This is a genomic window from Paraburkholderia sp. MM6662-R1, from assembly GCF_050436245.1.
Classification (GTDB): domain Bacteria; phylum Pseudomonadota; class Gammaproteobacteria; order Burkholderiales; family Burkholderiaceae; genus Paraburkholderia; species Paraburkholderia tuberum.
On the sequence record NZ_JBNDLV010000001.1, the window covers coordinates 1 to 57671 of the forward strand.

The 57671-nt window shown below is 60.3% G+C and carries 44 protein-coding genes and 4 pseudogenes (1 of these 48 running past the window's edge); 27 read left to right on the forward strand and 21 right to left on the reverse strand.

Features of this window, described 5'->3' with window-relative positions; all coding sequences use genetic code 11:
* Nucleotides 1–49 precede the first annotated feature (49 nt).
* The 13 genes from OKW39_RS00005 to maiA all read left to right on the forward strand — a co-directional run bounded on the left by OKW39_RS00005 (nucleotide 50) and on the right by maiA (nucleotide 15648).
* Nucleotides 50–502: a cupin domain-containing protein gene (locus OKW39_RS00005; protein ID WP_429561742.1), complete on the forward strand. Its 453-nt coding sequence runs from the start codon at nucleotides 50–52 to the stop codon at nucleotides 500–502.
* 355 nt (nucleotides 503–857) lie between these two features.
* A complete protein-coding gene (locus tag OKW39_RS00010; protein ID WP_429561743.1) occupies nucleotides 858–1967 on the forward strand; it encodes a LuxR C-terminal-related transcriptional regulator in 1110 nt (369 codons plus the stop codon).
* Nucleotides 1968–2147: 180 nt separating this feature from the next.
* The gene (locus OKW39_RS00015; RefSeq protein ID WP_429561744.1) at nucleotides 2148–3314 is read left to right on the forward strand and encodes an acetyl-CoA acetyltransferase; all 1167 of its coding nucleotides are present in this window, start codon (nucleotides 2148–2150) and stop codon (nucleotides 3312–3314) included.
* A complete protein-coding gene (locus OKW39_RS00020) occupies nucleotides 3311–4828 on the forward strand; it encodes an AMP-binding protein (protein ID WP_429561745.1) in 1518 nt (505 codons plus the stop codon). Before OKW39_RS00015 ends, OKW39_RS00020 begins: the two co-directional genes overlap by 4 nt.
* 36 nt (nucleotides 4829–4864) lie before the next feature.
* Entirely contained in the window at nucleotides 4865–6652 is a 1788-nt protein-coding gene (locus OKW39_RS00025; RefSeq protein WP_429561746.1) for an FAD-dependent monooxygenase, read from the forward strand.
* A gap of 21 nt (nucleotides 6653–6673) precedes the next feature.
* Complete coding sequence (locus tag OKW39_RS00030; protein ID WP_429561747.1) at nucleotides 6674–7312, forward strand: VOC family protein; 639 nt, start codon at nucleotides 6674–6676, stop codon at nucleotides 7310–7312.
* 2 nt (nucleotides 7313–7314) lie between these two features.
* Nucleotides 7315–8634, forward strand: a complete 1320-nt coding sequence (gene fahA, locus OKW39_RS00035; protein ID WP_429561748.1) for a fumarylacetoacetase — start codon at nucleotides 7315–7317, stop codon at nucleotides 8632–8634.
* Between the two features lie 195 nt (nucleotides 8635–8829).
* On the forward strand, nucleotides 8830–10524 hold the full coding sequence (locus OKW39_RS00040) for an MFS transporter (RefSeq protein ID WP_429561749.1): 1695 nt from the start codon (nucleotides 8830–8832) through the stop codon (nucleotides 10522–10524).
* A gap of 98 nt (nucleotides 10525–10622) precedes the next feature.
* Nucleotides 10623–12287 carry an FAD-dependent oxidoreductase gene (locus OKW39_RS00045; RefSeq protein ID WP_429561750.1) on the forward strand — a complete coding sequence of 555 codons (1665 nt, stop codon included), beginning with the start codon at nucleotides 10623–10625 and terminating at the stop codon, nucleotides 12285–12287.
* 10 nt (nucleotides 12288–12297) lie between these two features.
* Nucleotides 12298–12558: a DUF2783 domain-containing protein gene (locus tag OKW39_RS00050; RefSeq protein WP_429359531.1), complete on the forward strand. Its 261-nt coding sequence runs from the start codon at nucleotides 12298–12300 to the stop codon at nucleotides 12556–12558.
* 3 nt (nucleotides 12559–12561) lie between these two features.
* Nucleotides 12562–13959, forward strand: coding sequence for an MmgE/PrpD family protein (locus OKW39_RS00055; RefSeq protein ID WP_429359533.1), 1398 nt, complete (start codon nucleotides 12562–12564; stop codon nucleotides 13957–13959).
* Between the two features lie 73 nt (nucleotides 13960–14032).
* Nucleotides 14033–14992, forward strand: a complete 960-nt coding sequence (locus tag OKW39_RS00060; RefSeq protein ID WP_429561751.1) for an MBL fold metallo-hydrolase — start codon at nucleotides 14033–14035, stop codon at nucleotides 14990–14992.
* Nucleotides 14993–15000: 8 nt separating this feature from the next.
* On the forward strand, nucleotides 15001–15648 hold the full coding sequence (maiA, locus tag OKW39_RS00065; protein ID WP_429561752.1) for a maleylacetoacetate isomerase: 648 nt from the start codon (nucleotides 15001–15003) through the stop codon (nucleotides 15646–15648).
* 566 nt (nucleotides 15649–16214) lie between these two features.
* On the opposite strand, the gene OKW39_RS00070 is transcribed toward maiA, so the two are convergent.
* Together OKW39_RS00070 and OKW39_RS00075 are read right to left on the reverse strand one after the other, a co-directional pair.
* Complete coding sequence (locus OKW39_RS00070; protein ID WP_429561753.1) at nucleotides 16215–16481, reverse strand: hypothetical protein; 267 nt, start codon at nucleotides 16479–16481, stop codon at nucleotides 16215–16217.
* Nucleotides 16482–17640: 1159 nt separating this feature from the next.
* Nucleotides 17641–18408 carry a hypothetical protein gene (locus OKW39_RS00075; RefSeq protein ID WP_429561754.1) on the reverse strand — a complete coding sequence of 256 codons (768 nt, stop codon included), beginning with the start codon at nucleotides 18406–18408 and terminating at the stop codon, nucleotides 17641–17643.
* A gap of 924 nt (nucleotides 18409–19332) precedes the next feature.
* Between OKW39_RS00075 and OKW39_RS00080 the strand changes: the two genes are divergently transcribed.
* Nucleotides 19333–19740, forward strand: coding sequence for a hypothetical protein (locus OKW39_RS00080; protein WP_429561755.1), 408 nt, complete (start codon nucleotides 19333–19335; stop codon nucleotides 19738–19740).
* A gap of 158 nt (nucleotides 19741–19898) precedes the next feature.
* On the opposite strand, the gene OKW39_RS00085 is transcribed toward OKW39_RS00080, so the two are convergent.
* The 3 genes from OKW39_RS00085 to OKW39_RS00095 all read right to left on the reverse strand — a co-directional run bounded on the left by OKW39_RS00085 (nucleotide 19899) and on the right by OKW39_RS00095 (nucleotide 23340).
* Complete coding sequence (locus OKW39_RS00085) at nucleotides 19899–20603, reverse strand: hypothetical protein (protein ID WP_429561756.1); 705 nt, start codon at nucleotides 20601–20603, stop codon at nucleotides 19899–19901.
* Between the two features lie 884 nt (nucleotides 20604–21487).
* Nucleotides 21488–22351 carry a class I SAM-dependent methyltransferase gene (locus OKW39_RS00090; RefSeq protein WP_429561757.1) on the reverse strand — a complete coding sequence of 288 codons (864 nt, stop codon included), beginning with the start codon at nucleotides 22349–22351 and terminating at the stop codon, nucleotides 21488–21490.
* Nucleotides 22352–22446: 95 nt separating this feature from the next.
* Nucleotides 22447–23340 (reverse strand): NAD(P)/FAD-dependent oxidoreductase, encoded by an 894-nt coding sequence (locus tag OKW39_RS00095; protein ID WP_018421952.1) that lies wholly within the window; start codon nucleotides 23338–23340, stop codon nucleotides 22447–22449.
* 285 nt (nucleotides 23341–23625) lie between these two features.
* Between OKW39_RS00095 and OKW39_RS00100 the strand changes: the two genes are divergently transcribed.
* From OKW39_RS00100 to OKW39_RS00110, 3 genes and pseudogenes are all read left to right on the forward strand, one after another.
* Nucleotides 23626–24258: a TetR/AcrR family transcriptional regulator gene (locus OKW39_RS00100; RefSeq protein WP_018421953.1), complete on the forward strand. Its 633-nt coding sequence runs from the start codon at nucleotides 23626–23628 to the stop codon at nucleotides 24256–24258.
* Nucleotides 24246–24367: pseudogene (locus OKW39_RS00105) on the forward strand (IS5/IS1182 family transposase); the annotation flags it as partial. The gene OKW39_RS00100 and the pseudogene OKW39_RS00105, both read left to right, overlap by 13 nt.
* A gap of 291 nt (nucleotides 24368–24658) precedes the next feature.
* Nucleotides 24659–25684 (forward strand): IS630 family transposase, encoded by a 1026-nt coding sequence (locus tag OKW39_RS00110; protein WP_429551041.1) that lies wholly within the window; start codon nucleotides 24659–24661, stop codon nucleotides 25682–25684.
* A 372-nt stretch (nucleotides 25685–26056) separates the two neighbouring features.
* On the opposite strand, the gene OKW39_RS00115 is transcribed toward OKW39_RS00110, so the two are convergent.
* Nucleotides 26057–26905, reverse strand: coding sequence for an IclR family transcriptional regulator (locus OKW39_RS00115; RefSeq protein WP_429561758.1), 849 nt, complete (start codon nucleotides 26903–26905; stop codon nucleotides 26057–26059).
* Between the two features lie 144 nt (nucleotides 26906–27049).
* Between OKW39_RS00115 and OKW39_RS00120 the strand changes: the two genes are divergently transcribed.
* The 6 genes and pseudogenes from OKW39_RS00120 (at nucleotide 27050) to OKW39_RS00145 (ending at nucleotide 34447) form a co-directional block, all read left to right on the forward strand.
* Entirely contained in the window at nucleotides 27050–28258 is a 1209-nt protein-coding gene (locus OKW39_RS00120; RefSeq protein ID WP_429561759.1) for an acyl-CoA dehydrogenase family protein, read from the forward strand.
* Nucleotides 28255–29790, forward strand: coding sequence for an acetate--CoA ligase family protein (locus OKW39_RS00125; RefSeq protein ID WP_429561760.1), 1536 nt, complete (start codon nucleotides 28255–28257; stop codon nucleotides 29788–29790). Before OKW39_RS00120 ends, OKW39_RS00125 begins: the two co-directional genes overlap by 4 nt.
* A gap of 66 nt (nucleotides 29791–29856) precedes the next feature.
* A complete protein-coding gene (locus tag OKW39_RS00130) occupies nucleotides 29857–30942 on the forward strand; it encodes an IS630 family transposase (RefSeq protein WP_429550962.1) in 1086 nt (361 codons plus the stop codon).
* A 21-nt stretch (nucleotides 30943–30963) separates the two neighbouring features.
* A pseudogene (locus OKW39_RS00135) lies at nucleotides 30964–31632 on the forward strand (acetate--CoA ligase family protein); the annotation flags it as partial.
* A gap of 89 nt (nucleotides 31633–31721) precedes the next feature.
* Complete coding sequence (locus OKW39_RS00140; protein ID WP_429561761.1) at nucleotides 31722–33110, forward strand: MFS transporter; 1389 nt, start codon at nucleotides 31722–31724, stop codon at nucleotides 33108–33110.
* Between the two features lie 587 nt (nucleotides 33111–33697).
* Nucleotides 33698–34447 carry a response regulator transcription factor gene (locus OKW39_RS00145; RefSeq protein WP_429561762.1) on the forward strand — a complete coding sequence of 250 codons (750 nt, stop codon included), beginning with the start codon at nucleotides 33698–33700 and terminating at the stop codon, nucleotides 34445–34447.
* On the opposite strand, the gene OKW39_RS00150 is transcribed toward OKW39_RS00145, so the two are convergent.
* The 5 genes from OKW39_RS00150 to OKW39_RS00170 all read right to left on the reverse strand — a co-directional run bounded on the left by OKW39_RS00150 (nucleotide 34389) and on the right by OKW39_RS00170 (nucleotide 41103).
* Nucleotides 34389–36191, reverse strand: a complete 1803-nt coding sequence (locus tag OKW39_RS00150) for a hybrid sensor histidine kinase/response regulator (RefSeq protein ID WP_429561763.1) — start codon at nucleotides 36189–36191, stop codon at nucleotides 34389–34391. The genes OKW39_RS00145 and OKW39_RS00150 overlap by 59 nt on opposite strands.
* Nucleotides 36192–36346: 155 nt before the next feature.
* The gene (locus OKW39_RS00155; protein WP_429561764.1) at nucleotides 36347–38203 is read right to left on the reverse strand and encodes a hybrid sensor histidine kinase/response regulator; all 1857 of its coding nucleotides are present in this window, start codon (nucleotides 38201–38203) and stop codon (nucleotides 36347–36349) included.
* Between the two features lie 362 nt (nucleotides 38204–38565).
* Nucleotides 38566–40272, reverse strand: coding sequence for a ShlB/FhaC/HecB family hemolysin secretion/activation protein (locus tag OKW39_RS00160; protein WP_429563431.1), 1707 nt, complete (start codon nucleotides 40270–40272; stop codon nucleotides 38566–38568).
* Nucleotides 40273–40441: 169 nt separating this feature from the next.
* Nucleotides 40442–40849, reverse strand: a complete 408-nt coding sequence (locus OKW39_RS00165) for a GLUG motif-containing protein (protein ID WP_429561765.1) — start codon at nucleotides 40847–40849, stop codon at nucleotides 40442–40444.
* A gap of 8 nt (nucleotides 40850–40857) precedes the next feature.
* The gene (locus tag OKW39_RS00170; protein ID WP_429561766.1) at nucleotides 40858–41103 is read right to left on the reverse strand and encodes a hypothetical protein; all 246 of its coding nucleotides are present in this window, start codon (nucleotides 41101–41103) and stop codon (nucleotides 40858–40860) included.
* Here OKW39_RS00170 and OKW39_RS00175 point away from each other — a divergent pair.
* Complete coding sequence (locus OKW39_RS00175; RefSeq protein ID WP_429561767.1) at nucleotides 41077–41580, forward strand: hypothetical protein; 504 nt, start codon at nucleotides 41077–41079, stop codon at nucleotides 41578–41580. The two genes, OKW39_RS00170 and OKW39_RS00175, sit on opposite strands and share 27 nt — an antisense overlap.
* A gap of 192 nt (nucleotides 41581–41772) precedes the next feature.
* On the opposite strand, the gene OKW39_RS00180 is transcribed toward OKW39_RS00175, so the two are convergent.
* Nucleotides 41773–43455 carry a hypothetical protein gene (locus OKW39_RS00180; protein ID WP_429561768.1) on the reverse strand — a complete coding sequence of 561 codons (1683 nt, stop codon included), beginning with the start codon at nucleotides 43453–43455 and terminating at the stop codon, nucleotides 41773–41775.
* Nucleotides 43456–43788: 333 nt separating this feature from the next.
* On the opposite strand from OKW39_RS00180, the pseudogene OKW39_RS00185 reads away from it, so the two are divergent.
* Nucleotides 43789–44298 (forward strand): annotated as a pseudogene (locus OKW39_RS00185) (IS630 family transposase); the annotation flags it as partial.
* 239 nt (nucleotides 44299–44537) lie between these two features.
* Here the strand turns inward: OKW39_RS00185 and OKW39_RS00190 are convergent.
* The gene (locus OKW39_RS00190; protein WP_429561769.1) at nucleotides 44538–46979 is read right to left on the reverse strand and encodes a glycoside hydrolase family 15 protein; all 2442 of its coding nucleotides are present in this window, start codon (nucleotides 46977–46979) and stop codon (nucleotides 44538–44540) included.
* Between the two features lie 600 nt (nucleotides 46980–47579).
* Here OKW39_RS00190 and OKW39_RS00195 point away from each other — a divergent pair.
* Together OKW39_RS00195 and OKW39_RS00200 are read left to right on the forward strand one after the other, a co-directional pair.
* Nucleotides 47580–49016, forward strand: a pseudogene (locus OKW39_RS00195) (IS1182 family transposase).
* A 127-nt stretch (nucleotides 49017–49143) separates the two neighbouring features.
* Nucleotides 49144–49290, forward strand: a complete 147-nt coding sequence (locus OKW39_RS00200; RefSeq protein WP_429561770.1) for a hypothetical protein — start codon at nucleotides 49144–49146, stop codon at nucleotides 49288–49290.
* A gap of 267 nt (nucleotides 49291–49557) precedes the next feature.
* Here OKW39_RS00200 and OKW39_RS00205 read toward each other — a convergent pair whose 3' ends face one another.
* The 8 genes from OKW39_RS00205 to OKW39_RS00240 all read right to left on the reverse strand — a co-directional run.
* Nucleotides 49558–49950 carry a hypothetical protein gene (locus OKW39_RS00205; RefSeq protein ID WP_429561771.1) on the reverse strand — a complete coding sequence of 131 codons (393 nt, stop codon included), beginning with the start codon at nucleotides 49948–49950 and terminating at the stop codon, nucleotides 49558–49560.
* A 113-nt stretch (nucleotides 49951–50063) separates the two neighbouring features.
* Nucleotides 50064–51092, reverse strand: coding sequence for a Type 1 glutamine amidotransferase-like domain-containing protein (locus OKW39_RS00210; RefSeq protein ID WP_429561772.1), 1029 nt, complete (start codon nucleotides 51090–51092; stop codon nucleotides 50064–50066).
* Between the two features lie 644 nt (nucleotides 51093–51736).
* On the reverse strand, nucleotides 51737–52531 hold the full coding sequence (locus OKW39_RS00215) for a hypothetical protein (protein WP_429561773.1): 795 nt from the start codon (nucleotides 52529–52531) through the stop codon (nucleotides 51737–51739).
* A gap of 33 nt (nucleotides 52532–52564) precedes the next feature.
* On the reverse strand, nucleotides 52565–53383 hold the full coding sequence (locus OKW39_RS00220) for a hypothetical protein (protein WP_429561774.1): 819 nt from the start codon (nucleotides 53381–53383) through the stop codon (nucleotides 52565–52567).
* Between the two features lie 666 nt (nucleotides 53384–54049).
* A complete protein-coding gene (locus OKW39_RS00225) occupies nucleotides 54050–55450 on the reverse strand; it encodes a serine hydrolase domain-containing protein (protein WP_429561775.1) in 1401 nt (466 codons plus the stop codon).
* Nucleotides 55413–55778: a BON domain-containing protein gene (locus tag OKW39_RS00230; RefSeq protein ID WP_429561776.1), complete on the reverse strand. Its 366-nt coding sequence runs from the start codon at nucleotides 55776–55778 to the stop codon at nucleotides 55413–55415. Before OKW39_RS00230 ends, OKW39_RS00225 begins: the two co-directional genes overlap by 38 nt.
* Nucleotides 55779–55837: 59 nt before the next feature.
* Nucleotides 55838–56896, reverse strand: coding sequence for a porin (locus OKW39_RS00235; protein ID WP_429561777.1), 1059 nt, complete (start codon nucleotides 56894–56896; stop codon nucleotides 55838–55840).
* 102 nt (nucleotides 56897–56998) lie between these two features.
* Nucleotides 56999–57671: the 3' portion of an MFS transporter gene (locus OKW39_RS00240; RefSeq protein WP_429561778.1), read on the reverse strand. 632 nt of this gene lie beyond the right edge of the window; only the last 673 of its 1305 coding nucleotides appear in the window; its start codon lies beyond the right edge, outside the window; the stop codon is at nucleotides 56999–57001.

A 57671-nucleotide genomic window follows, 5' to 3' on the forward strand; every position in this document is an offset into this window, starting at 1 on the left:
GCTTTGACGAGAGCACCTGGCACCCACCGGCTAAATTAAGGAACATTCAATGGAACACTACAGCGGTACCCTTTCCCCCGAGGCCGCAAACGTCTCCGCTGATCTTTTAGAGAAACTCGCATACGCTACGACGGAAACAGCCCCACTGGTAGCAGGTCGCCGAACGTTCTTCAATTATCGGGATCTCGGTGTTTCCGACGCCACAGACGGTCGAATGAGGGCGCAGGTGACCGTGGCGACAGGCGTGATGCAGCAGACCGGTTGGCATTACCATGTTTGCGAAACGCAGTTTATTTTCACCCTCCGAGGCTGGATAGATCTTCAGTTCGAAGATGGTCGAGTTATTCGGGTTGGCGCTGGCGAATCGCTTTATATTCCACCTGGTCTCAAACACAATGAAACGGCAATCTCGGAAGATTTCGAGTTCCTGGAAATTTCAGTGCCGGCCAGGATGGGAACAATACCGTGCGAGCCTCCTGAAGGTTTAAAGATCCTCGACTGAATTGCACGACGTACCGCTTGGCTCGCAATGCGCACTGAGACGCAGTAAGCATGACCTGAAGTCGTGCTTACCAGTCAAGAGCGCTTGCGCTGGTTGTTTTCCTGCCCGCCCTTTACCGCCCCTACAGTCCTGGTCACGCAAGCTAACGGTTCTAACCAACCACGCGGCATGCGACAGCGACAATGTTCTGCTTGTCCTGCTTTCCTTGGCGAAGCCGACGGTGCACGCAACAGAGACCGCGAAAGTCCGACGGCTGAATCGAGCCTATGTATCAGTTCAACGGGTATGATGCCTGGTATGTTCGTTACATAAGTCGTCTGGCCGATTGACCTGTCCGGCGGCTGAAGCCCAGGCGATGAAAGGAAGGCCGAAACTGCATCTGTCGTTAAGTCCGGAGGACAGAGCCGCGCTCAACGACTTCGCGCAGCGCGGCGGCACTCGTCCAGCGCTGGCATTTCGCGCCCGAATCGTCCTGGCCTGTGCAGAGGGACTGGACAATGCGGTTGTGGCCGCTCGCGTTCAGTCGACCGCGCACACAGTCTCCAAATGGCGCAGAAGGTTCATCATGGATGGCCTGCAGGGCTTGACGGATCTTCCTCGCAGCGGGGCTCCCCAAAGAATCGGCGAAGCGACGGTGGCCGAGATCGCATCTCGCAAGCCCGACGGTGTCATGGCAGTAAGCAGTGCCCGCCACGTCGCACGAGAGGCTAACGTTTCCGCCTCCACTGTCGGCCGGATATGGCAGAACATGGACAGGCCGGTAAAACGATCCGGATCCCACGGATCTCGTACCGCGCCTACTTCTGCTGGATCCGAAGTCGTTTCTATAAAGGCGGCGCCCACCGTCAACCAGGAAGGACAGGGTTCCAGTGATGACAGACTGGCTACCGACGTGGGTTCCGGTGAGTCGCCGAATCCGCCTGACGATCTTGTGCAGGCGTTTCGCATGGCACCCGTTGGCCTGCTCCTGTCCAGGCAGCGAGTCATCGTGTCTTGCAACTACACGTTCGGTGAAATTTTTGGGTGTGCGCCCAACGAACTGGCTGGACGCTCGCTGGAATACCTCTACCCCTCCCAGGATGAGTTTCGACACATCGGCGAGCGCGCATGGCTGGTGATGAAGGAGACGGGCTTTTATTCCGATGAGCGCATCATGCAAAGGCTTGATGGCAACCCGTTCTGGTGCCACGTTTCCGGGCGCTCAATGAACCGCGACGATCCATTTGCAACTGCGATCTGGGCATTCGAGGATATTTCGTCGGCCCGTCGGGTAACTCGCGACCTGACTCGGCGCGAGCGCGAGGTCGCGCAACTGCTGGTGACGGGAAAAAGCAGCAAGCAGATCGCGCGCGAGCTGCAAATTAGTCATCGAACGGTTGAAGCACACCGTGCCCGGCTTATGCGCAAGTATGCAGCCATGACGACGGGAGAACTGATCGGCAAGCTACTCGGGCGCGATCGGTGACCTTCTGCACTTCCTCTGCGCCACACTGCCACATTGTAAGTTCTATGCCCGGAGAAACGCGGATTAATGAAAGGAAGTTAAGACGCATCTTACCGGTGTTCACCCTAATGTAATTCGACGACTGCCCTCTCGGTGATGACGCGGGTAAATTTCCCAAATGCACATTGATGGGAGAACGCGATGGGAGTGGCGATTGTAGGCTGGGCGCACTTGCCGTTTGGCCGATTCGACGGCGCAAGCCTTGAGGATCTGATCGTGCGGGCCGGCCGCGAAGCCGTGAAGGATGCGGGCCTGCAAGGCGAAGAAATCGACGGCACGTGGCTGGGCAATTTGAATGGCGGTCTTGTCCCGGACATCTTCGCTTCGTCACTGACGCTCAATTGCAGCGATGGGCTGCGATGGAAGCCGGCGGTGCGTGTTGAGAACGCCTGCGCGTCGGGCGCCGCCGCAATTTACTCGGCATGCGATACGATTGAGGCGGGCCGTGCGCGTACCGCGCTGGTAATCGGCGCCGAAAAGATGACCGATGTATCCGGCGAAGATGTTACGCGCATTCTTGGTAACTGCGCATACTCGGGCGAGGCGGGAAATCCGCCCGGGGGCTTCCCGGGAATCTTCGCCTCAATCGCGCAGGACTATTTCGCGGAGTACGGAGACCATTCGTCGGCGCTCGCGCGTATAGCCGCAAAAAATCACGCGAACGGCGTCGACAATCCGTGGGCGCATATGCGGCGAGACCTCGGCTTTGAGTTCTGCAATACCGTATCTGAAAAAAATCCGATGATTGCGCCACCGCTGCGCAAGACCGACTGCTCGCTAATCTCCGATGGCGCTGCTGCATTGGTGCTTGCCTCGAGCGATGCGGCCGCAGATTTTCCTCGTGCGGTCTCAATCCGTTCCCGTGTGCAGGTCAACGATTATCTGCCGCTGGGGCGCCGCCATGCTGCGTCGTTTGAAGGTCCGAAGCGTGCCTGGCGCGGCGCACTCGAGCAGGCCGGTTGCGTGATTGACGACCTGTCGTTCGCCGAGGTTCACGATTGCTTCACGATCGCTGAGTTGCTCAGCTACGAAGCGATGGGCCTGGCCGCTGCTGGCCAGGGCCATCGTCTTATCGAAGAAGGGGTCGTTGCCCGTGGAGGGCGACTTCCGGTCAACGCTTCTGGCGGGCTCAAAGCGAAAGGCCACCCGATCGGCGCCACGGGCGTGTCCATGCACGTGATTGCTGCGATGCAATTGACCAATACAGCAGGCGCAATGCAGGTTCCCGATGCCTCACTCGCCGGCGTCTTCAACATGGGAGGCTCCGCGGTGGCGAGCTATGTCAGCATTCTGGAGCGCAGCAGATGAACATCGCCCGGTGGCTGCAGCGCACGGCAGCGATCTTTCCCAAGCGGCTCGCGGTTCTGCACGGCGACGAACCCTGGCTCGAATACGGGCAACTTGCGACACGCGTGGCGGCGCTAGCGGGTTTCCTGAACGAGCAATGCGGCGTACAGCCCGGTGCCCGGGTTGCCATCTACTCCGCCAATCGTCCCGAATATCTGGAGGTGCTTCAGGCCATCTATTGGGCAGGTGCCGTTTCCGTGCCTGCTAACTGCAAGCTGCATCCCAGAGAGTTGGAGTACATCCTGGATGACGCCGGGGCCGACGTGCTGTTCGTTTCGAGCGAGTTGCTGTCGACATTGAGCGACCTGCAATGCGGTAAGCGGCGCTGCGTCGTGTTCGGCTCGGACGAATACCTGCATGCGGTCGAATATGCACCGACCGACCTGCATCACCGTCAGCCCGACGATCTCGCGTCGTTGTTCTACACATCCGGAACAACTGGGCGACCGAAAGGCGTCATGCAAACTCACCGGAACCTGATGGCGATGACCGCGTGCTATTGCATTGACGTGGACGATGTCAGCCCCGAAGACGCGATGGTCTACGCAGCGCCGATGTCCCACGGGGCCGGACTTTACCACTATGCGTACATCTTGCGCGGCGCGCGTCACGTGGTGCCGCGGTCGGGTGGATTCGAGCCCGAGGAGCTTGCTGCTCTGGCTGCGCGTGTCGGACCTCTCGCTATGTTCGCCGCACCGACGATGGTCAAACGGCTTGTCGATCACTTCCGCGCGGTCGATGCCGATCCCGCCGGCTTCAAGACGATCATCTATGGCGGCGGACCGATGTACGTGAATGACCTACAGCAGGCTTTGGAAGTGTTGGGTCCGCGCCTCGTGCAAATCTATGGGCAGGGCGAAAGCCCCATGACAATTACTGCACTCGGACGTCACCATCTCTCAGATCGGAAGCATGCTCATTGGTTGGCCCGTGCCGCTTCGGTGGGTGTCGCACAGTCGCTCGTCGAAGTCGACGTCGTGGCGCGAGATGGAAGCTCCGCCCCGAAAGGAGAAACAGGCGAGGTCGTTGTGCGCGGCGCCGCCGTCATGTCCGGCTACTGGAACAATGCGTCCGCTACGCGCGACGCGATCCGCAACGGCTGGCTCTACACGGGCGATACCGGCAGTCTCGACGAGGACGGGTTTCTCACGCTGAAGGACCGATCGAAGGACCTGATCATTTCCGGTGGTTCCAACATCTATCCGCGAGAGGTGGAGGAAACGTTGCTGGCTCATCCGTCGGTGTCGGAAGTGTCGGTAGTGGGCCAGCGAGACGACGAATGGGGTGAGGTGCCCGTGGCTTTCGTGGTGCTTCACGCGGGCCGTCAAACGACCCGCGACGAACTGGACGCCTGGTGTGTGCAGCACATTGCACGCTTCAAGCGCCCGAAACACTACTGGTTCGCCAATGAGTTGCCAAAAAACAGTTACGGCAAGGTATTGAAAACGGAGTTGCGCGGCCGCCTCGGCCAGTAGTCGCTGCGCAAGCTTCTGAAGATGAGGAGAACAATCTTGAAACAAGTCAATGTACCGGTACTGATCGTCGGTGGCGGCGGTTGCGGGCTGAGCACATCTATTTTTTTGGCCAACCTTGGCGTTGAATCGCTGTTGATCGAGAGGCACCCGCAGCAGTCGCCGATGCCGAAGGCGCGGTACCTGAATCAGCGCACGATGGAGGTGTTTCGTCAATACGGCCTTGCCGACGCAATCTACGCGCGCTCATTGCCGATCGAATACGTCAGCAAGATGCGCTGGTGCACGAGTCTGGGCGGCGATCGCCCTTGGGACCGCAAGACGCTTTACGAACTCGAAGCCTGGGGCGGCGGTTCCCTGGGGTTTACGTATCAGAAAGATAGTCCATGCCAGAGCACCGTTTATCCGCAAGTGCGCCTTGAGCCGCTGCTCAAGGCGCATTCGGAGCAGAGGGGTGGTGCGCAGATGCGCTTCGGTCACGAGTTGCTGTCGATCGAGCAAAGCGAGACCGAGGTCATCGCGACCGTGCGTGACCGTATCGCTGACGAAACCTATCAGGTTCGCGCTCAATACGTCGTCGCTGCCGACGGTGGTAAAACGGTCGGTCCGTGCGTCGGTGCGCGTCTTGAAGGTACGCCCGAACTGCTGGAGATGGTAACCGTCTATTTCGCGGCAGATCTGTCGGCTTATATCGACGACGACAACGTCAGCACGTTCTGGTTTGCGAATCCCGAAGGCGACACTAAAGCATGGGGTAGCGGCGTGCTGGGTAAGTTGGGCCCGACGCGGTTCGACCGTCACTCGGAAGAATGGATGTTCCATTTCAGTTTCAAGCCCGGCAGCGGCGAAAATTACGAGGCGGCTACGCTCGTGCCTCGCATCCGCGCATTGTTGAAGATTCCTGATCTCGACGTTAGCGTGCTCAGCGTCGGCAAGTGGATCGTGCAGGGTGTGCTGGCTGATCGCTATCGGTTTGGCCGCGTCTTTCTGGCAGGCGATGCCGCACATAGACATACGCCCACGACGGGGCTTGGCCTGAACTCCGCCGTGCACGACGCACAGAATCTGGCATGGAAACTGGCTGCCGTGATTCGGGGCCGGGCCGGAGCCGGGTTGCTTGATAGCTATGAGAGCGAACGTCGCCCGGTCGCCGAGCGCAACGTCCACTGGGCACTGTTCACGTTCGGAAATTATCAGGTGACGAATGCAGCCATCGGAATCGTGCCGGGCGATCCGCAGGGCAGCGAGGCAAACTTCAAGGCCTTGCTCGCCGAGGGCGACGACGCAGAGGCACGACGTGCCCGATTCAACGAACTGATGAAGGTGCACCGGACAGAATATCAGGCGCATGACCTCGAAATCGGCATCCGGTACGACAGGGGTGCGCTCGTCAGCGACAACACGTCGCCTCCGGCCCGCGACCCGCTGGGCCAACGCTTCGTTCCGACCACGCGCCCCGGCCATCGCATCGCGCACGCGTGGCTCGCGCGCGGTTCGCAGAGAATTTCCAGCCTTGATCTCGCACGGGCTGATCGCTTTGTGCTTATTACCGGCCGGCCGGACGTCTGGGAAACGGCGGCAAAGGAGACCACTGACAGGCTTGGTATGCCCGTCGAGGTGATAGTCATCGCCGACGACGCACAGGTAAGCGATCCTTCGGGCGAATGGCGCAACGTACGCGAAATCGAGGATGACGGCGCAGTCCTGCTGCGCCCGGATCAGCACGTCGCGTGGCGCTGTACAACTGCTCCAGTAGGTGTCGATCTCGCGCAGTGCCTGACGGACGTGCTGGCACAAGTCATCGATCGCGCCCCCGTGCTGGTCTAACTACGACAGATAGGAATCGATATGCAAACTTCCACACTAGAATCGCGCCGCTCGGCCTCCGAGCTGGGACTGCGGCCGAATATGCTCAATCACTATGCACGCGTCACGCATGACGTAGGGGCCACTGCCGACTTTTACGGCCGCATCCTCGGAATGGAACTCGCGAGCACGATCATGGATGATCACGTGCCGTCCACGGGTGATGCCTTTCCCTATTTCCATATCTTCTTCCGGATGGCGGACGGGTCAACGATGGCGTTCTTCGAATGCACCGATTTGCCTTTGCCCTCGTCTCCGTCGCATCCCGCCTACGATGTCTTCGACCACATCGCGCTTGAGGTGAGCGATACGGCCGAGCTCATGCGCTGGAAGGAATGGTTGGTCAGCGAGGGCGTAGATGTACTTGGCCCTGTCGATCACAAAGGCATTATTCAGAGCATCTATTTCCGGGACCCGAACGGATATCGGCTTGAGTTGACGACGCCGATCGATCCTGCATGGAACCAGCACACTACCCAGGCGCAGGAAGATCTTGATCATTGGCTCGCCGCGAAAGCAGCGGCGCAAGCCGAAGGTCGGGACGTCTCCGCCGCCATGATTGAGTTGATCGGACAGATCAAGCGCAAGCGCTACGAGACCTCTGCGGAAGGAAATAATTAAACATGACCCGTTCCAATCACACCCATGACGCTTCACGGAAGAGCTGGGTCCGCTCAGCCAATGACGGCGCGACGGATTTTCCGGTTCAGAACCTTCCCCACGGCGTATTCCGGCGGGCTTCGGGAAATGAAAATTTCCGCGGCGGCATCGCGATCGGCGATCAGATCCTCGATGTAGGCGCTGTTCTGGCAAGGAATCTTTTTCCGGCAGAAGCGCGTGAGGCAGCGCACTCGGCTGCACGTGCGCCGCTCAACGATTACATGGCGCTACCGTCCGACAAGCGAAGCGCTGTGCGCTCGGCTGTGTCGTTCCTGCTATCTGAGGACTGTCCTCAGCGGAAGGAGGTTTCCGAATGCCTCGTTCCGCAGGCGGACGCTGAATACGCTCTTCCGGCGCGCATCGAGAACTTTTCCGACTTTTACTCATCGCTCAGCCATGCAACAAACGTCGGCCGTCTGTTCCGGCCCGACAATCCGATCTTGCCAAACTATCGCTGGCTGCCGGTAGGCTATCACGGCCGTACGTCTTCGATTCGTGTGTCGGGACAGGATTTCCGCCGGCCAATCGGTCAACTGAAGGACCCGAGCAGCGCCGAGCCGGAGTTTGCGCCCAGCCGGCGACTTGATTACGAAGCCGAGCTCGGTGTACTCATCGGACAAGGAAACGAACTCGGCACGGCCATTGACATCCAGAATGCTGACGCGCATGTATTCGGCGTTTGCCTGTTGAACGACTGGTCCGCGCGCGACATTCAGTCATGGGAATACCAGCCGCTGGGGCCGTTCCTTGCGAAAAGCTTTTTCACGAGCCTGTCGCCATGGATCGTGACGCTCGAGGCGCTCGAGCCGTACCGCACCGGCTTCTCTCGTCCTGAAGGTGATCCGGCGCCAATGCCGCACCTTTGGAGCTCCGAGCTGGCGACACGCGGTTCGATTGATATTCGGGTCGAGACCCTGTTGCAGTCAGCGCAGATGCGAACCAGCGGCGCACCTCCGGCGAGTTTGTCCGTCTCGCGTTATCCGGACGCTTATTGGGCAATGTCACAACTGATTGCACATCAGACATCGAACGGGACGAATCTTTGCCCAGGCGACCTGCTCGGCAGCGGGACTCTCTCAGGCCCCGATCCGGCTTCGCGCGCCTGTCTTCTTGAACTCACGGAAGGCGGCAAGCATCCGTTCACGTTGCCGAGTGGAGAAACCCGCACGTTCCTGGAGGACGGCGACACAGTCATCATGCGCGGATGGTGCGAACGAGACGGGTATCGTCGCATCGGGTTCGGAGAGTGCCGCGCGACGGTGCTTCCCGCGCGCCGGCCGTGACGGGTGACGTGATGATGTAAGGAGCGGCTGTGGCCTTGGCCCGCAGCTGGTAGGAAAACATGAACCGCATTGTCCGTAAGAGATAAGCGGCTACCCAGGAATCACCCGGATCGGTAAAGGACAAGGCAACCCAGTGACATGCCCAAAGGGTTTGGTCCAAAGCCGGTCCACCATCGTCCGGATGGAGGAGACACAATGAAATCCGATCAAACCGCCGCGAGCCTCGCGGCAGGCACAGCATTGCCTGAACATTCCGCAGGAAAGCGCTCGGGCGCGAGCCTTTACCAGATTGTGGTTGCTGCATCGCTTGGATCGTGCTTCGAGGCGTACGATTTGTTCCTCGTCGGCACAATGGCTGCCGTGATTGCCAAGCAGTTTTTTTCCGGTGTCAATCCCGCGCTGTCGCTGATCTTTACGTTGCTCGGATTTGCGGCAGGCTTTCTCGTCAGGCCGCTTGGCGCGATGGTCTTCGGCAGCATAGGCGACCGGCTCGGTCGAAAACAGGTTTTCGTCGTGACGGTCGCGCTGATGGGACTGGCGACCGTGCTAATCGGTCTGCTGCCGACATATGCAACCGTCGGCGTTCTCGCCCCCATTATGTTCGTCGGGCTGCGGCTTGTTCAGGGGTTTGCGTTGGGCGGCGAAAATGGAGGGGCGATGGTCTATGTCGCGGAACACGTTCCGGCAAACCGGCGCGCCTTCTATACGTCGTGGCTCCAGATTGCACCGATCGCCGGTCTGATTCTCTCTCAGCTGGTCGTGCAGGGCACGCGTTCTACATTCGGCGGGGCGGCTTTTCTTGAATGGGCCTGGCGTGTGCCGTTCGTGCTATCGCTGGTTTTGCTGGCGTTGTCGTTGTGGATGCGTACCCGCATGGGCGAATCACCTGAATTCGAACGCCTGCGCAACGAACACCAGGTCTCGCGCGCGCCGCTCAGGGAAGCGTTCACCGGTCGTCGCAACATCGTCGCAATGATCTGTTCGCTGTTCGCTCTTGGACCCGGCGCGGCGGTGACTTTTTACAGCGCATTTTTCTACACGCCATTTTTCCTGACCGAGGTGTTGCGCGTTGAGCCCGCAACGGCCAATCTGCTTTCAATGTTTTCGCTCGTCATGGCGGTTCCGATCTTTCTCGCTTTCGGCGTGCTGTCCGACAAGATCGAGCGTAAGACAGTAATCTGCGCAGGGTTCATTCTGGTTGTCCTTTGTTATCCGGCGATCTACCGCGGCCTGACGCATTTTGCCAATCCGGCGCTGGAACGCGCCATTGAGACGGCGCCCGTCGTGGTCGTGGCCGATCCGCACGAATGCTCGACGCAATTCAATGCACTCGGAACGTCGAAGTTCCATACGTCCTGCGATCTCGCAAAGAGTGCGCTTGTCCGCGCCGGCATCAGCTACACGAATGAGACAGCGAGCGCGGGTGCCGGTGCAATCATCAGGGTGGGCGATAAGGTCGTCGCTTCTTACGACGGCAGCGGGACGGACGCCCCAGTCAAGGCTAAAGCTTTCGCCGCCTCGCTGCGCGGTGCGCTGGACTCCGCCGGATACCCGCAGAAGGCCCCGCCGCACGGTGTGAACCGGCCAATGGTCTTCCTGCTGCTGGTCGCCCTTGCCACTTTTGCAGCCATGACCTACGCACCTTTAGCAGCGGCCATGACTGAACTGTTTCCAGCCAGGATTCGCTTCACCGCGCTTTCCGTGAGCTACCACATCGGCTTCGGCTGGACTGGAGGATTTCTTCCTGCAGCGGCTTTCGCGATCGTCGCGGCGAACGGGAACATGTATGCAGGATTGGCCTATCCCAGGGTGGCCGCCCTGATCGGCGCAATCCTTGTCGTGGCGTTCATGCTGGCGACACGCACGGGAAGACTGAAGCACGAGACGTGACACGAGGGGTTGGCGTGGCGGGCGGGCGCCGGGTCGGCGTTGCATGGCGTGGACTTGGCGGCGCGGTTACGCAAGGTTGTAATCTGGAGACATTGACAGTGCATAGTACCTATCAGTACGAGAAATTCGAATTTGTGCGCCCGCCTGAGCTCAATGGCGTTCCCCATGGGCGCTACCCGGTGGTCGTGGTCGGCGCCGGCCCGGTTGGTCTCACTACCGCTATTGACCTGGCCGCCCAGGGGACGCCGGTGCTTCTCCTGGACAACGACGATACTGTTTCACTCGGCTCACGCGGGGTGGCGTACGCCAAACGCACGCTCGAGATCTTCGACCGACTCGGCTGCAGTGGGCCGATGATGCAAAAGGGCGTGTCCTGGAACGTCGGCCGTACATTCTTTGACGAGACGGAAGTTTTTAACTTCAATCTCAGCCCGGAGCCCGACCATCATCGGCCCGGCATGATTAACCTTCAGCAGTACTACCTCGAAGAGTTTCTGCTTCGACGCGCTCGCGAGTTACCGAATCTCGAGATCCGTTTCAAGAACGAGGTCATCGGCGTTATGCCGCAGGGTCATGAGGTGACGCTTCAGGTCAGGACCCCTGCGGGTGACTACACCTTGGATACGGAGTGGCTCGTCGCTGCGGACGGCGCGCGCAGCCCGATCCGCACCCTTCTTGGGTTGGACATCGACGGGAAAATCTTCAAGGATCGGTTCCTGATTGCCGATGTGGTCATGAACGCCGACTACCCCACGGAGCGGTGGTTCTGGTTCAATCCGCCGTTTCACCGTAATCAGTCGGCGCTCGTACACCGTCAGGCCGACAACGTCTGGCGGATCGACTTCCAGCTTGGCTGGCAGGCCGACCCCGAAGAGGAAAAGAAGCCAGAGAATGTGATCCCGCGCATCAAAGCGATGCTGGGCGACGACCGCGAGTTCGAGCTCGAATGGGTGAGCATCTACACGTTCCAGTGCCGGCGCATGGGCAGCTTCAACCATGGTCGCGTGCTTTTTGTCGGCGATTCCGCGCATCAGGTTTCTCCTTTTGGCGGGCGGGGTGCCAATTCGGGCATACAGGACGCCGACAACCTGGTATGGAAGCTCAGGCTCGTTATGGAAGGCAAGGCGCCGTCGGCGCTGCTCGACACCTACACGGAAGAGCGCGGGCTGGCTGCTGACGACAACATCAGGAACTCGACGCGCTCGACGGATTTCATTACCCCGAAAAGCAACATCAGCAAAACGTTCCGTGATGCTCTACTGGGGCTGGCCGGGGAGCAGCCTTTTGCACGGGCGCTGGTGGACTCTGGCCGTCTCTCGGTGCCCACCATCCTGATCGACTCGAGTCTTAACACGCCGGATGCGTCGACGTTCGCCGGCAACATGGTGCCGGGGGCGCCGATGGCCGATGCGCCGGTGACCGGTGGCGGTCAATCATGGCTGCTCGGTGCCTTCGGTGACCGCTTCGCGCTACTCCTTTTCACGAAGGACGCATCAGCGCTCGATGCGGCGACTGTTCAGGCGCTCGCCGAACTTTCGGACGCGCCGATTCCGGTCGAGGCAGTTGTGGTGGCGGAAGGTGGCAGCGCCCCTGGCGGCATTCCCACGCTCATCGACGTCAAGGGGCGCGTCCGCGAGCGATACGATCTCGCTCCCGGGAGCGTCTATCTTGTGCGGCCCGACCAGCATGTCGCGGCACGCTGGCGCGAGCTTGACCCGATGAAGGTACGGAGTGCGATTGCCCGCGCGACGTGCAACGATTGAAGGACTCAGAATGGCACTGACTACACAGCCCAATTTTGCTGAACCCGGCAAACGCTATTTCTATTCGTTCGTTCCGGGCGACGATTTTTACGAGGCGCTCATCGATGCTCATCGTGACCTCACCGATGAGCAGAGTTCAACGCTCAACGCGCGGCTGATCCTGCTGCTGGCCAACCACATCGGTGATTTATCGGTGCTGCGCGAGGCGCTTGGTATCGCGAGGGGAAAAGTGGAGACCACCGGCAACCTCGGACCTTCCGCGGAGCGTTGATCCATGAGCGGATCCAATGATTTGATGCAGGCTGAATGGCGTCTGACGGATTTTGTGCATGGGTTTGATGCCTCGCATGCACCGGAAGAGGCACTCGCAGTCGTGCGCAACATGCTTTTGACGACCCTGGGCACGGCGATCGCGGGTGCCTCCGAGGACGGTTGCGCAGCGATTTTGGACTTCGTCAGGGAACGTGACAGATCAGGCGGTGCCACAGTGTTCATTCATGGCGATTCCGTATCAGCCAGCGGTGCCGCGTTGGTAAACGGCGTCATGTGTCGGGCATTGGACTTTTGCGATGCGATGGCGCCCGGGTTGCATATCGGTTCCTCGCTCATTCCCGCGGCACTGGCCGCGGTGGAGCTCGCCGGCGGTTGCTCGGGCCGGGACTTCCTATCCGCGCTGCTCATCGGGGCGGAGATTGCCTCCCGGATGAATCTGGCAGAGGCGGATTACGATGGCGCCGATCCGACGGGCGTGGCCGGGGTCTTCGGCGCGACCGCAGCGGTGGCGAGGATACTCGGCCTGGACCGTCAGCAAACCCTGCACTCACTGGCCTTGGCGTTCAACCGGGCAGCGGGCAGCTTCCAGAGCAATATCGACGGCTCACTCGCGGTGCGACTGATTCAGGGGTGGGTGGCCGAGACCGGGGTCACGTGCGCGCAGCTCGCGCAACGCGGTATCACCGGACCGGGCCGCTTCCTGTCGGGTGTCTACGGATATGCGCACCAATTTGCCCGAGGGCTTCGCAAGGCCGACGAGTTTGTCGAGGGACTCGGAGAACAGTGGCAGGTAATGAGCACCGTATTCAAAAAATACCCCAGTTGCGGCCTGACGCAGGGGGTGACCGAGCTGGCGCTGCGCGCACGCAAGGAACTCGATATCGGACCGGGTAACGTCGGTCGCATTGAGGTCAGACTGCCGCCGTATGCGTTCCGCCTTGTTGGCCATGATTTCGTAATAGGCGAGAACCCTCGCGTGAACGCGCAGTTCAGTGCGAAATACTGCGTCGCTAATGCGTTGGTTCGGGGCGCATCGCGACTCGAGCACTTCGTCGAGTCGAGCATCCGCGATCCCGAGGTACTTGCATTCACCGGTCGGGTCGACGTGATTTCCGATGAGACCATGCAGGCGCTTCACCATACGGCAGTCGAGCTTCACGTCGAAGCGGCCGACGGCCGTCGGCTGAAGCTGGCGCTCGATATTGCTCCGGGTTTTCCAGGCAACGCTCTGCCCGAGCAAGCCCATCTGGCGCGTTTCACGGACTGTCTGCAGTATGCGGCTAAACCGGTCTCAGGTCAGCAGGCTGACCAGCTTGTGCAGATCGTGAACACTATCCAGGAGCAGGACGACGCGCACGCCATCCTGTCTCATATGCAGGTGGAGCGCGGCGGCGCATGACCTCGGGGTCCGCGCTAGCACAAAACAGCTGTTTCCCATCTTAGATATCCGTTACAGAACACGGAGAGTTGGCATGGCAAAGGCATTCGCATCCCAAGGGGACCTGGAAGTCAAAGAAATTACATGGACGCAACTGTCGGAGAACGCTTATGCGTACACCGCCGAGGGCGATCCGAATTCGGGCGTGATCATCGGTGATGATGGTGTATTGATCATCGACACAACCGGTACGCCCGCAATGGCACAGCAACTGATCGCAAAAATCCGGTCGGTGACGGACAAGCCGATCAAGTATGTGGTGCTGTCGCACTATCACGCCGTGCGCGTCCTGGGCGCGTCGGCCTACTTTAAGGAAGGGGCCCAGGAGATCATCGCCAGCCGCGGTACCTATGAGCTGATCGTAGAGCGCGGCGAAGCGGACATGAAGTCGGAGATCGAACGCTTCCCGAGGTTGTTCGCAGATGTGGAGACGGTGCCTGGGCTGACCTGGCCAACGCTTGTTTTCGAAAAGGAAATCACGCTTTTTCTCGGCAAGCTTGAAGTCAAGATCGCACATCCCGGCGCGGGCCATACCAAGGGCGACACGGTGGTCTGGCTGCCGTCGCAGAAGGTGCTGTTCTCCGGTGATCTGGTCGAATACGGGGTGGCCTGCTACTGCGGTGACGCTCAGTTGGCCGAGTGGCCGGCGACGCTCGAAGCGCTGCGTGCTCTCGGTGCGGAAAAGCTCGTGCCGGGCCGTGGACCGGCACTGGTGACACGCGAAGATATCGAGCAAGGGCTCAACTATACGAAGGACTTCGTGACCACTCTGCGTCAGAGTGGTCGTGATGCGGTCGCGCAGAAGCTCGATCTGAAGGGTGCAATGGCGCACACGCGCAAGGTCATGGACCCGAAGTTCGGGCATGTTTTCATCTACGAGCACTGCCTGCCCTTTGACGTGTCGCGGGCCTACGACGAGGCCAGCGGTATCAGCCATCCACGCATCTGGACGGCTGAACGAGACAGGGAAATGTGGGATCAGCTTCAGGGCTAAGAGCGGACATGAAGCTATATAGCTACTTCCGGAGTTCGGCGTCCTATCGCGTGCGGATTGCGCTGAACCTCAAGGGGATCGCGTACGAGTACCTGCCGGTGCATCTGGTGCGCAACGGCGGCGAACAGCTCGCGCCGGCATATAGGGAAATCAACCCCGACCAGCTGGTGCCTACGCTGCTTGACGATGCGGGAGCGTCGATTCCGCAATCGCTCGCAATGATCGAGTACCTTGACGAAATCCAGCCTGATCCGCCGCTCCTGCCAGGAGATCCTGCGGGGCGTGCCTATGTCAGATCGCTGTCGCTGCAAATCGCATGCGAAATCCATCCCCTGAATAACCTGCGCGTGCTGAAGTATTTAACGGCGAATCTGGGCCTGACTGAGGAAGCGAAGCTCGCCTGGTACCGGCATTGGGTCGAGGTTGGGTTTGAGTCGCTCGAGACGCGGCTCGTGGCCGACAGGCGGACCGGCAGGTTCTGCGTCGGCGACGCACCGACAATGGCTGACCTCTGTCTTGTGCCACAAGTTTTCAATGCGCAGCGCTTCTCCGTCGACGTCGACCGCTTTCCGATACTCACGCGCATCAATGAGAACGCAATTGCGCTCGCCGCTTTTGCGCATGCGGCGCCGGACCAGCAACCTGACGCGGCATGAGCGCGTGGGCCGTGAGGAAGGACAGAGGTGCGTCCGAACGGTCGCTTCGCTTTGATTGATGAGGTCTTGCCGTCGAGAAACTCCAGCCCACGCTGACGCAAGGGCCAGGGGACAGGGAACGCGCCTGGGCGCTGGATACAGCGGACGACGAGGGGCGAGCAACAATAAGCTGGAGGCTGTCGGATAGCACTCAAGTGTTTGCAATATCAGTCGCCTGACGAATTTAAAAGGAATTCGATAGCAAATTCAGTTGCACGCCGCGAGAAGAAACGAAAACCCGCGTTGCCTCTAGCTGCCCGCGTGGACTCTGAGCGGTGGGCGGCAGTTGATCGCTGTCAAGCGGACGAACCGGCGTCCCGTGTGCATAGGCTTCGGGCGTCGCCTAATGGCCGATAGGACCTGTTCGATGAGCGTTTTTGAGATCCGACGTTGGAATCCTCAACGCCGGCTTTCGGGCGACTTGCGTGAACGCGTACTGCCGGCCAGGTCCGGTCAGTCCGACTTCATGCGCGAATGACGGGTGCTTAGACCGAACCGGCCAGTCGTGTGCACTGCTGCAGCGCGGCTTAAAGATCCTGGCCAGTAATCTCGATGCGCTCTCCACTCGATGGAGGTATTTTGCGTTCCGCAACTCCCACTAACTTTTGCTTTCCCAACTGAAACGCGAGCAGCAACTGCTTCTGGCTGTCGTCTGCCACTCCGAGGTATTCGCAAACAACCTCCGGTCTGAGTTCGAAGGCGCAGTATCCCCACCCGAAGCCATACGCGGAGAACCACAGCGCTGACCGGCTGTCGACGATTGGGGTTGTCAGTTTGATGTATGACGAATCCATGGCGTTCGCCCTCCAGACTGGTGGTTGCCGAACTGGATTGTCCCACAACGCGTCCTCATGGCCGGGTGCCAGGCGACATCACGCCGCACTGATGACAGGCGGCTTCGGCCGGTTGTCGAAGGCTGCCCGGCGGGGTGGCATCTTCTGGCTGCATACCAGTCACCTAAATTGGGGCTTTGAATGGCGCATAGGGGTGCGTGCTGCCGATCGCAGCTCGTGCGAAGTTCAGGCAGCGTATGCTCATTGCATGAGACTGCAACCGGCCAGCTACGGACGTTGGTCGGCACCTTCGCGCGGACGTTCCGACGTCTGCTACCCCGCAGTACCCGCCGCTCGGGCAGGCCGGCTCCGTCTTGTTGTACTGCGATATGTTTGTTCGACGCCCGGCCCGCTTCATCGTCTCGATGATATACACGAGTATAAGAGCCCGACGCTCACGTACGACTGCGGCAACCGTTCGTAGAATGGCCGTCTTGGGACCATCCGCATATCATGGTTCCATGGACGGTGCGATTGTTATGTAGGAGGCGAGGATCGAATCGGCAGGGCTTAGTTTGGACGCTTGTGAACAGTTGTGGGACATCACCCGGCCAACGCGTTGACACAATGAGTCTCCTCAGGTTCCTACCTTCCCACCCCTGGGAAAAACGGAACCTCCTTCGAAGCCGGCTTCCGCCGGCTTTTTTTTACCGAGCGGTCAGCGAGCGGCGGAAAGCGCCTGCCACCGGTAGACAGGCGCAGACCCCGGCCAAGTACGGCGCGTCGACCTCGACCTCGGGCCGAGGTTTCAACGTCGGCTGAGGTACAAGCCCTCGATTTGTTGCACATCGACGACGGCCAGAGCAGGTACTTGCCGGCCAGGAATGCCCAATGAAGTTCAGGCTGCGGGGCATAAGGAGAGGAAGACGATGAAAAAGATTGGATACCCCCACTTCACCGCCATCGAGCTGTGGGTCCTCGCCGTCTCCATCGTCATCGCAGTCGGAGTACAGATATGAGTGTAGCGCCCACGCCAGCGCATCGCTCGTGCCTCCCTCCCAACGACTTTTCCGACTGTCTGCTCCGCAGCTAAAGCTCCCGTTGAGATACCGTCGGTCGAGGGGCAGAAGTGGGTCGCGAGGAGCCTGACGCACTCGCTTTCCTTTTTATTTCGATGTCTTCAGGCGTTTAGGGCCTGTTTGAACGCTTGTGCGTCAGCTCGCCGAGCAACCGTAGATTCCGTTCGACGCTGGAGCGACGTCGTGCGATTTTCTTCAGCGCTCGCGATAAAGCTGGACAGTTCGCGCTCCATGGCTGAATCTTTGGTGCCCGGCTTCCACGACGCGGCTCCGTGCCGTCGGCGTGTGGCCCGGGCAAGGGCTAACGCGGCCATTGCAGCCTTCGCACATTCGTATTCAACCAGACCGCAAAGTTCGATTGGCTCGCCGAATTCCCGGAACGCTTCCACATACTCCCGGGCGGCATGCACCGTGGCCGGGTACTCGCGTAGTTCGGAAACGATCTTGCGGCTGAGGACGTTCCATCGGAGTTTGTCTGGGTAGCCAAAGGCAGCAACGGACACGGTCCTGACCGCTTCACGGCCCACCGAGTCGGCCGGCTTTGTCGCCGCCCACGCAGCCTTATGCATAATCGTCCGGCAGGTTCGGGCGTAGCTCTCCAACGACAACGCCAGTTCCAGCGCTGTATCGCGTCGCTGAGACCTGCGTTCCCTGACATTTCTCGCGGAGATCCATGCGAGCGTCACGATGGAGCCGACCGCGCTTGACGCCAACGCCAAAGCTATCGGGTTGTTCCAGCTAACAAGCTGAAGATATTCGAGCCATTCCTGTCGCATGCGACGCGCTTCGGAGAACGTGATCCGGAAAGTATAGGTAATCGTTTGCGGACTATTCATGGCAAAAAAATGCGGTTTGTGTTTTTGCCACAATCACTTCGCGATCGGGCGAGGTGCGCCTTGACAAACCCGCCCGAAACGGTCCCTAACCGAAGCTTCGGTGACGTGCGTCCGGACGCGAGGCACACCACACTCCGGTCTTTGTCCGTTGCGTCCGGTGTCGCGCCGGACCTTCAATAAAAATCCCGGTTGTGCGCCACGCGTTACGTCAGAGACGCCGATAGTGATACGGGAGTAGCGCTTACGGCTTGCTCCAGACCTGTTTCCAACACATGAGAAAGGTACCGCGAACGTCCCTTGAGACCGCTCCTTCGAGCGGACACGCCGTGTTCACTAGCGCGGGGCCGAAGTGGGCGACCTCTCTATCCGCGTCAGCGAGTACATCGGCGGGCACCCGGCCCGAAATCGACAGGCTGGCGAGTACGCCTGCACAGCCAACCAGAATAACGAGAGTCCGTTTTAATCGGGTTGGGCGGCTGGCGATAAAATCAAGTGGCATTGGGTAGCCTCGTCTGGCGGGGGACTTATGAGTGGTCTTATCGGCACCGGCCACCGAAATCATAGAGCTTCGCTCAATTATTTTTTTCGGACCAGATCGAGCGCGAGAGGGGCAAACGATGGGTCGAAGCTGGGCGCGCATGGGATCCCAGATCCGAGCCCAAATCGCATCCCCGGATAGCTCGATTTCTCATGTATGGAGTTTGTCCGAAACGGATGCGATTGGTCACAAAGCAGACGTTGATGAGACTGCGACGACGAGTCCGATTCGGGTCGACTTGAGTGGGTCACTGTGGGACTGGATGCGGCCATTAGGCGACGTTGGTCGTCACCGCAACTCGACATTTTGGGCGGCCGCTTAGCACCGACAAGCGGCCTTTCAGCCTTCAGTTGGAGGCAATCTTCGTCGCATCGCCGCGGGCATCGGCGACAGCAGTAAGGGCACGGCCGGTCGTTTCAGTGATGCTCGTCGACGTGCTCGGCCGCATGACAGCATCGTGCCCGCATTGGTCGATCACCACCTCTCGGCCGTTGGTCTGGGTACGCTGCAGCGGTGCTGCGCATGTGCTGTCAGCCGGATCGTGGGCGCAATGCTCGCCTCGAAGATTCTCGCCGCCAGTCAACGAGGCAAAGGCCTGCGAAATCATCCTCGCGATGGCGGGCATCGAAGCAATCGCCGACGTCGCCGGACTGATGGTCGCCCCGGTCCTGTATGCCTACGTCAAGAACGAGCTGAAGAGGGCAGCCCTCTTGGTGGCGACCCGCAAGACAAAGTCGCGGCGTACCGCCGCCTTTGCGATGGCTTCGTCAAGCGTTCGTTTACCGTCGATGCGACAGGCGGGGCATGCGCCCGCGCGCGGACGATGAGACAAAACCTGCGTTCGCTCCTAACCAGCGGCGCGCGCCGTGGATGGCCTCGGTCCGTCGGGTTCCTGCTGGCGGCCCACGCAGTCTGGATTTCCCTGCACCTTCACGCGCCGCTGTTCGTGATGCCGTGCCGAGCATTTCCGCGCCGGCGGCGGTCGTTAATCCGACTGACGGCGAATAGTGACTGTCGCATGGAAGCTGGTCGTGCAGTGAGCGATCGCATCCGGATCCGGCGTGCGCGCGCCGGCGGTCATGCAGATAGTGTCTTCAGTGAGCTTATCGATGCTTTGTGCTCCGCTATTCGAATAGCCGTTATTGCAAACATGCCGCTCCGGCATGGGCGTCGCCGACCCCGGAACGAAGTGCCAACCGGATTTGCCTTGCCAATCGGTTGGGGGTGGAAAGCAATTCGAAAAGCCGGCCGCTGTCGTCTTTCCCTTCTCGTGCATCTTTCTGGCCTGGTCCTCTGTAATTTCCGCCGGGACGGACGGGGTCGTCCACGTCGAGTCCTCGGTGTGGCGCGTAACAGGCCGGTACACAATTTTGATAACGCAGTCCTGTATGGTCTTGAAGAGTTCAAGCTTCGACTGGTCCATTTCTACCGGAGTGCCAATCACGCTTGGAATCTCCGACTGCGTGTACCCAGCCTTTCCCGACAGGATGCGCTTCTTCAACAGGTCAAGGCCAGCATCAACATGAACGTCAAGATTTTTGCCAACCGAGCATGCCTTTATTGCTCGATCGACGTCGGCATCGCTTAGCTTCGCTGTCTCGCCGTTAGCGCAAACAGCGTGAAGCCCGACGAACATCGCGGCTGCCATGATCTTTTGATGTGAGCGGGTAATCCGTCGACGATTCTTCATGGAACTCCGTCCGTGCAGCGGCGGTGCCGTAACTATCGGAGTGGTACACAAATCCAAAGCTCGCCCTTCCTTTCGTTGACGCGCACCACCCACGTCCACTCAGAGGGGGCGCAACGACCCGATATCTGAATCCGTTCAGCAGGAGTGGATTGATATTGTTGGCACGCTTAGGGTCGCTGACCAGTCGGCCTCGCTACCCCACAAAAGAGACCCCCCTGTGCGACGTGTTCAGAAAGAATCGCCTGCCTCTAGTCGAACCGCTTTCGAAACATCGCGTCGAGCCGCGCCCTGGAATCGCGAACGATCTTTTCGGAAGGCCCCGCGCCTATCAGGGCGTTCGTCAAGCGTTTGCATGATTCCTCCGCGTGAGGAAGGCATTGGGGAATTTATATAAGACGAACTGACGTTGCTTCGATTTAAATCGGAGAATTAGCAGCGGATTTGTCGGGATCCGGTTCCCGGACACACCCAGCTCAATAACCTATGGCACGGTAGTAAGGATAACAGCGAAACACAAGCTCATCTCACTGTCGCGGGCCGACCAAATGAAGGCCTTTCGCGACTTCATTTCCCCGGCCGCGCATCATCTCCGTGCGAGCATCATCAGATAAGCCCGTCGGAGTAACTTTGATCGGATGACGCTTGGTCTCTGGGCAGGGGGCGGTCTAGAGCGTCTGCGGAAGTTGGTTATGGGACCGAGTTCGGCCACAAACTGCCGGTCACATGCGCCGCCGGAAGGCCGCTCAGGCGTCGGCTCTGCTTCGCAACCGGCCATCTGATTGTCGCAAGGCGAGCGCTCGTTCAGCGGCCAGAAGGGACATCAATCTGGCCGGCCAAAGACGCCCTGTTCCACCGAGCGGAGGCATCTCCCCTGTTAATCCCTGTCAGCTTGCCGGATTTCGTGCCATGACGACCCATGACGCGCCGTTGATCATCACCGACCCCTCGCCGGGGAGGCTCGCGAAGGCGGCACGAACTGCGGCGGAGGCACGGGCGCGGATGTCGTCGGGCTGACCAGCGAGCGCACGCGACAGCGGGCCGACCTCAAGCGTCATCCTCACTGCGTCGTCGATCGCCGCGTCCCGCGTTTCGCCCTCGCCGAATGGGACGGCCGCGTCGAAGGGCGAGATAACGATTTCGGCGAAACCGGCCGCCGTCAGGATGCGCGCCACGTTCTCCCGGTCGCCGAACGAAAACGGGCCGGGCGCTTCGGGATCGGGGAGCGCGCTCGGCGGGACGATGTCCTTGAGCGCGCCCACCGGCAGTCGCATCCAATCGTTCTCGGCCGCACCGCGCCAGCAGACGAAAGCGACCCGGCCGCCCGGCCGGAGCGCGCGTCGCATATGGGCGAACGCCGCTGTCGGATCGGGGAAAAACATCACGCCGAAACGCGAGAACAGAATGTCGAACGCGCCTTCGGGCAGCTCTGCGCTGCTGGCGTCGGCCACCTGAAACAGGGCCGGCGTATCGTGGCGCGCAAGCGCGCGCGCTCGATCGATCAGCGGTTCGGATATGTCCACGCCCAGCACTTGGCCCCCCGCGCCGACGCGAGCGGCCAGAGCCAGACTTGACGCACCCGCGCCGCAGCCGATGTCCAGCACGCGCTCACCCGTCGCGGGCGCGGCGGCTTCGATCGCGGCCTGGCCGAACACCGCCACCAGAGCGTCGAGCCGGGCCTGGTTGGCGACCCAGCGCTCCCCACTTTGACCATTCCAGTCACCCACCTGATCAGCACTTTGCTTTGCCATGTCATCTCCTTGACTCGACGATCCGCCTTTCGCCGCGTCGATTTACGCCAACCTTTTCGAAGGCGACGACGCAACAAGAGCAGGGATCTGTGCTCTCAAACCACCATCGACTGCTGGGCGAAGATACCCGCCATCGCGCCCTGCGATGAAGCCTGGGTGACCGAGGGCAAGAAGGGCGTGGCGAGGTCGCCAGCGGCGTAGATGCCGGGCATGCTGGTTTGGCGGCGCTCGTCGACTTTGAGGACGATGCCGGTGGGCGTATCGACCGTGGCGAGGCCCAGTGATTCATGCAGGCGTGCGGACGGCTTGTTGCGCGGATGGGCGAACAGGACGTCGACCGCGACATTGCGGCGGGTATCGAGATTGACGGTGTTGATATGGCCCTTGTGATGGGCGATCTCGACGATCCGGCCATCGACGACAGGTATGTTGCGACGCGCCAGATCGACTTGGATATCGGGCGCAATGTCATGACCATCGGCGAAGACAGTCAGCTTGTCCGTCCAATCGCGGAACAGCCTGGCAGACTGGTGCGACTGCGGGCTGGACCAGACGAGGCCCCAATGCTGGCCGGCCACTTCAAAGCCGTCGCAATAGGGGCAGGGCACGATGGACGTGCCCCAGCTTTCGGCAAAGCCCGGAACATCAGGCATCTGGTCGGCGACGCCATAGCTCAGGATCAGGCGGTGCGCCCTCAGGCTTTCGTTATCGTCAGTGACGACGCAGAAATCGTCGATGGCGCCAGACACGCTCTCGGCCCGGGCATTGACCAGCCTGATCGTTGGATAGCGCGTTAACTGCTGCCGCGCCTCGACCAGGATGTCCAGCGGTGGCTTGTGATCGTGGCCGAGCAAGCCATGCGAGTGGCCTGCAAAGCGGTTGCGCGGCCGGCCGGTATCGAGAACCGTGACCTTGCGGCGGGCACGGCCGAGCTGCAGGGCGGCGGCGAGGCCGGCAAAGCTGCCGCCGATGATGATGACGTCATCCATGGTGATGGGCTCCGTGTTGTGATTGGAGGGGTGGGCTGGGCGTGGTGTGCAATATCGTCCAGCGATACGCGCTTGAGACGGTCAGCGAGTAGGGCTTCGGCATTGGCGAGAAAGTTGCTGATGGCTGTATTGATCGGCCCCACAATCCCGCATTCGATATCGCCAGGCGCCCCGGGGAAACCCGATTTGGGCAACTGGTTGAAACCTATCCTTGGCTTGCACATTTAAGATACTGCGTGGTATCGTAGTGCAAGAATTTGAATACTGTCAAGTACTGGAATTGTTGTGACCGAAAACAGCCAGAGCCGGCGCGGCCGGCCCGCCAACGAGGCGCTTCGCCAAACGATCGTCGACGCCGCCTGCGAGCTCTTTGTGGAATTGGGTTTTCAAGCGACGACCATGGACAAGGTCGCGCAGCGGGCGAAGATATCCAAGCTCAGCATCTATCGGCACTTCGAGAACAAGGAGGCGCTGTTCAGCGCGGCCATGGTGGCCCACTGCCATCAATTTGCACCCCAGGCCCTTTCTGAAAGCGTCGACGGTTCAGCCGAAGATCAGCTCATGGCGGTGGGATCATCCCTGCTTCGCACGCTGTTGAGCCCGGACGTCCGCAGTGTCGAAGCCATGGTTTTGGCCGACAAGACGAATCAAAAGTCGTTAAGCAAGCTCCATTACGAAGCCGGGCCCGCCCATGTCATCGCCCAAATCGAGGCCGTGTTGCGTCAGTTGCACGCGAAAGCGATTCTGAACGTACCCGATGCTCTCCGATCCGCCCGCTTGTTTGCCGCGCTTTTCAAAGGATCCGATCTTCTGCTTGTCGCACGCTTCGATGAGGCGAGAGCAGAGGATGACAACGAAATCGAATCCTATTGCCGGTCGGCCGTCGCCATGTTCATCGCCGCGCACGGTGGCATCTAAAGGTGCGCTATCGCGGCTTGATGAAGAACCCGCAGAGTTGCACACGCTGTTCGCTCTAAGCAATCTGTGGATGACGCGCGAACGACTGATGCGCGAGGCCGCTGCATGAGCGCAAAAGCCGCCCGCGCGGGCAGGCAATCGGCGCCTTCCTTATGCCGAACGTAGCGCTGCATTCGAGCCAGGTGCCGCACCGCTTCCACCGCATCGGCCCTATGTGGATGGCTCAGTGCGGCAAAACGAGTTCTGAACACCATCCCTAACCTTGCGGGCGCTTCCTTTCGATCTGGTGAACGACAAGCTGATTGCTTATAGAGAAATCAAACTTACTAACCAGTTCGTAAGTAAGCGAACATAAATCGACGCCATGGTCTAAGCTTTAAGGGGTTTAGGGAGAGGCGAGATGCGAGAGGACGACGGCCGGCAGCTTTCACATGCAACGCTTGAAGAGATCCGTATTCGTGCGGTCAAGCGCGTCGAAGCTGGCGAGTCGCCGGAGGACGTGATCCGCACGCTCGGATTCTCGAGGGCGCGTATTTACGAGTGGTTGGCGGCCTGGCGCGAAGGGGGCATCGAGGCGTTACGAGCCAAGGCAATCCCTGGTCGACCGATGAAGCTGTCGTCCGAGGCTATCCGCTTCGTCTATCAGACGGTCACAACGAAGAACCCAATGCAGATGAAGTTCGAGTTTGCATTGTGGACGCGAGACATGGTGCGGGAGTTGATTCGCGAACATTTCAACGTCAGGCTCTCCGAGGTGTCGGTCGGTCGACTGCTGCGCAAGCTCGGGCTTTCGCCCCAGCGACCGCTTGCGCGTGCGTACCAACGCGACCCTGAACTGGTCGAGTCGTGGATGCGGGACGAATACCCGGCCATTGTCGGGCAGGCCAAACACGGCGGGGCACAGATCTTCTTCGTCGACGAATCGACGGTACGATCGGACTATCACAGCGGCACGACCTGGGCGCCGGTCGGTCAAACTCCGGTAGTCGAAGTCACTGGCGCGCGCTTCAAGGTGAACCTGATCTCAGCGATCAGCCCGCGTGGCCAACTTCGCTTCATGTGTTTCGAAGGCAGCTTCAAGATCTCCGTATACGTCGACTTCGTCAAACGGCTGATGCTCACCGCCGATGCGCCTGTCTTCCTGATTGCCGATGGTCATCCGGTACATCGTTGCAAAGCGATCCGGCAGCTTGCCGCGGAATCAGATGGGCGCCTTTGTCTGTTCTTCCTTCCTGCTTACTCGCCAGACCTGAACCCGGACGAGTTGGTATGGGGTTATCTCAAACATCACAAGATCGGCAAGCTTGCCATCAAAGGTCCCGGGCATCTCAAGCAGCGTGTTCGAGCGGTTCTGCGCTCGTTGCAAAAGATTCCGGCTTTGGTCCGATCCATGTTTCAACATCCGTCAGTCCGCTACGCGGCTTGACCCATGTCCGGTTACTTTGTTTCGGCTTAGTAAGTTCGAGAGCAATTCGAGGGTCGAGCAAGACGTCATCCTTGCACGGCGTAAGCCGCCTCACCAACTCACGGGTCTAAGCGTCCGCAGAGGCCGATGACTTGTCCCCCAGGCGACGGCACGGAATGACCGTTCCACTCCGATACCTACCCTTAGAACAGAGACTGCTCGACCGGCTGCAACGGGTCGCTTTCGGAAATTCGCCGCAATGGCGAGACCACCGGCTTGCTGATCGAGCGCAGACATCCGGGTTCGGCCACGAGGTGTCATTCATTCGACGCGTCGCTCGGAGATTCAGACGTCGGCTCCCCTTGGCGAACGGCCATTCGCTGGGCCGCGTCTCTAAAATATTCCCATTGCACCTTCTACACTGCGCACCATCGATACGAGGCGCGGTCCTACGTCGCCTTCCAGTTGTCCTTCTTTCAACAAATACGACGGTACACCACAATTGAACACGAGGATCTCACCGTCGGCGGCGGGTCTCATCGGCACGGCGACCGCATGGACTTCGCGCCGCAGATCGCCATATGACGCGCAAAAACCGCGCTCCCGAAAGTAGTCGATGCTGCGCAGCACCCGCTCGCGGAACGTGGCCCAATCGTCGGGCGACTTGACCGCGATCTCGTTGAGTAAGGCGTCGCGCCGCTCGGTGGGCAGCGCGGCGAGAAGCGCGCGGCCCATCGCGGTGCGTACGATCGGATAGCTTAGCCCGATATCAGGTGGTAGGCCGAGCGGCGTGCTGCTGCGGCTGCTCTCCAGATAGACGACGCTTAGTCGGTCGCGCATACCGAGGGACACCGATCCCCGAACGTGATCCGCCAGTTCCTTCATCGACGGCCGGGCGATCTGCCGCACCGCAAGACTCGCGAGCAGCGGATAGCCGAGCGACAGCACGGCCGACCCAAGCTGGAACTTGCTGTTCATGCGGTTCACCCGCAGATAGCCGAGCCGGGTCAGCGTGTAGGTGAAGCGCGAGATCGTCGCCTTGGTCATGCCGGTGCGCGCCGCGAGTTCCGCATTGCCGAGTTGCGAGTCGCGCGGCGTGAAGCAGTGCAGGATGTCGAGGCCGCGCGCGAGCGTCGTGGCGAACTGGCGGTCGCCGTCGAACTCGTCGGCCGTGTAGCGCGCCTTCGAATCCAGGTAGTCGCTCGCGACCGGTGCGGTTTCCGGTGCGTCGTTGTGTGCCATGATGCCTCCTGTCGACTGCGTTCATTCTGACGCAAGCGTTCTGCATATCCAAACTGTGTTCAGCAGAGTCGAACAAGGCTACCCGTCCGGACGAAAAAGTTCGATAGTAGGTCCATAAATCGACCTATATCACGGAGACAGCGAATGAACACCAGAAACACTGATTTCGACCAGATGCTCGCCGATGTCGCGCGTTTCGTGCGCGAGGAAGCAATTCCGCGTGAAAACGAAATCGAGCAGGCCGACGCCGTGCCGGACGATCTCGTGGAGCGCATGCGCGCCCTTGGCTACTTCGGCTGGAGCATTCCGCGCGAATTCGGCGGCGCGGGGCTGACGACGGAACAGCTCGTGCGCGGTGCCTTCGCGTTGTCGCAGGCGTCGGTGGCGTTCCGGGCGCGGGTCGGCACAAATACCGGCATCGGCTCGGAGGCGCTCGTCGCAGACGGCACCGAGGCCCAGAAGCGGCGCTATTTGCCGCAGCTCGCGTCGGGCGCGCTGACGGGCGCGTTCGCGCTGACCGAGCCCGACGCGGGCTCCGACGCCACGGCGCTTCGCACCACCGCACGCCGCGACGGCGACCATTACGTCCTCGACGGCAGCAAATGCTTCATCACGAATGCGCCGATCGCGGGCCTCTTCACGGTGATGGCGCGCACCGATCCGTCGATGCCCGGCGCGGGCGGGATTTCCGCCTTCCTTGTCGAGCGCGGGACCCCCGGTCTCTCGACGAGCGAGCCCTACGCGAAGATGGGCCAGGCAGGTTCGCCCGTCGGCGATGTGCATTTCGACGCGTGCCGCGTGCCGGCGGCTGGTCTGATCGGCGGCGCGGAGGGCCAAGGCTTTCGCACCGCGATGAAGGTGCTGAACAAGCAGCGCATCCATCTCGCGGCGCTGTGCACCGGCCCCGCGATCCGCATGCTCGACGAAGCCGTCGCCTATACGTCGCGCCGCGAGCAGTTCGGCAAGCCGGTGGCGGAATTCCAGCTCGTTCAGGCGTTGATCGCCGAGTGTCAGACAGAGATTTACGCAGCGCGCTCGATGATCCTCGAAAGCGCGCGCAAGCGCGATGCCGGCGAGGATGTCGCACTGGAGGCGTCGATGTGCAAGATGTTCGCCTCCGAGATGTGCGGACGGGTCGCAGATCGCGCGGTGCAGATGCTCGGCGGACGCGGCTATCTCAGGGGCAACGCGGTGGAGCGTTTCTATCGCGATGTGCGCGCTTTCCGCATCTATGAGGGCACGACGCAGATTCATCAGCTGAACATCGCGAAGATAACGCTGCGCCGTGCGGCGCAGACGCCCGCGGCACAATCCAGGGACGGCGTCGCTATGACCGCCGCGTGTGCCGCATGAGCGCCGCCATCAAGCCTCAGCGCGGATTCGACATCGAGCGGCTCGTCGCGCCGCGTTCCATCGCGATCATCGGCGCATCGAACGATCCGAAATCGATCAGCGGCCAGCCGTTGCGCTTTCTCCTTCAGCACGGCTATCGCGGGGTGCTGTATCCGGTCAACCCGAAGTACGCGCACATCGAAGGCGTGGCGTGTCATCCGGCCGTCGCCAGTCTGCCGCAGACGCCCGATCTCGCGCTGATTCTCGTCGCCGCGCGCCGCGTGCCGGCCATGCTGCGCGAGTGCGGAGAAAAAGGCATTCGCCATGTGATCGTCTACAGTTCGGGCTTCGCCGAAGCGGGCGAGGCGGGCGCCGCATTGCAGCACGAAATCGCCGATGTGGCCTGCGCATTCGGCATCCGCGTGATCGGGCCGAACTGCCAGGGCGTCGTCAGCACCGGCGCGAACGTGTATGCGGGATTCGGCGCGCCGTTCGGCGTCGATTACCGTGCGGGCGGCCTCTCGCTGATTTCGCAAAGCGGCGGCTTTGGCTGCGCGCTCCTGCTGATGGCGGACGAACTCGGCATCGGCCTGCGCCATTTCATCACGACCGGCAACGAAGCCGACGTGAGCCTGCTCGATCTCGTCGATGCCTGTATCGACGATGAAAAAACATCGCTGATCGCCGCGTACATCGAGGGGCTGAAGGACGCGCGGCGGCTCGTCAGCGTGGCGACGCGCGCGCTCGATGCGGGCAAGCCGCTCCTCGCGTGGAAGGTCGGCAACACGGCCGACGGCGCGAAGGCCGCTGCTTCGCACACGGCGAATCTCGGCGGCGCGTCGGCGCTGTATCGCACGGCCTTCCGGCAGGCGGGCGTGATCGAAGTGACCGATGTCGCCGACCTCGGCGACTACGCGAAAGCGTTCGAAGCGAAGCGGCTGCCGCGCGGCAACCGGATCGCGGTCGTCACGCTGTCGGGCGGGGCGGGCATTCTGATCACCGATGCGTGCAGCGAACACGGCATGTCGGTGCCACCGCTCTCGCCCGCGACACTCGATGCGCTCAGGCCGATCGTTCCGGCGTTCGCATCGCTCGCCAATCCCGTCGACCTGACGGCGGGCATTCTCGCCGAGCCGCAGATCTTCACGGACGCGCTGCAAATCATCGCCAACGATCCGGGCATCGATTCGATCGCCATCATGGCGGCTGCGGCGAGTGGCGAGGTCGCGCTCGCGATGGCCGAGGCGATCGTGCGCGTGCATCGCGCAACCGACAAGCCGCTGATGCTCGCGTGGAATGCGCGCCGCGAGATGGCTGGGGAAGCGTATCGTGTGATCGAGGCGGCTGGCGTGCCGCTCTACGCGACGCCGGTGCGCTGCGGCCGTGCCTTCGCAGTGCTGTCAGACTATGCGCAGGCACGGCGCACGCGGGCGGCTGCTCGCGCCGACCGAGCACCCGCATGCGACGGGCTTCGCGCCGACATGGCGCGTGCGCTCGTTGCGCAGAGTCCCACCGAACTGACCGAGCACGCCGCTCAGCGTCTGCTAGTGTAGTGCGTCGTAAATAATGCAACTTAATCGCGATTTGCGAGTCTCCTTCCAGGTGATGAGGGAGAACCCATGAGAATCGCGGCAAAAGTTGAGCTGAGCGAAGGCCAGCGCAAACAATTGGAAACGTGGGCGGCTGGGCGGAGGGTTCCGGTACGACTGGCCGAGCGTGCCAAGATGATATTGCTCGCGGCACTGGGCCACACAGACAAAGAGATCGGTGTGCAGTTGGGTATCTGGCGAGGCACGGTGGCGCGCTGGCGAGCGCGCTTCATCGCGGACGGTGTGGCGGGGATCGAGCGGGACGAGACGCGACCCGGGCGCAAGCCGAAGATCTCTGCGCGCAAGGTCAAGGCCATCGTGGCGATGACCACGCAGCAGCGTCCCGATAACGCGACGCATTGGAGTACGCGCAGCATGGCGGCAGTGGCCGGCGTCAGCGAGGCGAGCGTGAGGCGCATCTGGCAGGCGCATGGACTCAAGCCGCATCGGATAGAAACCTTCAAAGTCTCGAACGACAAGCACTTTGCCGAGAAGCTGGAGGACATCGTCGGCCTTTATCTCGATCCACCTGAGCACGCACTGGTGTTCAGTTGTGACGAGAAGTCCCAGATCCAGGCTCTGGACCGGACCCAGCCTGGCTTGCCGATGAAGCGAGGTCGAGGTCAGACGATGACGCACGATTACAAGCGCAATGGTGTGACGACGTTGTTCGCCGCGATGAACACGCTCGATGGCAGCATCATTGGTCAGTGCCAGACGAAGCATCGTCATCAAGAATGGCTGGGCTTCCTGCGCAAGATCGATCGCAGCACCCCCAAGGGTAGGGAACTACATTTGATTGCCGACAACTACGCCACTCATAAGCATCCCGAGGTGAAGGCGTGGCTGGCCAAGCACCCACGATTTCACATGCATTTCACGCCCACCAGCGCTTCCTGGCTCAATATGGTCGAACGCTTCTTTCGTGATCTGTCCGAGAACCAGCTACGGCGGTCAGCCTTTCGCTCGGTACCCGAGTTGGTCAGCACGATCGAGCAGTACATTGAAAAGCACAATGGTGATCCAAAACCCTTCATCTGGACCGCTAAAGCTTCCGACATTCTGGCGAAAGTCACGCGTGCCCGCACCAAGCTGAATAAGATGCAATCCGTTTGACGCAGACCACTAGAACACTACGGCATCGGAACGCCAAAGGGCGCGCTCGTGAAGAGCCATGACGAAGCCTGCGCGTTTGCGCGAACGGTGGGCTTTCCGCTCGTCGTCAAGGTGCAGTCGCCGGACATCCCGCACAAGACGGAAGCGGGCGCGGTGCGCGTCGGCATCCGCGACGAGACGATGTTGTCGAACGCGTTCGACGAGATCGTCGCGAACGCGCGGCGGCACGTTCCGGGCGCGCGTATCGACGGCGTGCTGGTGCAGGAAGAGATTCGCGACGCGGTGGAGATGATCGTCGGAATCGACAACGATCCGTCGTTCGGACCCGCGGTGATGTGCGGGCTTGGCGGCATCTATGCCGAAGTGCTGAAGGACGTGGCGTGGCGTCTCGCGCCGGTCACGCGCACCGAGGCGTGTGCGATGATCCGCGAACTGCAGGCTTTCGCAATGCTCGACGGTGCGCGCGGCAAGCCGCATTGCGATGTCGACGCGCTTGCCGATGCGATCGTCGCGATGTCCGCGATGGCGCTTGATCTCGCGCCTGGCCTGAAGGAATTCGACATCAATCCGCTCTTCGTGCTTCCGGCAGGCAAGGGCGTGCGGGCGGGGGACGCGTTCGCACGCTGTGAGCCGAGGCCTGCGAGCAAGCGGGAAGCCGAGCCTCGCGCGCAGGCGATCATCGACGGATAGGGCCTCTCTGAAAGCCTGCACCGAGGCACGCGCCGCGTGAACGTCGCGGCGCCATCGAATATCGAATTCGTCTTCTTCGCGAGACCATCATGCACAGCTCTTCGATTCACAGTGGGACCGACGCGGGCGAGTACACGCCGGTTGAAATCGAGCGCACCTATCGCAAGGTGTTTTTCCGGCTGATTCCGCTGCTTTTTCTCTGTTATGTGATCAGCTACGTCGACCGCGTGAACATCAGCTTCGCCAAATTGCAGTTCACGCACGACCTCGGCTTTTCGGAGTCGACCTATGGGCTCGGCGCGGGTTTGTTCTTCATCGGCTACGTGCTCTTCGAGGTGCCGAGCAACCTTTGGATGCAGCGCATCGGCGCGCGTCGCACGCTGCTGCGCATCATGTTCGCGTGGGGCCTCGTGTCGAGCCTGATGATGTTCGTGCGCACGCCGACGCAGTTGTACGCCATGCGCTTTCTACTAGGCGTGACCGAAGCGGGCTTCTTTCCCGGCATCATCTATTACCTGAGCTGCTGGTTCCCGGGCGCCCGGCGCGCACGCGTTACCGCATTCCTGATGATGGCGACGGCGGTGGCGGGGATCGTCGGTGGGCCCCTTTCCGGGTTCATCATGACGCGCCTCGCTGGCGTCGGCGGGCTGGCCGGCTGGCAGTGGCTGTTTCTGCTCGAAGGTGTGCCTGCGGTAACGCTCGGCATCTTCGCGTTCTTCTTCCTCGGCGACACGCCTGCAGAGGTGAACTGGCTCGACGCGCGCGAGAAGGCGCTGGTCGCGCGCGAACTGCTCGCCGACGAAAAGTCGAAGCAGACCGGTCATCTCGACGGATTGCGCGGCGCGCTTGCCAACCCGCGTGTGTATCTCGCGGCGCTCGTGTACTTTGCCGTGATGATGCCGTTCAACGCGATCGGCTTCTGGGCGCCGACCATCATCCGCGATCTCGGCGTGGCGAGCGTGCTCGATGTCGGTTTGCTGTCCGCGCTGGTGTTCATCGCGGCCGCGCTGGGGACGTATGTCGTCGGCGCGAGTTCGGACCGGATGATGGAGCGGCGCTGGCACGTCGCGGGCAGCGCGGCAGTGACGGCGCTCGCATTCGCGCTGCTGCCGGCGGCGGGGCATAGCGTAGCGGTCGGTGTCGGACTGCTCGCGCTTGCGGCGGCATCGTCGTATGGCTGCTTCGTGGTGTTCTGGACGATTCCGCAGACGTTCCTGCCGCGCTCTTCGGCTGCCGGCGGCATCGCGATGATTACCAGTCTTGGCGGCACGGGCGGTTTCGTGAGTCCGGCGTTCGTCGGATGGGTCAAGACGCAGACGGGGAGCGTGCAATACGGGCTGATCGGGTTGGCCGTCGTGCTGCTGGCAGGCGTCGTGTTGCTGCTGTTGGTGTTTCCTTCACCGGGGCGCAACTCTGTCGCGGTGGCATCCGCCATTCGCCCTCCGCGAGGTCACCGGTTCAATCCGACGCAGCGGTAGCGTCGGATGGCACCGGGCTTGGATATGCCAGATATTAAGCAAGCGAGCTTGTGCGTTTGGGACTGATGTAGCGATGTAGCTCAAAGTGACCGTTGATGCGATGCCTAGCCGAACGGCGGTTGAGGCCGAGGTTAGCGAACCGATCTTATCAATGGCCGCTATAGTCCAAAACGCGACACAAGCTTCGCAAAATGGCGACTGTCAGCAATGGGTCGCAAGTACTCGTTCGCTTTCCGCGAGACGAGTCATTCCCGACTACCGACCTGTGAATGACAGGAAAGCGCCCCATACCCGTCTGACCGGCACCGATGCTCGAATGACGGCTCAGGCCGAACAGTGCGCATAGCTTGTCGGTCAGGTAACGGGGTCCTCCGGCCGTTCACCCGCCGGGTCGGGCTGTGGGTGTCGAGTGCCGGGCGGAAACCGCCACGTCGAGGCAACGCCACATGGTTCAGCCGCCACCATCCGTGGCACAGTGGGCCTGCGTGTACTATTCGTATTGAACACGGCGGACGACCGCTTCGGATGTAGCATCATCAACTATGTAGTTGCAGCTCGCTTCGAGAGCGGTCCTGGGAGCCGATGAGATGCGCATACTGATCGTCGATGATCACGAGCTGTTCAGAGCCGGATTGGCCCTGCTGCTTAGAGAGTTCTTCCCGAACATTGAGTTGCTGCACGCGAGTACGTTGTCTGAAGGCGTGAAGCATGCGCTTGGCGAACTGCTGAACATTGTATTTCTCGATCTCGATCTTCCCGATGGCCACGGTTGCGGCGCGCTTGCCAAGCTGAAGGAGTCGCGCCCGTCGTTGCCGGTGATCGTGATATCGGCCGATGAGAGCGTGGAAACCATCAGTCGGTGCATCGAACTTCGCGCGATGGGATACGTACCCAAGTCATCACCTCCTGAAGCGCTTCATGCGGCGATAAGCGCAGTGCTTGCCGGGGGCGTGTTCCTGCCCGCCGCCAGCATCGCGAGGCTCAGGCGTGACATGGGCACGGAGGAGGCTTCGGTAAGCGGACCTGGGAATGCTCAGCCGGGCGGTGATTCGGAAATGAGCAGCGCATCCGAACTGGGACTGACTCCGAGAGAGTTCGAAACGTTGGCGTGGCTGGTGCGCGGGCTTCCGTCCAAGGCGATTGCGCTGAGAATGGGGCTCGAAGACATTACGGTACGAAAATACGTCAGTCATCTGCTCGCGCATTTCAATCTGCGCCGCCGTACGGAACTCATCGTCATGCTGGCGGATAAAGGGATCAAACTCGGCGTCCCGCCAGTCACGGATCCCGCACATGATCGAAGCCTGTCGGCCGTTGGGCAGCAGCGAACCGACTGACTTCTGCGAGCGTGCTTTCCGGCGCGGAAGACTTCCGCAACAGCACGAACGGCTCGGCGAAATCGCGAAGTGCGTGCGGCGACACCAGTTCGCCCGTGATGAACGCGACCGGAAGCGCGCCCGCCCAGGCGAAATGCTGCCTGATCCGTTCAGCAACCTCAATGCCAGTCGGGCCGTCGCGCAGCCGGATATCGGTGACGATGATGTCGGGTGCGCGGCCATCGTCGGCGAGAATCGCTTCGAATCCCGCCATTGACCCGGCAGAATCCACCAGTGCGCCAGCACTGAGGAACAGCCGGCGCAGGCCCTCAAGAACGGTCGGTTCGTCGTCGCAAAGCAGGATGTATCTGCCGTTAAGGATGGACGTGCATGCGGCGTTCGCTTGATCTTTAGTCTCAATGACGGGTGCTGATTGCGATATCGGGGCGTACAGGGAAAAACGTGACCCGCGGCCTTTGACCGACCAGAAACGCATGCTGTGCTTCGGCAGAATCCCGACTATCCGATTGACGATTGACAACCCAAGTCCAAGGCCTTTCGACCGGTCGCGGCCAGGATTGTCAATCTGATAGTACTCGGCGAATATCGCATCCCGATGCGCGGGCGAGATGCCGACGCCTGTGTCCCACACGTCTATGCGAAGCCGTTCCCCGATCTCCACCCAGCCGACAACGATGCCCCCCACGGAGGTGTATTTGATCGCATTCGATATGAAATTGGACAGTGCCCGTTTGAACAAAGCGTGGTCACTTTCAATAGGCGGCGGGGAGCGCTGGCGCAGGGTGAGTCTCAACTCGATGCCCCGCGATCTCGCCGGCTCGAGGTATTGCTCGAAGACCTCCATAAGCACGGTCTGCGTATCGACTGGCGCCAGGTGCGGAACGTATGAGCCCAGCTCGCTATAGTCCTGGATGTCCTTGAACATGTCGAGGATGTCGCGTGCCGTTTCCTCGATAACGTCGAGATCATGGCTTGCGGCGTGCTGATCTTCGAGTTTTATCCGCGCGCTACGGATAAAGAGGTTGATCGCGGCGAGAGGCTGCTGGATGTCGTGGTAGGCCGATGAAAAGAATCGCTCCTTCTCTCTGACGACTTCTCTCATGCGTTCATTTTGTTGCTTGATCACCCGGGAAGCGGCGTCGACTCGTGCCTTGGCTGCGCGCAAGGTCTGCCGGAAAACAAATTCGCGCCGGGCAGCGAGTTCAAACTGAATGCAGACGACAATGCCGGCGAGATACATGAGAGACACCGTATTCCCACGAGAAACCCAGGAAACCCAGTGAAACCTTGGCGTGGAAACAGTACTCCGTAGCCAGAGGTAAATGGCAAGACGGAAGGTTACAACGCATAGGCCGACCAACCATGCTGCCGTGGTTGCGCGGAGTCGGAACGATGTGAATATCAGGAAAGTGATAAGAAAATATTCGGGGAAAGTTTCCTCGAAGACCCATCTCGCCGGATAAACGTTCATCAACGCTAATTGGGAAAACCAACAACCCAGTATCACTACGCAAAGTAATCTGACGGACCGGCGCTCGTCAAAGGCGCGTGGTCCCCACATCAACCATAACGGCAGGGCCATACCCACGGCACCTGCGAGTCGCACATAGCCAACGTGGAGGAGAATGCTGGGATCAAGCGCGTTCAGCAGCCACCAATCACGCCAAACAAACGCGATCCAAATCAGTATGAGGCTGGCGCCAGCCAGCCTGCGTTGGCCCGCGTAGCGACGCGCATAGTCCATACGGAACGCACGCTCCATCGCCGCCGACCTGAACTTGCGTACTACGAAGCCTGACGATCTCATAGCCTGCCTGGATCCGGAAAGCCACCGTGGGCGGATTGTGCGCGACATCGAGAGGCTTTATCGGCGCACCACGGGTTAGACAGGTCCCCCCGTCATGGATCCCGCTCGTGACCGAAGCCTGTCGGCAGTCGGTCGGCAACGAGCCGACTGACTTCTGCGAGCGTGCTTTCCGGCGCGGAAGACTTCCGCAACAGCACGAACGGCTCGGCGAAATCGCGAAGTGTGTGCCGAGACACCAGTTCGCCGGTGATGAACGCGACGGGAAGCACGCCTGCCCAGGCGAAATGCTGCCTGATCCGTTCGGCGACCTCGATGCCGTTCGGCCCGTCCCGTAGCCGGATATCGGTGATGATGATGTCGGGTGCGCGGCCATCGTCGGCGAGAATCGCTTCGAATCCCGCCATTGACCCGGCAGAATCCACCAGTGCGCCAGCACTGAGGAACAGCCGGCGCAGGCCCTCAAGAACGGTCGGTTCGTCGTCGCAAAGCAGGATGTATCTGCCGTTAAGGATGGACGTGCATGCGGCGTTCGCTTGATCTTTAGTCTCAATGACGGGTGCTGATTGCGATATCGGGGCGTACAGGGAAAAACGTGACCCGCGGCCTTTGACCGACCAGAAACGCATGCTGTGCTTCGGCAGAATCCCGACTATCCGATTGACGATTGACAACCCAAGTCCAAGGCCTTTCGACCGGTCGCGGCCAGGATTGTCAATCTGATAGTACTCGGCGAATATCGCATCCCGATGCGCGGGCGAGATGCCGACGCCTGTGTCCCACACGTCTATGCGAAGCCGTTCCCCGATCTCCACCCAGCCGACAACGATGCCCCCCACGGAGGTGTATTTGATCGCATTCGATATGAAATTGGACAGTGCCCGTTTGAACAAAGCGTGGTCACTTTCAATAGGCGGCGGGGAGCGCTGGCGCAGGGTGAGTCTCAACTCGATGCCCCGCGATCTCGCCGGCTCGAGGTATTGCTCGAAGACCTCCATAAGCACGGTCCGCGTATCGACTGGCGCCAGGTGTGGAACGTATGAGCCCAGCTCGCTATAGTCCTGGATGTCCTTGAACATGTCGAGGATGTCGCGTGCCGTTTCCTCGATAACGTCGAGATCATGGCTTGCGGCGTGTCGATCTTCGAGTTTTATCCGCGCGCTACGGATAAAGAGGTTGATCGCGGCGAGAGGCTGCTGGATGTCGTGGTAGGCCGATGAAAAGAACCGCTCCTTCTCTCTGACGACTTCTCTCATGCGTTCATTTTGTTGCTTGACTACGCGGGACGCGGCTTCAACGCGTGTCTTGGCTGCGCGCAACGTCCGCCGGAACACAAATTCGCGCCGGGCAGCGAGTTCAAACTGAATGCAGACGCCAATACCAACGAAATACATCAGCAACACCATAGCCCCGGTGGTAAACCAGTGAGACCACGGTGTGGGGATACCCCAGATGTATTGGAGCAGTTCTATAAGATTGTAGGTTGCAACGCATAGTCCGACTAACCATGCTGCCGTGATGGTACGAAGTCGGAATAACGTGAATATCAGGAAAAGGACAACAAAAAAGCCGGGGAAAATCTCCTGTCCGACGCGGAGTGGCGGGTAAACGTTGACCAACCCCAATAGGGCGAACCAGCAGCTTAGCGTCACTATGCAAAGTAATCTGACGGCCCAGCGTTCGTCAAAGCCGCGTGCTCCCCACATCAACCAGACCGGTAGGGCCATACCCACGGCACCTGCAAGTCGCACACAGCCAATGTGGAAGAGGATGCTGGAATCAAGCGTGTTCAGCAGCAACCAATCACGGATAGCAACCGCAGTCCATATCAGTATGAGGCTGGCGCCGGCCAGCCTGCGTTGGCTCGCGTAGCGACGCGCATAGTCCGTACGGAACGCGTGCTCCACAGCTGCCGAGCCAAACTTGCGTACCAGGAAGCCTGAGAATCTCATAAGGCCGCTTGATCAGGAAGGCGCCGTACGCGGAGAGAGCGCGACATCGGGAGGCGGTATCGGCGTACCGCGGGTTAGACAGGTTCCCCGCCGAACGTGGCTACGGGGTACGACGGCACAGCCAGTGAAAGCGGCGCTGGTGGTCACCGGTGCGCAACGCCTTCGTGCGTAAACCCATATGAACAGAATAACAGGTCGCCATTTCTACCATCAGCCACAAATGTATCAACGAATGGGATGTGTTCCTTGCTGCACCGGAAGGTTCAGCAAGGCGCTCCGCCATCATTGAAGGCGACTAGCTGATACATCACCGGGATCGGCTAACGGGAGTGCATACATCTTTCGTCGGCGTTGCGGGTCCGTCACCTACGCATGTGCGTTGCGACGGCGTTGCGCCTGACCAAGAATAATAGGACAGCAACGCTGACCCCGTAGGTGCCACGGAAGTTGACGTAGCGCGCCAGCTGGAAGCGCACGCCCGCACCCACGCCCACCCGCGATCCGTTCGACGCCTCCGTCGGCTGGTCGATGCGATTCCACACGTGGCCCGCGTCGAGGAACAGGTAGGGCTGCAATGCCGCACCGGTCGCGCCGAGCGAAATGGCCGGCGTTCGCAGTTCGGCCTGCACGTTCCACCCGCGATCGCCCAGCACGGCGTAGGGCTCGTAGCCGCGCACGGAGGTGTCGCCGCCAAGCCCCAATTCCTCGCTCGGCAGCAGCGTGTTGGGGGTCAACTGCACCGTGGCTCGCGCGCTCAGCGAAAAGCCGGCGACCACTCGCACATCCCGCTGCGCCGACAACTGGACATATGCGTAGCGCGGCGTTGCGCCGAACCGCGCGGCGTTGAAATTGGCCTCGTTGTTGTCGGCGTCGAGATGCCCGCGGCTCAGCACGAGAGTCACGTTCGCATGCGCATCGCCAAGCGTGTCGAGCCGGGTTGCGTCGTAGACGAGCACGAATTGATGGATATGCGTCTTGCCGTTGAACACGTGGAAACCGCCGAATTCGAGGTCGTTGTTCGAACGCTTGAAGTCGTAGCCGAACTGGATCTGCTGCTGCCAGTCCTTGAACGAACCGATGAGCCAGTCGTAGCGCGCGCTCAACTGCGCGGAGACGCCGGATTGCGCGTAACTCTCGGGTAGACGCGGCGTGCTTTGCGCGTAGACCCCGAAAATTTCGACGCGATCATGCCATGGCAGCGGCGCGCTGTAACTGAGCGAATGCGCGACGAAGCGCGGCTTGTCCGGGCGGCCTTCCAGTTGCGGATTGCCGCCGAACAGGTCGTTGCTCGCCGTCGCCTGGTAGCCGATCTGCTGGTCGAGGCCGAAGAGATTGCCGTAGTTGATACCGGCGAAAAAGCGGTCGCGGCCGAGCGAGGGGACGCCCGCGTTATCGTAGCCGGCGCTCACGCGCAGCGGCAGGCGATCGACCGTCTGTAGGACGACATCGGTCGTGTTCTCCTCCGTGCCCGGCGCATAGACCGCATCCACCGTCCGATACGGATTGGCATTGAGCTGGGAGAGGCCGCTTAGCACGTCTGCTTCGCGGATCGGCTGGCCCGTGGCAAGCGGCATCTCGCCGACGAGCAGGCGCTCCGAGAAGTACCGGTTGTCCTTCGCCACAACCTTGCCGAGCCGGTATGTAGCCACCACGATCCGCACGACGCCGTCCGAGACGTCCTGCTCGGGCACGTAGACGTCGACGAGCGGCAGGCCAGCGTCGCGATAGCGCTGCACGACTGCGCGGCGAATCTGCGTGAGCCAGCCGAAAGTCAGCCGCCGCCCGATATCGGCTTCGAAACTGGCGAGAAAGGCGTCGTCGAGCACGGGCAGGCCGGTGCCTGACACCGGGTGCGACGGAAGGGGATTGGTGCCCGGGGCGGCGAAGACGACGCCGCGCAGCGTCGCGACGGCGATCTCCCGGCAGTCGCTGCCGGCCGGGGCTGCCAGTTGCGGAGCGGCGGGCCGCGCGGCTGCGGGCGGCGGCGTGGGCGACACGTTGCGATAGGCTTGCGCCATCCCGCGCGACGCCGTCGCGGCGAGCGCCATAGCGAGCAGTCCGGCCCGCATTAGCCCGAACCCCGCCCTGCGCTCGCCCGTCCCCGCGGGCGGGCGACTCAATGCTCAAGCTCCCATCGAAGGACAGGATGCGTCGCGCCCGCTGGCATTGCCCAGAAGCCGGTCGGGCTGAAGTCCCAGGTCGGGCCGAAGCTTGCCGGCGTGCTCAACTGTGCGGCGGTCAGGCCGTTCGCGCTGATACGCCCGGGCCGCCGTCGAGCGTGCCGCTCGTCCCGGTGTCCCAGAACACGTTGCTGGCCACCGTGCCCGTGTTGCTGCCGACAACGCCGCCGTGGGAGCTGAACGGAGGAAAGGCCGCGATCTCGGTGGTCGAGAACGATTCCTGGATGGTTCCCGAATTGGAGTCGGCCAGGCCGCCACGGGTTTCTCCGAGGGCGCTGCCGGTTGCATACGACTGTGTGATGGTACCGCTGTTGTAGCCGACCAGGCCGCCCACATGCGAGTGCGAGCCACCGCCCGCGGTGCCTCTCGCGAACGACTGCACGATGCTGCCGTTATTGATGCCGACTAGGCCGCCGCCCTCGCCCTGCACAGGGACACGCGCGCTGCTCGAAGAGCGTTCGATCACTCCGTCGTTTATTCCGACGAGCCCGCCTGCCCCCGGCGACGGAACGCCAGTGTAGCGACCTCCCCACTCGAGTAGGTATTGGTGATCAACCCCGCATTGATAACCGCGACGAGGCCGGCCCGCCCAAAGAGCGTCATCGCGCTCTCATTGACAACCCCGAGATTACGCACCACGCCCGTCGTCCCGATGGCGGCGAAGAGGCCCGCGTCGCACGGGGGATACACGAATTGGATGCCGTCGACCACGTGGCCCATGCCGTCGAACTCGCCGTGAAAGGCGTGGCCGGTGTACCGCCGATCGGCCCGAAGGTCGCGCCCTGCGACGCGGCGATGTCCTTGCCGAGCGCATGGCTCCCTGCGAGATTGTCCGAGACGCGCGCCAGATCCGCCAGGCTGTTGACGAGGTCATACGCGGTCACCTGCGTCTTCAGCCCGCTGAAGGACGCGGCGCTCCAGCCGGCGTTGCTCCGGATCGTCCCCGGGCTGAAGCTGCCGTTCATGTCGTGGAGTGCCGCGACCGTTCCCGTGCTCCCCGACCAGTCGATGGTGCCTTTGTTCAACACGCTGCCGCCGTTGTCCGCGCCCGCCGAATCGGCGCGCAGGGTTAACTTGCCCGCCCCGGCATTCGCGATTGTCGCGCGTGAACCGATCAATACCGAATGCGCGGCGTCCAGTGCTAGCGCAGCGTCGCTTGGCCGAAAAACTTGGCAGCACCGGACACAGCTCGCTTGACATGGGAGAAAACCATGACGGTGCTTCGATGCCTCTGGCAAGGCGTAATTGTCGTCACGCAGTGTCCCCGACGGTTGCGGCCGTATTCGATCGGTCCGGGCTGATGTCAAGTGCCTGGGCGGCACAGCCCGTCCCAATTTTGAACATGGCTAACCGCCCCGTCGGTCTATCCCATAGCCGGCAGTTGGAACTTCACCTTAAAAGTTGCCAGCCCACGAAGCTGCCGCCAGGCTCAGCCTGATTGAAAACGATCCGCCCGTCCGATTCAGTCAGAAAAACGAACAGATTGTCGTTCACCATGCCCGCGCCGACCGCAACCGAAGTCTGACGAGAACCCGGCATTATCTGCCACCCAACAAATGGTCCGCCCGGTGCGGCCTGATTGAAGTGCACCTGGCCATCTGTCCCAACAAGGAAAACGAAAAGATTTCCCTTTCTTCCGACCGCGCATAGCGGAATTTCGGTTGCAGGCGCGCCGGGCAGCGTTTGCCATCCAACGAAGGCGCCGCCCGCGGCAGCTTGATTGAACTGAACGCTTCCATCCGATGCGACGGCGAATACGAACAGCGTCGTATCTTGCATGCCCGTCGCGAGCGCGGTCTTCACGCGTAAGCCGCCTGGCACTTCCTGCCAGCCGACGAATTTCCCGCCAGGGAAGAACTGGTTGAATAAAACGGCCCCCTCGGCGGACTGCGCAAACAAAAACAGCTCACTCGGCCGTCCCGATGCGGACAAGGCTGATCCAGGGATCAGCGACACCTGACCGGGCACGGGTGCCCAGGGCCCGAATGAAGTTCCACCGTTGGTCGCCGCAAACCGTATGTCGCCGGTTTCGCCTCTTGAGAAAACATAGATGTTCTCTCCGAGTGTTGCACTGGCGAGGCTCAATTGGGTAGGCAACGATCCGGGAATGCCCTGCCATCCCTGAAAAGCTTTTCCTTGAGTGGCGTAGTCATACGCTATGCGGCCGTCCGGCATCGCAACGAACACGAACAGCCCGGTGCTATTTCCCGTTGCGCATGGCGCTAACGAGGTCACGGCAAGCGGAAATGGATTGTTTGTTTTTAGCTGTGCGGAGCCGACTGGATAGTGCACGTCGATGAGTTGTCGAAACTGCCCGTACGCATCGAGGTCTGCGTGCGTGAGCGCTTTGCTCATGGACGCTAATGTCGAGTCACCGGCCTGATAGTTCAACGGCATCGCGGAGATGATGTTTTGAAGCGGGAAATCGAGTTGACTTTGAAGATAGTTGATGAAAAGAATCGCGCATCCCACGCTATACGAATCTTGATCTCCCGCGACGGTTCCGCCGGCTTTCAGCGGACCGCCCTTGAAGGAGCTGGTGACCCAATCCTTTCGGAACGCATCGTCGGCAACTGCTGCCGTGGTGTCTTGTGTGGGGTCGAAAAGAAGCCATGCGTTGACGTTCACCGGAGCGGATGCCGGATGAAGCAGCGCGCCACAGACGCGTGAGAGTCCCTCGCCGGAACTATCGCCGGCATCCCAGGAGCCGACGGTCTTGCCTATCACGCCCATGAGTATTTCACTCATCTCATCGACAAATAGCAGCATAACAAAGTCGTTCGACGCCCCAATTTCTGGATTTACTGTTATGTGGGAGGCGTTAGGAGAAACATAGCCGTTGTTGTTTGCACCTCGGATATTTTTATCGAATGTAATTAGTATTCTGTTACTCGGGCCAAACGTTTTGGCTCCATCGACAGCAAATAGGGAACAAAGCTTGGAAAAATCTCCCTCGCAGGCAGTTGCCACGTAGTCGGCGCGCGCTTCTACACTTGGAACTTCAACGTGCGTAAAATTCGCATCGTCGTAACTGATATTGAAGTTCTCTGTAGTGATTGAGTGCATAACCATAGTTACCCTCCATGCCTTAATGTTAAGTTTGCGTTATCGCAAGCCGCTTGAACCCGCGTTTCAGGCTCGTATGACTGCATCGCAGGATTGGCCGTAGTGAAGTTGATTTTCGATGTACCGGAAATCATCACAAACGCTAACGCGGCCGCCTGTTCGGCAATTGGGTGCCCGAAAATAGGATCAGAAACGTGTTCGCTGTTCACTCGTGGCCAATTCAAAAGAGTCCTTGGCTGTCCTTTATTCTTGTGTGTATGGAAAAAGATTGCAAGCTACAGATGTAGCTAGTGATGTGCGTCGTAAATGATGCAACTTAATAGCGATTCGCGAGCCTCGTTGACGCGAGGCCGTGCTCAAACGATGACGCATGATTACAAGCGCAATGGTGTGACCACGCTGTTTGCCGCGATGAACACGCTCGATGGAAGTGTCATTGGCCAGTGCCAGACGAAACATCGCCACCAGGAGTGGCTGAGCTTCTTGCGCAAGATCGATCGCAACACGCCCAGGGGCAAGGAACTGCATTTGATCGCTGACAACTATGCAACTCATAAGCACCCCGAGGTAAAAGCCTAGCTGGCCAAGCACCCGCGCTTCCACATGCATTTCACCCCCACCAGTGCGTCCTGGCTCAACATGGTCGAACGCTTCTTCCGTGACTTGTCAGAGAACCAGTTGCGACGTGCGGCCTTCCGCTCGGTACCTGAATTGGTCGGCGCGATCGAACAGTACGTGGAGAAGCACAACCGCGATCCGAAACCGTTCATCTGGACGGCAAAGGCCTCCGACATCCTGGCGAAAGTCACGCGTGCCAGATCCAAGCTGAATAAGATGCAACCCGTTTGACGCACACCTAGTATCTCTAGCCGAAACGCAGCGCCAGTTGCTATTGCGAAACCAAATGCTTTGGCTGTCAGCGGGTCAGCGACTCGCGTGGTACATCTACATTTCGACGGTGCCGCTGGTTTTGGGCCCGCGTCGACGCATTTCACCTATCCGTTTTGACGCGTACTGCCGGGACAAAGGTGGGGGAACGCGGCTCACGACCGACGCAAAGGCGCGTCGACAGCCGACTTACAGGCACATCAGGGATGCAGCGTGACGGCATAGTTGACGCCCTTCCACGTCTGAGTCGAGGTCCAGAAAAACGTGAATACGCGCGATGACCCGGCTTGGGCTGCTTCTGTGACCAGATCGACATAGTAGATGCCGACCGCCGTCGCGGTGGCTTCGATATCCTGCCACGTGGCCCAGTTGTCGCTCGAGCAGCGCAGACGGAAAGGCGAAGGCCAGGTGATGCGAAGTGTTGCGCCAGCCTGAATCGAGGGCACTGGACGGGCAGAGTTCCAGATTTCTATGACGCTGGGAGCGCGCGGCGCCTGACCCGGCTGAGGCTGATAGCGGTTGGCGACGACGGCGAGGCGGTCGAAGACGACACCGTCAGAAATGGACCGAACCAGTTTGATGTATTCGGCGTGGGCCCATGCGAGCGGCATGGCGGAGCCGGTCGGGCCGCCGGTCGTCAAGGGCGGGAGGTCTGGCATATCCCATACCTGTTCGGGAAGCAGACGTCGCTCGCCCGCGAACTTCTCAAGCGCGCGAAGATAGGTCGTCGGATCTCCGCCGGCGGCCAGTTCATAGTGGCCGCGTTCACCGCTGAGCAGCGGCCACGGGCGCCCGATGCCGGTGCCGGTCCAGGCTTGACCCTGAGGGCCTTGGCCGTAACCGTCGTGGTTGTACCGATAAAAGACCGGGCCCTGCTGTAGATCTTTTCTGATGACCGCGTCGACCACTTTTACTGAGTCGACGATGACGGGGTCGTTTGCGGCGCGGATACCGTAGCGCACCAGTTCGAGAAAGCCCGCGTCCACGATTTCGTTTGCGTTGTACTCGCTACCCCAGACCCCTCTTTGGGTGGTGTTTGGATCTTCTGGAAAATTGAAAACGCCATTGACGTACGCCGGCAAGATTCGAATGTAGTGCCGGGGCACGCCCGGAACCAACGATCCTTGCGTGGTGACGCACCATGGTTCGAGGTGCGATTCGAGGAAGTCCGCGTATTCGAGAAGAAACTGGGCGGTCTGGGCGTCCGCCCATTTTGTGGCACAGACCAACGCAGCGATATTTGCCGCCAGTGTGGAAGGGGAATAGCCCTCCTGTTCTTCCCATCGCTCCTCGGCAGTCATGGGACCGTTCGCTATCAGAGCGCCTGCCGCAGCCAGCACCATGCCGGTGGGATCGAACTGTTGCAGCAGCCCGTTCTCGCTCAAGTGGTAGGCCAGGATGACGGGGAAGGAGAATTCGTCGAGCTGCGCGGCACCGCCGGGCCAGGGCTCGCCGTTGATGAAAAACTTCTGCGGGAAAGTGCCATCCTGCGACTGCGACGTAGCGAGAAACATCAGTGCGCGCAGCGGCGCATCCGTTGCCTTAGCGGCGAGCAGAGCGAGTGCGCTTTGGCACATGTCGCGCGGCCAGATCATGTGGTATCCCGCCGCCAGGTCCCAAACCGTCTGTCCCCATGGGATGCTCAACGAAGCCACCAAGGCGCCTTCGGCTGCCTTATCCTCGTGCGCCAGCAAAACGTTGCGGCTGAGGTTGAAAAGCGCATCACCATCGCCCGTCACGTTAGCTTTGGGTTCAAACGGCGGAGGTACAACCGCGTCCGTCCAGCCTTTGAGGAATGCCTGACGGTGGCTGTACGAGTCCGAGTCCCCGGGTCCGTCGAATGGATAGGCCAACGCTTCCGATACCGCGGTCAGCGCCTTGTTGGGCGTGCTGGGTACCGTATCCCTTGGTTCGTCGACGCAGAACGCCAGAGCCAGAACGAATTGATTTCGCCCTGCGCGGTTGATCTCGGCGGTCATGGCGACATACCCGCCCGTCGCTGCGTCGTAATTCCAAACCGGTAAGCGCTTGTTGGCGATGATGTCGGTCCAACCGTCGTTCACTCCCACGAAGCCGCAGCTGGTCATCCCAAAGCCGCAGTCGGCGCCCAACGCCAACCAGTAGTTACCCCGGGTTGCGACGAGGCGATCGCCATTCGCGGTGCTTACTCGCTGAGCGGTGTTGCCCGCACCGTAGCCGCCCATGTGCGGCGCTAATAGGGCGTAGACATGCAGCTTGTTGAGGAAATCCTGATCTCCCTGCAACGTCGTGCTGACCAGCACGCAGGGCGAACCCTTCTCTGCGATGACGTCCTGCACGACGGTGTACGGCTGATCCTTTGCCGTAGCGGTTAGCCGGAAGGAAAGGGCGGGCGCATCTGGCCACTCATATTGGCAATCGAAGTCCTTCTGCGCGTCGTGAAAGAATGTCGAACCGTCGGTAATAATCAGTTGGAAGTCGCGCACTTGAGGGGTATCTACATCCGGGAAGTAGATCTCCGTGAGTATGCCCCCTGCTGCTGTGTACCAGACCTGGCTCGACAGCGAGTAGGCCGAGCCGACGGCGTCCTTGTCCGCCCGGCTCCAGCTTAGCGGGATCCCCGGTGCGCCTGGAGCCGGAGCCGAGTCAAGCAGCTCTGCCATGGTCTACTCCCTGATGGTTGGGGCTGCGGACGAGGTCGTGCGTGGGAGACCGGCCGACTGGGCCGGACAGCGCGCTCAATCAGCATAGACGAAAACAAGCACAACCTTCTGAAATCCCAGCGTTCGCTTTTTGCGGCGCGAGTGACCGCTGGGGTCGTCTGAAAGGCTTGCGCGGGGCATAGCTCGTGCCGCGCATGCCGGTCTCGGCACCATCGTGCGCCGGTTCACAACGGAGGTCGCAAAGGCGCAGCGACGCCGCGCTTCAGTGCGACGCTGTTCGTTGAGCCGTGTACACGTGCGTGCTCACCATGGCGATCTGAATTGCCTTCACGGGTCGTTCGTTCATCGGAGGGTGCTTCGCCGCCCGCCTCAGCAGGTTCCGCTCCGGCAAAATGCCCATGAGTCCGTCGCCGTCGCACGCGGGGCTAAACAGGACCTATGCCGCGCTCGAGCATACGTTTGCCATTCCCTCGCGACCGCTTCACACCGATAGAAGCCATGCACGCTGGTCTGGCTTTAGCGGCAGAAATGGGTCCAGCTTGTGTGAAAACGCACGCTGATCGCCTAAACTGAAGTAACGCATTCAGGTCGGACGGGCATATGAAGCGATTCGTTGAAGGCAAAGACCGCAAGCAAGCTGTCTTGCTGCCCGAGTATCTTGAGGACTATGTGTCCGAGGACAATCCAGTGCGCGTAGTCGACGTCTTTGTCGATGAGCTTGATCTTCATGAGCTCGGCTTTGAGGGAACCTCTCCCGCAACGACGGGGCGCCCCTCATATCACCATCCGTACTGCTCAAGATCTATATCTACGGCTACCTGAACCGCATTCAGTCGAGTCGGCGCTTGGAGCGTGAGACTCAGCGCAACATTGAACTCATGTGGCTAACAGGCCGCCTTTCACCGGATTTCAAGACCATTGCCGACTTTCGCCGTGACAACGGCAAAGCGATCCGCAATGTATGCCGGCAATTCATCGTGTTGTGCCGTAACCTGGACCTGTTCACAAAGTCGATTGTGGCCATTGACGGCAGCAAGTTCAAAGCCGTCAACAATCGTGATCGCAACTTCACGAGCGGTAAGGTCCGAGCACGCATGCAGCAGATTGATGAGAGCATCGCGCGTTACCTTGCGGCGATGGAAACAGCGGACCGGACGCAATCCGATGTCGCCGAGGCGAAGACGAGCCGCATCAGCGACAAGATCAGGAAGCTCAGGCAGCAGATGCAAGACCTCAAGGCAATGGAGCAGCGACTGCGCGACTCACCGATGGACAGGTCTCGTTGACTGATCCGGACGCGCGCTCCATGGCCACCAGCGGTCGAGGAACAGGGATGGTTGGCTACAACATTCAGACTGCTGTTGATGCCACGTCACATCTGATCGTGGCACACGAGGTCACCAATCTTGGCAATGATTGTAACCAGCTGATCAACATGGCCACGCAGGCGCGAGCCGCTACCGGCATCGAAAATCTGACCGTTGTTGCTGACCGAGGTTACTTCAAGGGCGAGGAAATTCTGCAATGCGATAAGGCGGGTTTTACGGCCTTCGTTCCCAAACCACTAACGTGGGCAGTAAAGCAGATGGGTACTTCGGCAAGCAGGACTTTGTCTACGTTGCCGAAGATGATGAGTACCGTTGCCCAGCGCAACAGCGGCTCACCTGGCGTTTCACAAACATCTAGCACGGCATGACGCTGCATTGCTACTCAAGTTCGGCTTGTGCTACCTGCGCAATCAGAAAGCAATGCACATCCGGAAAGCAGGCCCGCCGGATAAAGCGCTGGGAGCATGAGGGCGTAGTCGAGGCGATGCAGCAGCGACTCCACCAGAGGCCGGAAACGATGCGCATACGCCGTCAGACCGTGGAGCATCCGTTTGGCACGCTCAAGTTCTGGATGGGCGCGGCGCACTCCCTGATGAAGACCCGCGAGCATGTCAGCACGGAGATGAGTCTGCATGTGCTCGCATACAATCTCAAGCGCGTCATGGCGATCTTGGGTACTGCGGCGTTAATGCAAAAGATGAGGGCCTGAGGAGAGGCCTTACATCAAACAGGCTGCACCGTGGCGAACCGGAGAGCTTCTGGGCTCGTCGGCGAATCTTCGCATTCTGACCGGCCTGAACGTCCTCCAGCCATGCAGCGGGTTAAAACAGCCGCCAATGGCCGTGATCGACGCCGCGAAGTCGTCGAGCCACATCGGTTCGCGTTTTTACACAGCCTGGGTCGTGAGTGTGAGTTCGCCGATGCAGGAAGCTGCCGCCGGGTTGCTCGATGCCGCCACCGTCAGCAATCCGGCACATTGCTGACGCACAACCCAGCACGACCTAATGACCGCAATGGCCGACGAGGAGGCAGCGGAGTTTCTTGCTCTGCTGCCGGCAGTTCGGCCATTGCGGACGGTGGCCGCCGAAGAACGTGCGGCAGGTCGAGATCGCTTAGCCGACATTCGCGACCCGGTACCGGCGAATGTCAGCATTCGTTATTGGCGAATGAGTCTTGTCGACCCACTTCGGACTTTCGACGTTCCACAAAACGGACGTTCGACCTCCTGATCCTTGTGACCATCCACGCGGCTAGGGGGCCGCCGAAATTGCGCGTTGCACGTTGGGATCGAAGTGGTTCCGATACCAATCAATCATTCCCCGCATACACGGTTCGGCCGGTGGCAGATCCCCCGCGCCTATAAGTTCTGCACATGCGGCGGCTACCGCAGTAAGAATCCGTGCCGCTTCCGGAACATAAGGTAGGTCGCGATCCTTATCATGACGCGCCCGGATTACTTCGTAGCGGGCACTCTCGGGTAACGTCCACGCGCTAATCAGGAACTCCTGCACGCTCACTTGCTGCCCGTTTACTTGGACAGAACGACTGCGGTGCTCTTCGGCATAGCCTGCCTGTTCCAAACGCTCGCAGCTATCGATAGCCGCATTTAAAACGTCACGAATCAATCGCCAATCAGTTTTCATTTCGCTACTCCACGGTGGCTTCGATAAAGCGTTCAAGACGTCGGATCGTTAGAATCGACGCTAAATAATTGTCGCCGGTTCAAGGCACCGCGTCGAATGCCGTTGTTGGCCGATCACAGCCCATTGCTATCTTTATCTTGAAGTCTCACGCCACGCGTATCACGACCGTTCTGATGATGGACAAGCGAAGCGACTCTCCCACTTCGGTCTTTTTCAAAGGTCACTTGAGCATCGATGATTTTCAGGAAGAACCGATCTACGCTTTCCGGGAAAATCTCGTGTTTTGGTTGACTGCCATATTGGGCAAAGAGTTGCTCACCCTCAATGGTTATCATTACCTCCATCGGGCTCATAAGTTGATACCGTCCAACGCACGCTTCCTTCGCCGCAAGTGATAGGGAAATCGGTCGACGCTCGGGTTCGGAGCGAAGCGAGCCGATCGCCTTTGCGTGCAACGGGCGTTCGGTTACCCCGTCAGGATGGCCTTGCAGTTGATATGCAGTAGCACCCTCGCGCCAGGATAGCACCGCTGCGATAGCGTCGCCCTCATACAATACCGCCGCATCGTCGTCGATTGCGATAGCCGAAGGCATCGCGAGTATCTGCATCGTTTGCAGTATTTCTTTTCGGCGAGTTCCGTCACCCGCATGAAAATGGACGTCGCAGTTGCCCGGTAGAATTCCGAGGCCGGGGGGAAGCGGAAGATTGCAATTGGCTGGCGACGGTACGTGATGGTCAAACCAGCAAATCGCCCCAGCGCTCATCCCGGACAACAGGACGCCACTTTCCCACGCTTGTCTGAGCACCTTATCCAGACCCCACTCTTTCCACAGCGCCAATGCGCATCGCGGATTGCCGCCGCTGACGAAGATCGCGTCCTGCTGAAGCAGATGCGCCGCGGCGTTATCCGCCCGAACGCAGTGGGTGCCTGCCACGCCGTAGAAGGTAACGTTGGAGGTTTGGCAACCGAGCTTCCCGTAAATGGCATCAAAATCATTGATTAACATTGGCGGGTCAGCGGCCGGGGTAGAGAGAAGACAAATTCTGGGATTTGGTTTCCCGATCAGTTCGCGAATATATGTAGCGGCGAGGAACTCCGACTCGCCGTTGGAAAATCCCCCAATCGCAAGAATCCGTCGCATATAAACTCTCTCCCGAATAACGTCATCGCATGCAAGACATAACAGTTTGACATGGTCAGCGATCTGTCCGCTGAGGTCGATCGTCCCCTGTTGGCCGAACTGAGGCGAACGGTGACCGGCTCAGGTCGACCCGTTGCAGCCGCTCGATTCCGTACAGATTGAATGACTGCTTTCAAGGCCGTCAGCTGCCGCTCGCTGAACCGATCTGGAAGCACTGTCCCTCGCCTAATTGAGCCGATGACCAACGACAGCATCAGTTCCAGATGGTCGCCAAGTCGGTCGACGTCCTCACCTCAGAAAACCGACCGTACCTTTATCATGTCCGGAACGAACCGAAGCCCCTTTGTCCGCAACCCTTTTCAGCTTTCACCGACATCGACTGCATGTTGTGGCGTACGGCCATGCTCGATAAGAAGCGTTTGTCTTGACCACCGTGCGCTGCTCGTTGCCGCGTGAATCGTCCGGCACAGTTCCGCGGATGATTACCAAGGGCTTTTGCGGCGCTGTGACATGCGAAATTTTTCTGGCCGGCGGACGCCCTTTGATCCCGCGATTAGGCAAGGGAATTGTCCGCCAGACCGCGCCTCATCGATTTGCCATGAAGTCAGTTCGACCATGCCACACGTCAAACGGGCGCCAGCACACTATCCGTTGGGATACTGCTGGGCAATCAGATTCGCACGCAATGTAGCAAACTGGTTCGCCATGTCGCTCAATAGATAAAGATCGCGACGGCGATTCGCGGGCTGTGACGCCTGCGAATCGTAGTTGACGGGCAGTGTCAGTCCCAGAGCGGCATAGGCATTCATGCTGCGTGCCCGCGAGGTTTGAATCGCGCGCTTCGCCTGGTCACGATGTGTGACGACAGCCACCGTCCCGAGTGCGGAAGCCGTCCCGCTGAGCGCGATGACCGCGGCCGCCACATCGTCGAGTGCGGGGTAGCTGATCGTGCCGTTACTTGCCACGGTAGGCGGCTTGACCGACTGAAGGTTCGTGCTGTTCATCTGATACTTCGAGGTCAGCACACTGGCCACTTCCCACTGTGCGTACACCATGACAGGCTTCGACTGATACAACTGATACACGGCATCTGCGATCGCTTCATTGATCGGCCCGGGCTGAGGCAGTTGCGATTGACTGCTGCCTGCGGCGGCCGGTCGGTCGCCAAAGCTGTACGCAATAATCGTGTTGATCTGGGTCGCGGCAACAGTGGGAAGATCCCAGCTAAAAAAGATGTCTGTGAGATAGGGTGTTTCGGTCGCGGCAACGGTGGAATCATTCAACTCCACATCGAGCTTGCCGAGCATTTGACGTTTGAGTTCAGTATCGGATACGAGCACGTCGGCCGCTCTTGCAGTGGTGCTGACGGCAAACGTAGCGGCGACAGCGGGCAAAGCCGCGGCCGTCGTCGCAAACAGGAATTTACGGCGTGATGACATAGGTAACCTCGATGTTTTTTTGACGCGTTGAAATCAGCCTTGCGGATAGGCTTGGGTAATAAGCGTCTGGGCTTTGACGCCCAACTGCACATACATGTCATGTACGAGGTAGAGGGAGCGATTGCGCGTCCACGGCTGTCCTGACAACAGATCGTAGTTGACCGGTAACGTGACTTCTTTCACCGCATACGCGTTCATCCCACGGCCTATGGATCTCTGGATGCAGCGTTTCGCGTGATCGCGATGCCCGACTACCGCCACCGTTCCCATCGCCGCGCCCCCTCCTTCGCGCGCGACGATGTCTGCGGCGGCGCCGTCCGTACTGAGATAGACAATGGAACCGTCGCTGGCAACAACTGGTTCGACGGAATACAGGTTCGTACTATTCATCTGGTACTTGGACACCAGAAAGCGTGCGATTTCCCACTGCGCGAATACCTTGACCGGATTCAGTTGATAGATCTGATGCACTGCGTCCGCCAGTTCTTCATTGATCGGTCCCGGATCTGGAAGTGCAACCTGATTGGCGCCGGTGCTCGACGTGTTGCCGCTTGCGGCGTTCGGACGATTACCGAAACTGTATGCAACGATGGCGTTGACCTTTGCTGCGGGAATCAGCGGCAGATCCCACGTAAAGCCCACGTCCATCATATAAGGTTCGATCGTGCTCCCGGTTGTGGTGTCGTTGAGTTCGGCATTCAGCTTGCCGATCACTTGTGCTTGCAGTTCGGCATCGGAGATCGGCGTGTCGTTGGAAAGGCTGTTGCCGCCACATGCGCTGAGCGCAGATGCCAGGATCGGCAATGTCGCAGCTTTGGATGCGGAAGCAAGGAAGGTTCGTCTATTGTGCATGACTTGTTGATGCCTTGATTTTGATCGGATTGAGTATGTATCCCGCAGGCAGATTTATCTGACCGGTTATTTGCGTGAACGGCAAAGCGGACAGTTTTTTGCGGACCAGAACCGTAGCAACCGGCTATTACAGCAACATTAATATTTTCCGACACGCGGATCTGTTGCAGCGCGTCCGTCCCGGATCGCGGTACAAGATGTCGATGGCACAGAAAAGCTGACGCCCGCTGCAAAACGTTTGCTCAGTGTCGGTTAGCTGACCGACACACGCCAACCGGCAAATGACAGCGTTGGTCAATAGAACAAGGTTAAAAAATCTTGAGCTGGACGGCCGTTCTCAAAGGTCTAACCGACATTGCTGTGTCTGAACGATGATGCGGGCGACTGGCCGCCTTTGGCCGCGTGCTGACCGATATGCGGTCGGCAGAAGTCGACCCGGAGCCGCCCGTCACACACTGACGGCGAATGTCCGCTGAGCACCCACAAATCGGACGGTCGCCGACGGAGGCTAGTTATCCGCTCAGCGATTAGCACTTAAACAACGCGTACGGCCGCACCTAACTTTTACGTCGCCCGGCACATTGTGTCTCGGCGCGGCCGCGACGTCGCTCGACCGATAACCGGGCTGCGCGTCGCGTTACCGCTCCCTGCTCGCACTGCGATGCGTTATCTGATCGCGGCACTGATCGCATGTGCGGCCTGGTTAAGCGCAGCGGCCGTATCGAGCGGCGCTCGCGGGATCGAGCGCCCCGCTGTCGCACTGGTCGGGCGCGCGGCCTGATCAGGCGAGGACGAGAACTTGACGATGGTGAGCTTCGTCTTCGGATCGACCAGGATCGATTGCCCAAAACGGCCGCCGGCCGCGAACGAGCCGTCTCCATCGTTCACCTGATACCAGTAGTCGCGATATGAGTAACCGGCGCGACCCGACGCGAGATTGCCCTTCGCGAAGGCGCCGGCATTATCCGCAGGCTTCAATGTGATGTGGGCAGTAGAAGCCGGGAGCAAAGTCGTCCGTCCCGCTTCGCCCAACCGCATTAACTCACCGAAACGTGCCGCGTCGCGAAGCGTCGTGTTGAAACCACCACTTGCCATTTCGGTGCCTTCACGATCGACCACGACATCGCCATCGTCTTCGGCGATTTTTTGCCAGATCGTGCGGGAGACGAGTTCGCTCCACGACTGCCCCGCCACGCGCCGTATCGCCCATGCGACGGCTTCGGGCGAGCCATTCTGGTAGAACCACACGTTTTCCGCCGTGGCTCCGGGCGTGGGGCGTGCCACCTTCAGGAAGTCGTAGATGCTGTCTGGGGCGCCGCTGCGGCGCGGAATAATGCCCACTGCGCCGAACAGCCCCAGATCGGGTGGAAGATCGGCCGGGTAGCTGACCGGCACCTCCATATCCAGATTTTGCTGGACCGTCGCGTCGCCGAACGGCGTGCCCGCGAGTTCGGGAACGTATGTCGAGAGTGTCGCCTGGGGGTCCAGTCGGCCTCCGTCAATCAGTTGCGCCGCAACGAGTCCCGTCACGGATTTGGTCATCGACGCCCACGCGTGCGTCTGCCGGGGCGTAAAGGAATTGAAGTAGCGTTCAAGCACCACCTTGCCGTCGTGAACGACGATGAAGCCGTCGGTATAGGTGCGTCGCAGATAATCGCTCAGGGTTAGCGTCGTTCCGCCGATAGTGAACTGCACCTTGTCGGGATCGAGCGCGGCACCAGCAGGTAGTGGCAACGGCGTGTGCGCGTGCTCGACATTAGCAGTAGGGGTCATCAGACGGGTATTGCGGAGCGCCCAGGCAAGATTCGGGTCGCGTAGCGAGTTGGCCTTGGTCACGAGCTTGTCCGCAGGCGGAGGGAAGCCCTGCATGATGCCGAGTTCGACGGGGTCGCGAGGCATCCCGACCTCCTGAGCATGCGTGGCCAGCGGCAACAGCGCGCCAATGACAAGCGCCACGGCGGTCGCGACGGGGCGAGTGGCGAGGTTACGATTTCGAGTATTTTTCATGGTTTTTCCCGGAAAGCAGGCATTACAGCGATGGCCCAAACAGGTGGATGAAGTTCTCAACGCTTGAGACGCCGACGACCTGCTTTGCCGCTTCGACGGCCAGTGGAATCTGCCCGTTATCCGACACCGAGCCGGAAAGCGTGACGTGGCCGCTTTGAGCCTTCACGAAGATGCGTGCGGCGTTGAGCCCTCGGGTGCGAGCCAGTGCCGTCGATACCCGGCGAGCGAGCTTCCTGTCCGCGGCCTTCCGTGCCTTGACGGACGTCGCGTCAGAGGCGGGGTTGGCGCCGCCCGCGGATGCGGCGCCCGACTGGGAAAATGCGCCGGCGGACGCCCCGATAAGCGCAGCCATGAGCAGAGCGCGGGAAATTCGAATAAGGATCGTCATGCGATTTCTTCAATAAAGTGAATGGGTGGGAACGGCCACGCGTAGGTGACGCCTCCCTTCTAGAAGCGCGTCATTAGACCGAGTGACACGCCGGTCATCGTATGGCCACCGGGATTCAGGCCGAGTGCGGTGATGTTGGCGGGATCGTAACGATAGGCGCCTGAAAATCCGTTCCGATCGAATTCCGCGTAGAGTTCGGTCTGCTTCGACAGAAAATACTCGGCAATTGCAAACGTTGTGACTTTATGGCCGTTGGCCGACGCGACATTGCCAAGATTACTGGCAATATCATCAATGAGAGCCGCCGTGAACTGCCAAGCTGGCGTGACCAACCAGACGACTCCACCGCCCGGAATCTTGTCGCGACGCTGGGCAGCAAGCGGTGTGGCGCCGGTGACGGTGAGGTCGGCATAATTCAGGTAAAGGCGCGCCGGTCCGAGCTGGAGCGTGCCGCCGGTCTGGAACGTTTGCGCCCACTGTGTCGCGGTCGCGTTCCAGGTTTTCTGATAGGACACGCCGCCGAGCGCCGGTCCCCACTGGTACAAGGCTGCGCCCGAGAAGTTCGTCGCCGCACGGGAATTGCCCGCGACGCCGCCTGGAGAATAGCTCGCCGCCAGGCGAAAGCCGCCCGCCTGTCCGATGTACTTAACGGTGTTATTGAAGCGCGAGTCCAGTGTGAAATAGTTAGCGCTATATACCACGCCTGGTTCGATCGCAATGGACTGTCCGCGCCCACCCGCCGGATCGATGAGAATGCCGAGGTCTTCGTTTGCGTTCAGTTGCCGGCCAAAGGTCAGGCGACCAAAGTTGCCAGTCAAACCGACGAACGCAGCCTGCGAAAACAAGGTGCCCGAGGTCTTCACCGCGCCGGTGCCGCTGTTGAACGCTCCCTCCAGTTTGAAGATGGCCTTCAGGCCGCCACCCAGGTCTTCTTTGCCAGTGAATCCGAACTGGTTGCCGGCAATGATATTGTTGTTGTAACCGACCACGCTGCCGCCCTTGGAGCCGTTCGTCCAGCGAAGACCGCCGCCGACATCGCCATACAACGTCACGCTCGACTGCGCACAGGCCACTCCCGAGAGCAGGCTTATCAGCGTCGCACCAAGAACCCTCTTCATACGTTTCCTTTGTTTTCTATTGGTATTATTACGGATAACTAATGGATGGCGTCCGTCCAGATATGTCGGGGGCCGCCCCCAAAGACGGTGATGCACGGCGTTTCAGCCAGGATCAGCGACGCTACACGGCGCTGGAGCGCCGGACACGCCAGCGGTGAGGCGCCGTTGCGAGCGCTGCGGGTCGAGGCAGAATGCGCAAAGCAGGCCGCATCCCAGCAGCACCACGCCGCAGGCGACGCACGCCTGCTCGAAGCCGCGCGCAGTGGACCGGCCGGCGCCGTCAATCAGCAGCCCGGTGACGATTGGCGCGGCGAGTCCGGCGAGCGATGAAAATCCGTTGCTCAATGCGAGGACGCCGCCCCGTTGCGAATCGGGTGTGACTTCGCCCAACATGGCTGGCCCGATCGAATACATGGTGAGCGTCATGCCACTGCCGAGCGTCAGCAGGATGAACTTCACCATGGGCGAGACGCCCGGCCACGCAAGCGAGGCAATCAGTGCGCCCGCCACAATCAGCGTCACGGCGAGAAAGCCGCCGCGCCCGACTCTCGACGGCACCCCGTTTGCCAGCAGGCGCTGCGACAGCCAGGCAAGCCCGAGGCTAAGGGGCGCGGTGATGGCAACGAACAACGCAAACATTCTGCCTGCGACATGCGGTTCATAGCCCATTCCCAGTTGCAGCCAGGTCGGTGTCCAGGTCAGTGTCATGGCAAGAATCCAGTTGGCGGCGAAGTGCCCGGCAAAGACGCCCAGTACGGTTCGATCGGTCAGCAGC

Coding starts and splice junctions, on each gene's coding strand:
- OKW39_RS00180 (WP_429561768.1), bottom strand. CDS start 43,455: ATGGTTATGCACTCAATCACTACAGAGAACTTCAATATCAGTTACGAC.
- OKW39_RS00120 (WP_429561759.1), top strand. CDS start 27,050: ATGAACACCAGAAACACTGATTTCGACCAGATGCTCGCCGATGTCGCG.
- OKW39_RS00070 (WP_429561753.1), bottom strand. CDS start 16,481: ATGGATTCGTCATACATCAAACTGACAACCCCAATCGTCGACAGCCGG.
- OKW39_RS00005 (WP_429561742.1), top strand. CDS start 50: ATGGAACACTACAGCGGTACCCTTTCCCCCGAGGCCGCAAACGTCTCC.
- OKW39_RS00020 (WP_429561745.1), top strand. CDS start 3,311: ATGAACATCGCCCGGTGGCTGCAGCGCACGGCAGCGATCTTTCCCAAG.
- OKW39_RS00015 (WP_429561744.1), top strand. CDS start 2,148: ATGGGAGTGGCGATTGTAGGCTGGGCGCACTTGCCGTTTGGCCGATTC.
- fahA (WP_429561748.1), top strand. CDS start 7,315: ATGACCCGTTCCAATCACACCCATGACGCTTCACGGAAGAGCTGGGTC.
- maiA (WP_429561752.1), top strand. CDS start 15,001: ATGAAGCTATATAGCTACTTCCGGAGTTCGGCGTCCTATCGCGTGCGG.
- OKW39_RS00210 (WP_429561772.1), bottom strand. CDS start 51,092: ATGCGACGGATTCTTGCGATTGGGGGATTTTCCAACGGCGAGTCGGAG.
- OKW39_RS00095 (WP_018421952.1), bottom strand. CDS start 23,340: ATGGATGACGTCATCATCATCGGCGGCAGCTTTGCCGGCCTCGCCGCC.
- OKW39_RS00215 (WP_429561773.1), bottom strand. CDS start 52,531: ATGTCATCACGCCGTAAATTCCTGTTTGCGACGACGGCCGCGGCTTTG.
- OKW39_RS00110 (WP_429551041.1), top strand. CDS start 24,659: ATGCGAGAGGACGACGGCCGGCAGCTTTCACATGCAACGCTTGAAGAG.
- OKW39_RS00200 (WP_429561770.1), top strand. CDS start 49,144: ATGGCCGTGATCGACGCCGCGAAGTCGTCGAGCCACATCGGTTCGCGT.
- OKW39_RS00090 (WP_429561757.1), bottom strand. CDS start 22,351: ATGGCAAAGCAAAGTGCTGATCAGGTGGGTGACTGGAATGGTCAAAGT.
- OKW39_RS00130 (WP_429550962.1), top strand. CDS start 29,857: ATGAGAATCGCGGCAAAAGTTGAGCTGAGCGAAGGCCAGCGCAAACAA.
- OKW39_RS00030 (WP_429561747.1), top strand. CDS start 6,674: ATGCAAACTTCCACACTAGAATCGCGCCGCTCGGCCTCCGAGCTGGGA.
- OKW39_RS00085 (WP_429561756.1), bottom strand. CDS start 20,603: ATGAAGAATCGTCGACGGATTACCCGCTCACATCAAAAGATCATGGCA.
- OKW39_RS00055 (WP_429359533.1), top strand. CDS start 12,562: ATGAGCGGATCCAATGATTTGATGCAGGCTGAATGGCGTCTGACGGAT.
- OKW39_RS00050 (WP_429359531.1), top strand. CDS start 12,298: ATGGCACTGACTACACAGCCCAATTTTGCTGAACCCGGCAAACGCTAT.
- OKW39_RS00230 (WP_429561776.1), bottom strand. CDS start 55,778: ATGACGATCCTTATTCGAATTTCCCGCGCTCTGCTCATGGCTGCGCTT.
- OKW39_RS00145 (WP_429561762.1), top strand. CDS start 33,698: ATGCGCATACTGATCGTCGATGATCACGAGCTGTTCAGAGCCGGATTG.
- OKW39_RS00235 (WP_429561777.1), bottom strand. CDS start 56,896: ATGAAGAGGGTTCTTGGTGCGACGCTGATAAGCCTGCTCTCGGGAGTG.
- OKW39_RS00010 (WP_429561743.1), top strand. CDS start 858: ATGAAAGGAAGGCCGAAACTGCATCTGTCGTTAAGTCCGGAGGACAGA.
- OKW39_RS00220 (WP_429561774.1), bottom strand. CDS start 53,383: ATGCACAATAGACGAACCTTCCTTGCTTCCGCATCCAAAGCTGCGACA.
- OKW39_RS00155 (WP_429561764.1), bottom strand. CDS start 38,203: ATGAGATTCTCAGGCTTCCTGGTACGCAAGTTTGGCTCGGCAGCTGTG.
- OKW39_RS00190 (WP_429561769.1), bottom strand. CDS start 46,979: ATGGCAGAGCTGCTTGACTCGGCTCCGGCTCCAGGCGCACCGGGGATC.
- OKW39_RS00160 (WP_429563431.1), bottom strand. CDS start 40,272: ATGCGGGCCGGACTGCTCGCTATGGCGCTCGCCGCGACGGCGTCGCGC.
- OKW39_RS00205 (WP_429561771.1), bottom strand. CDS start 49,950: ATGAAAACTGATTGGCGATTGATTCGTGACGTTTTAAATGCGGCTATC.
- OKW39_RS00170 (WP_429561766.1), bottom strand. CDS start 41,103: ATGGGCCACGTGGTCGACGGCATCCAATTCGTGTATCCCCCGTGCGAC.
- OKW39_RS00140 (WP_429561761.1), top strand. CDS start 31,722: ATGCACAGCTCTTCGATTCACAGTGGGACCGACGCGGGCGAGTACACG.
- OKW39_RS00115 (WP_429561758.1), bottom strand. CDS start 26,905: ATGGCACACAACGACGCACCGGAAACCGCACCGGTCGCGAGCGACTAC.
- OKW39_RS00060 (WP_429561751.1), top strand. CDS start 14,033: ATGGCAAAGGCATTCGCATCCCAAGGGGACCTGGAAGTCAAAGAAATT.
- OKW39_RS00125 (WP_429561760.1), top strand. CDS start 28,255: ATGAGCGCCGCCATCAAGCCTCAGCGCGGATTCGACATCGAGCGGCTC.
- OKW39_RS00150 (WP_429561763.1), bottom strand. CDS start 36,191: ATGGACTATGCGCGTCGCTACGCGGGCCAACGCAGGCTGGCTGGCGCC.
- OKW39_RS00040 (WP_429561749.1), top strand. CDS start 8,830: ATGAAATCCGATCAAACCGCCGCGAGCCTCGCGGCAGGCACAGCATTG.